The 56,033-nt window shown below is 70.9% G+C and carries 55 protein-coding genes and 1 pseudogene (1 of these 56 only partly in view); 26 read left to right on the top strand and 30 right to left on the bottom strand.

What is annotated here, in order from left to right; translation table 11 throughout:
- From ABZ459_RS36475 to ABZ459_RS36455, 5 genes are all read left to right on the top strand, one after another.
- Positions 1 to 763, top strand: partial view of a crotonase/enoyl-CoA hydratase family protein gene (locus ABZ459_RS36475; RefSeq protein WP_357980257.1) — the 3' portion only. The gene continues 41 nt to the left of window position 1, outside the view; the window shows 763 of its 804 coding nt (coding positions 42–804); its start codon lies beyond the left edge, outside the window; it ends in the stop codon at positions 761 to 763.
- Positions 760 to 2,739: an acetoacetate--CoA ligase gene (locus ABZ459_RS36470; RefSeq protein ID WP_357980254.1), complete on the top strand. Its 1,980-nt coding sequence runs from the start codon at positions 760 to 762 to the stop codon at positions 2,737 to 2,739. Before ABZ459_RS36475 ends, ABZ459_RS36470 begins: the two co-directional genes overlap by 4 nt.
- Positions 2,736 to 3,683, top strand: a complete 948-nt coding sequence (locus tag ABZ459_RS36465) for a 3-hydroxyacyl-CoA dehydrogenase NAD-binding domain-containing protein (protein WP_357980251.1) — start codon at positions 2,736 to 2,738, stop codon at positions 3,681 to 3,683. The genes ABZ459_RS36470 and ABZ459_RS36465 overlap by 4 nt, the downstream gene beginning before the upstream one ends.
- A gap of 17 nt (positions 3,684 to 3,700) precedes the next feature.
- Positions 3,701 to 4,597: an amidohydrolase family protein gene (locus ABZ459_RS36460; protein ID WP_357980247.1), complete on the top strand. Its 897-nt coding sequence runs from the start codon at positions 3,701 to 3,703 to the stop codon at positions 4,595 to 4,597.
- A gap of 187 nt (positions 4,598 to 4,784) precedes the next feature.
- Positions 4,785 to 7,058 carry a hypothetical protein gene (locus tag ABZ459_RS36455; RefSeq protein ID WP_357980244.1) on the top strand — a complete coding sequence of 758 codons (2,274 nt, stop codon included), beginning with the start codon at positions 4,785 to 4,787 and terminating at the stop codon, positions 7,056 to 7,058.
- Between the two features lie 163 nt (positions 7,059 to 7,221).
- On the opposite strand, the gene ABZ459_RS36450 is transcribed toward ABZ459_RS36455, so the two are convergent.
- On the bottom strand, positions 7,222 to 7,548 hold the full coding sequence (locus ABZ459_RS36450) for a putative quinol monooxygenase (protein WP_357980241.1): 327 nt from the start codon (positions 7,546 to 7,548) through the stop codon (positions 7,222 to 7,224).
- 58 nt (positions 7,549 to 7,606) lie between these two features.
- On the opposite strand from ABZ459_RS36450, the gene ABZ459_RS36445 reads away from it, so the two are divergent.
- Complete coding sequence (locus tag ABZ459_RS36445) at positions 7,607 to 7,930, top strand: ArsR family transcriptional regulator (protein WP_357980238.1); 324 nt, start codon at positions 7,607 to 7,609, stop codon at positions 7,928 to 7,930.
- A gap of 220 nt (positions 7,931 to 8,150) precedes the next feature.
- Here the strand turns inward: ABZ459_RS36445 and ABZ459_RS36440 are convergent, their stop codons facing one another.
- From ABZ459_RS36440 to ABZ459_RS36400, 9 genes and pseudogenes are all read right to left on the bottom strand, one after another.
- The gene (locus tag ABZ459_RS36440) at positions 8,151 to 8,531 is read right to left on the bottom strand and encodes a hypothetical protein (protein WP_357980235.1); all 381 of its coding nucleotides are present in this window, start codon (positions 8,529 to 8,531) and stop codon (positions 8,151 to 8,153) included.
- A gap of 174 nt (positions 8,532 to 8,705) precedes the next feature.
- On the bottom strand, positions 8,706 to 9,380 hold the full coding sequence (locus ABZ459_RS36435) for an alpha/beta hydrolase (RefSeq protein ID WP_357980231.1): 675 nt from the start codon (positions 9,378 to 9,380) through the stop codon (positions 8,706 to 8,708).
- Positions 9,377 to 9,556 (bottom strand): annotated as a pseudogene (locus ABZ459_RS36430) (hypothetical protein); the annotation flags it as partial. The gene ABZ459_RS36435 and the pseudogene ABZ459_RS36430, both read right to left, overlap by 4 nt.
- Before the next feature lie 326 nt (positions 9,557 to 9,882).
- A complete protein-coding gene (locus ABZ459_RS36425; protein WP_357980227.1) occupies positions 9,883 to 11,208 on the bottom strand; it encodes a serine/threonine-protein kinase in 1,326 nt (441 codons plus the stop codon).
- Between the two features lie 302 nt (positions 11,209 to 11,510).
- Positions 11,511 to 11,747, bottom strand: a complete 237-nt coding sequence (locus tag ABZ459_RS36420; protein ID WP_357980224.1) for a hypothetical protein — start codon at positions 11,745 to 11,747, stop codon at positions 11,511 to 11,513.
- Positions 11,748 to 11,770: 23 nt separating this feature from the next.
- Positions 11,771 to 12,262, bottom strand: coding sequence for a DUF3500 domain-containing protein (locus ABZ459_RS36415; RefSeq protein ID WP_357980221.1), 492 nt, complete (start codon positions 12,260 to 12,262; stop codon positions 11,771 to 11,773).
- Between the two features lie 72 nt (positions 12,263 to 12,334).
- Positions 12,335 to 13,135 carry a pentapeptide repeat-containing protein gene (locus tag ABZ459_RS36410; RefSeq protein WP_357980218.1) on the bottom strand — a complete coding sequence of 267 codons (801 nt, stop codon included), beginning with the start codon at positions 13,133 to 13,135 and terminating at the stop codon, positions 12,335 to 12,337.
- A gap of 316 nt (positions 13,136 to 13,451) precedes the next feature.
- On the bottom strand, positions 13,452 to 14,384 hold the full coding sequence (locus ABZ459_RS36405) for a fumarylacetoacetate hydrolase family protein (protein WP_357980215.1): 933 nt from the start codon (positions 14,382 to 14,384) through the stop codon (positions 13,452 to 13,454).
- Positions 14,385 to 14,427: 43 nt separating this feature from the next.
- On the bottom strand, positions 14,428 to 15,219 hold the full coding sequence (locus tag ABZ459_RS36400) for a cyclase family protein (RefSeq protein WP_357980211.1): 792 nt from the start codon (positions 15,217 to 15,219) through the stop codon (positions 14,428 to 14,430).
- Between the two features lie 140 nt (positions 15,220 to 15,359).
- On the opposite strand from ABZ459_RS36400, the gene ABZ459_RS36395 reads away from it, so the two are divergent.
- Both ABZ459_RS36395 and ABZ459_RS36390 read left to right on the top strand, forming a co-directional pair.
- On the top strand, positions 15,360 to 15,968 hold the full coding sequence (locus ABZ459_RS36395; protein ID WP_357980208.1) for a TetR/AcrR family transcriptional regulator: 609 nt from the start codon (positions 15,360 to 15,362) through the stop codon (positions 15,966 to 15,968).
- A gap of 622 nt (positions 15,969 to 16,590) precedes the next feature.
- Entirely contained in the window at positions 16,591 to 17,613 is a 1,023-nt protein-coding gene (locus ABZ459_RS36390; protein WP_357980205.1) for a glycerophosphodiester phosphodiesterase family protein, read from the top strand.
- A 254-nt stretch (positions 17,614 to 17,867) separates the two neighbouring features.
- Here the strand turns inward: ABZ459_RS36390 and ABZ459_RS36385 are convergent, their stop codons facing one another.
- Entirely contained in the window at positions 17,868 to 18,740 is an 873-nt protein-coding gene (locus tag ABZ459_RS36385; RefSeq protein WP_357980202.1) for a PASTA domain-containing protein, read from the bottom strand.
- On the bottom strand, positions 18,737 to 19,237 hold the full coding sequence (locus ABZ459_RS36380; RefSeq protein WP_357980200.1) for a SigE family RNA polymerase sigma factor: 501 nt from the start codon (positions 19,235 to 19,237) through the stop codon (positions 18,737 to 18,739). The genes ABZ459_RS36385 and ABZ459_RS36380 overlap by 4 nt, the downstream gene beginning before the upstream one ends.
- Before the next feature lie 597 nt (positions 19,238 to 19,834).
- Between ABZ459_RS36380 and ABZ459_RS36375 the strand changes: the two genes are divergently transcribed.
- The 3 genes from ABZ459_RS36375 (at position 19,835) to ABZ459_RS36365 (ending at position 22,558) form a co-directional block, all read left to right on the top strand.
- Positions 19,835 to 21,460 (top strand): Tox-REase-5 domain-containing protein, encoded by a 1,626-nt coding sequence (locus ABZ459_RS36375; protein WP_357980197.1) that lies wholly within the window; start codon positions 19,835 to 19,837, stop codon positions 21,458 to 21,460.
- A 2-nt stretch (positions 21,461 to 21,462) separates the two neighbouring features.
- Positions 21,463 to 22,203 carry an Imm52 family immunity protein gene (locus tag ABZ459_RS36370; protein ID WP_357980194.1) on the top strand — a complete coding sequence of 247 codons (741 nt, stop codon included), beginning with the start codon at positions 21,463 to 21,465 and terminating at the stop codon, positions 22,201 to 22,203.
- 64 nt (positions 22,204 to 22,267) lie between these two features.
- Entirely contained in the window at positions 22,268 to 22,558 is a 291-nt protein-coding gene (locus tag ABZ459_RS36365) for a hypothetical protein (protein ID WP_357980191.1), read from the top strand.
- Between the two features lie 24 nt (positions 22,559 to 22,582).
- Here ABZ459_RS36365 and ABZ459_RS36360 read toward each other — a convergent pair whose 3' ends face one another.
- Positions 22,583 to 23,107 (bottom strand): DUF4241 domain-containing protein, encoded by a 525-nt coding sequence (locus ABZ459_RS36360; protein ID WP_357980188.1) that lies wholly within the window; start codon positions 23,105 to 23,107, stop codon positions 22,583 to 22,585.
- A gap of 139 nt (positions 23,108 to 23,246) precedes the next feature.
- Here ABZ459_RS36360 and ABZ459_RS36355 point away from each other — a divergent pair, with 139 nt between their 5' ends.
- Positions 23,247 to 23,600 (top strand): VOC family protein, encoded by a 354-nt coding sequence (locus ABZ459_RS36355; RefSeq protein WP_357980185.1) that lies wholly within the window; start codon positions 23,247 to 23,249, stop codon positions 23,598 to 23,600.
- A gap of 51 nt (positions 23,601 to 23,651) precedes the next feature.
- On the opposite strand, the gene ABZ459_RS36350 is transcribed toward ABZ459_RS36355, so the two are convergent.
- From ABZ459_RS36350 to ABZ459_RS36335, 4 genes are read right to left on the bottom strand one after another with little or no spacing between them, the layout of a single operon-like run.
- Complete coding sequence (locus ABZ459_RS36350; RefSeq protein WP_357980182.1) at positions 23,652 to 24,995, bottom strand: alpha-L-fucosidase; 1,344 nt, start codon at positions 24,993 to 24,995, stop codon at positions 23,652 to 23,654.
- 10 nt (positions 24,996 to 25,005) lie between these two features.
- Positions 25,006 to 25,827 carry a carbohydrate ABC transporter permease gene (locus ABZ459_RS36345; protein WP_357980179.1) on the bottom strand — a complete coding sequence of 274 codons (822 nt, stop codon included), beginning with the start codon at positions 25,825 to 25,827 and terminating at the stop codon, positions 25,006 to 25,008.
- A complete protein-coding gene (locus ABZ459_RS36340) occupies positions 25,817 to 26,653 on the bottom strand; it encodes a sugar ABC transporter permease (protein WP_357980176.1) in 837 nt (278 codons plus the stop codon). Before ABZ459_RS36340 ends, ABZ459_RS36345 begins: the two co-directional genes overlap by 11 nt.
- A complete protein-coding gene (locus ABZ459_RS36335) occupies positions 26,650 to 27,903 on the bottom strand; it encodes a sugar ABC transporter substrate-binding protein (RefSeq protein ID WP_357980173.1) in 1,254 nt (417 codons plus the stop codon). The genes ABZ459_RS36340 and ABZ459_RS36335 overlap by 4 nt, the downstream gene beginning before the upstream one ends.
- A gap of 99 nt (positions 27,904 to 28,002) precedes the next feature.
- Here ABZ459_RS36335 and ABZ459_RS36330 point away from each other — a divergent pair, with 99 nt between their 5' ends.
- Complete coding sequence (locus ABZ459_RS36330) at positions 28,003 to 29,118, top strand: ROK family transcriptional regulator (RefSeq protein ID WP_357980170.1); 1,116 nt, start codon at positions 28,003 to 28,005, stop codon at positions 29,116 to 29,118.
- A gap of 206 nt (positions 29,119 to 29,324) precedes the next feature.
- Here ABZ459_RS36330 and ABZ459_RS36325 read toward each other — a convergent pair whose 3' ends face one another.
- Positions 29,325 to 30,152, bottom strand: a complete 828-nt coding sequence (locus ABZ459_RS36325; RefSeq protein ID WP_357980167.1) for an alpha/beta hydrolase — start codon at positions 30,150 to 30,152, stop codon at positions 29,325 to 29,327.
- A 351-nt stretch (positions 30,153 to 30,503) separates the two neighbouring features.
- Between ABZ459_RS36325 and ABZ459_RS36320 the strand changes: the two genes are divergently transcribed.
- From ABZ459_RS36320 to ABZ459_RS36310, 3 genes are all read left to right on the top strand, one after another.
- Positions 30,504 to 31,307: an alpha/beta fold hydrolase gene (locus tag ABZ459_RS36320; protein ID WP_357980164.1), complete on the top strand. Its 804-nt coding sequence runs from the start codon at positions 30,504 to 30,506 to the stop codon at positions 31,305 to 31,307.
- A gap of 283 nt (positions 31,308 to 31,590) precedes the next feature.
- On the top strand, positions 31,591 to 31,818 hold the full coding sequence (locus tag ABZ459_RS36315; RefSeq protein ID WP_357980161.1) for a hypothetical protein: 228 nt from the start codon (positions 31,591 to 31,593) through the stop codon (positions 31,816 to 31,818).
- Between the two features lie 49 nt (positions 31,819 to 31,867).
- Positions 31,868 to 32,011, top strand: a complete 144-nt coding sequence (locus ABZ459_RS36310) for a hypothetical protein (RefSeq protein ID WP_357980159.1) — start codon at positions 31,868 to 31,870, stop codon at positions 32,009 to 32,011.
- A gap of 96 nt (positions 32,012 to 32,107) precedes the next feature.
- Here the strand turns inward: ABZ459_RS36310 and ABZ459_RS36305 are convergent, their stop codons facing one another.
- Positions 32,108 to 33,280, bottom strand: a complete 1,173-nt coding sequence (locus ABZ459_RS36305) for a pyridoxal phosphate-dependent aminotransferase (RefSeq protein WP_357980156.1) — start codon at positions 33,278 to 33,280, stop codon at positions 32,108 to 32,110.
- Between the two features lie 107 nt (positions 33,281 to 33,387).
- Between ABZ459_RS36305 and ABZ459_RS36300 the strand changes: the two genes are divergently transcribed.
- Positions 33,388 to 34,158, top strand: coding sequence for a GntR family transcriptional regulator (locus tag ABZ459_RS36300; protein WP_357980153.1), 771 nt, complete (start codon positions 33,388 to 33,390; stop codon positions 34,156 to 34,158).
- 67 nt (positions 34,159 to 34,225) lie between these two features.
- On the opposite strand, the gene ABZ459_RS36295 is transcribed toward ABZ459_RS36300, so the two are convergent.
- The 9 genes from ABZ459_RS36295 to ABZ459_RS36255 form a co-directional block, all read right to left on the bottom strand.
- A complete protein-coding gene (locus ABZ459_RS36295; protein ID WP_357980436.1) occupies positions 34,226 to 35,719 on the bottom strand; it encodes a CoA-acylating methylmalonate-semialdehyde dehydrogenase in 1,494 nt (497 codons plus the stop codon).
- 75 nt (positions 35,720 to 35,794) lie between these two features.
- Positions 35,795 to 36,589: an SDR family NAD(P)-dependent oxidoreductase gene (locus tag ABZ459_RS36290; RefSeq protein WP_357980150.1), complete on the bottom strand. Its 795-nt coding sequence runs from the start codon at positions 36,587 to 36,589 to the stop codon at positions 35,795 to 35,797.
- Positions 36,586 to 37,770 (bottom strand): glycine C-acetyltransferase, encoded by a 1,185-nt coding sequence (locus tag ABZ459_RS36285; RefSeq protein WP_357980147.1) that lies wholly within the window; start codon positions 37,768 to 37,770, stop codon positions 36,586 to 36,588. Before ABZ459_RS36285 ends, ABZ459_RS36290 begins: the two co-directional genes overlap by 4 nt.
- Positions 37,771 to 37,798: 28 nt before the next feature.
- Complete coding sequence (locus ABZ459_RS36280) at positions 37,799 to 39,127, bottom strand: MFS transporter (RefSeq protein WP_357980144.1); 1,329 nt, start codon at positions 39,125 to 39,127, stop codon at positions 37,799 to 37,801.
- Positions 39,128 to 39,164: 37 nt separating this feature from the next.
- Positions 39,165 to 40,880 (bottom strand): hydantoinase B/oxoprolinase family protein, encoded by a 1,716-nt coding sequence (locus tag ABZ459_RS36275; protein ID WP_357980141.1) that lies wholly within the window; start codon positions 40,878 to 40,880, stop codon positions 39,165 to 39,167.
- A complete protein-coding gene (locus tag ABZ459_RS36270; protein WP_357980138.1) occupies positions 40,877 to 42,955 on the bottom strand; it encodes a hydantoinase/oxoprolinase family protein in 2,079 nt (692 codons plus the stop codon). The genes ABZ459_RS36275 and ABZ459_RS36270 overlap by 4 nt, the downstream gene beginning before the upstream one ends.
- A 261-nt stretch (positions 42,956 to 43,216) precedes the next feature.
- Positions 43,217 to 43,744 (bottom strand): response regulator transcription factor, encoded by a 528-nt coding sequence (locus ABZ459_RS36265; protein WP_357980135.1) that lies wholly within the window; start codon positions 43,742 to 43,744, stop codon positions 43,217 to 43,219.
- A gap of 12 nt (positions 43,745 to 43,756) precedes the next feature.
- Positions 43,757 to 44,737, bottom strand: coding sequence for a histidine kinase (locus tag ABZ459_RS36260; RefSeq protein ID WP_357980132.1), 981 nt, complete (start codon positions 44,735 to 44,737; stop codon positions 43,757 to 43,759).
- On the bottom strand, positions 44,691 to 45,014 hold the full coding sequence (locus ABZ459_RS36255) for a sensor domain-containing protein (RefSeq protein WP_357980129.1): 324 nt from the start codon (positions 45,012 to 45,014) through the stop codon (positions 44,691 to 44,693). The genes ABZ459_RS36260 and ABZ459_RS36255 overlap by 47 nt, the downstream gene beginning before the upstream one ends.
- Before the next feature lie 148 nt (positions 45,015 to 45,162).
- On the opposite strand from ABZ459_RS36255, the gene ABZ459_RS36250 reads away from it, so the two are divergent.
- Positions 45,163 to 46,629, top strand: a complete 1,467-nt coding sequence (locus tag ABZ459_RS36250) for an alpha/beta fold hydrolase (protein WP_357980126.1) — start codon at positions 45,163 to 45,165, stop codon at positions 46,627 to 46,629.
- Positions 46,630 to 47,258: 629 nt separating this feature from the next.
- On the opposite strand, the gene ABZ459_RS36245 is transcribed toward ABZ459_RS36250, so the two are convergent.
- Positions 47,259 to 47,678 carry a hypothetical protein gene (locus ABZ459_RS36245; protein ID WP_357980123.1) on the bottom strand — a complete coding sequence of 140 codons (420 nt, stop codon included), beginning with the start codon at positions 47,676 to 47,678 and terminating at the stop codon, positions 47,259 to 47,261.
- Between the two features lie 219 nt (positions 47,679 to 47,897).
- Between ABZ459_RS36245 and ABZ459_RS36240 the strand changes: the two genes are divergently transcribed.
- The 8 genes from ABZ459_RS36240 (at position 47,898) to ABZ459_RS36205 (ending at position 54,837) form a co-directional block, all read left to right on the top strand.
- Complete coding sequence (locus tag ABZ459_RS36240) at positions 47,898 to 48,197, top strand: hypothetical protein (RefSeq protein WP_357980120.1); 300 nt, start codon at positions 47,898 to 47,900, stop codon at positions 48,195 to 48,197.
- Between the two features lie 24 nt (positions 48,198 to 48,221).
- Positions 48,222 to 49,010 (top strand): hypothetical protein, encoded by a 789-nt coding sequence (locus ABZ459_RS36235; protein ID WP_357980117.1) that lies wholly within the window; start codon positions 48,222 to 48,224, stop codon positions 49,008 to 49,010.
- A 513-nt stretch (positions 49,011 to 49,523) separates the two neighbouring features.
- Positions 49,524 to 50,339, top strand: coding sequence for an SGNH/GDSL hydrolase family protein (locus tag ABZ459_RS36230; RefSeq protein WP_357980114.1), 816 nt, complete (start codon positions 49,524 to 49,526; stop codon positions 50,337 to 50,339).
- A 26-nt stretch (positions 50,340 to 50,365) separates the two neighbouring features.
- Positions 50,366 to 51,583, top strand: coding sequence for an acyltransferase (locus tag ABZ459_RS36225; RefSeq protein ID WP_357980111.1), 1,218 nt, complete (start codon positions 50,366 to 50,368; stop codon positions 51,581 to 51,583).
- Between the two features lie 23 nt (positions 51,584 to 51,606).
- Positions 51,607 to 52,164: a GerMN domain-containing protein gene (locus ABZ459_RS36220; RefSeq protein WP_357980107.1), complete on the top strand. Its 558-nt coding sequence runs from the start codon at positions 51,607 to 51,609 to the stop codon at positions 52,162 to 52,164.
- Between the two features lie 23 nt (positions 52,165 to 52,187).
- Complete coding sequence (locus ABZ459_RS36215) at positions 52,188 to 52,877, top strand: response regulator transcription factor (protein WP_357980104.1); 690 nt, start codon at positions 52,188 to 52,190, stop codon at positions 52,875 to 52,877.
- Positions 52,878 to 52,918: 41 nt separating this feature from the next.
- On the top strand, positions 52,919 to 54,346 hold the full coding sequence (locus tag ABZ459_RS36210) for a HAMP domain-containing sensor histidine kinase (RefSeq protein ID WP_357980101.1): 1,428 nt from the start codon (positions 52,919 to 52,921) through the stop codon (positions 54,344 to 54,346).
- The gene (locus ABZ459_RS36205; RefSeq protein ID WP_357980098.1) at positions 54,343 to 54,837 is read left to right on the top strand and encodes a hypothetical protein; all 495 of its coding nucleotides are present in this window, start codon (positions 54,343 to 54,345) and stop codon (positions 54,835 to 54,837) included. The genes ABZ459_RS36210 and ABZ459_RS36205 overlap by 4 nt, the downstream gene beginning before the upstream one ends.
- A gap of 159 nt (positions 54,838 to 54,996) precedes the next feature.
- Here the strand turns inward: ABZ459_RS36205 and ABZ459_RS36200 are convergent, their stop codons facing one another.
- Positions 54,997 to 55,992 carry a YafY family protein gene (locus tag ABZ459_RS36200; RefSeq protein ID WP_357980095.1) on the bottom strand — a complete coding sequence of 332 codons (996 nt, stop codon included), beginning with the start codon at positions 55,990 to 55,992 and terminating at the stop codon, positions 54,997 to 54,999.
- Between the last annotated feature and the right edge of the window lie 41 nt (positions 55,993 to 56,033).

Genomic DNA, 56,033 nt, shown 5'->3' with positions numbered 1-56,033 from the left:
GGAGCGCCACGGGGACGTCGCGGTGCTGTCGTTGAACCGGCCGGCCCAACGCAACGCCCTGGACCAGGCCACGATCGCCGGACTCGGCGCCTTCTTCGCCGCCCCGCCCGCATGGGCCAAGGCCGCGGTGCTCGCCGCCGAGGGCGCGCACTTCTCCGCCGGGCTCGACCTCGGCGAGCTCACCGTACGAGACGCCGTCGGAGGCCTGCACCACTCGCGCGGATGGCACGAGGCGATGGGCCGGATCGACCACGGCGTCCTGCCGGTGATCGCCGTCCTGAAGGGCGCCGTCATCGGCGGCGGCCTGGAACTGGCGGCGGCCGCGCACCTGCGCGTCGCCGAGGAGTCGGCGTTCTTCGCCTTCCCCGAGGGCAGCCGGGGGCTCTTCGTGGGCGGCGGCGCCTCGGTCCGGGTCTCCCGGCTGATCGGAGCCCAGCCGATGATCGACATGATGCTCACCGGAAGGGTCCTGACGGCCGCGGAAGGCGAGGCCCGCGGCCTGGTCGACTACCGGGTGGCCGAAGGCGACGGGCTCACCAAGGCCCTTGCCCTGTCCCAGCAGGTCATCGGGAACTCGCCGATCGCCAACTACGCCGTCCTGCACGCCCTGCCGCGCATCGCCGACGCCGACGCCGAGACGGGGCTGCTGCTGGAATCCCTCATGTCGGCCGTGGCACAGAGCAGCACGGAGGCCAAGGCCCGGATACAGGACTTCCTCGACGGCCGGGCCGCCAAGGTCGGCCATCCCGGAGCCGCCCGATGAGCGCCACCCTCCCCCCGGCCGAGCCGCTGTACGTCCCCGGCCCCGAGCAGATCGCCAGGGCGCGCGTCACCGGCTTCATCGGCTGGCTCGCCCGCGAGCGCGGCGTGGCCGTACCGACCTGGGAGGAGCTGCGGCAGTGGTCGGTCACCAGCATCGCGGACTTCTGGGCGGCGGTGTGGGACTACTTCGAGGTCAAGGCCCACACGCCTTACGACAGCGTGCTGGCCGAACCGGGCATGCCCGGCGCCCGCTGGTTCCCCGGAGCGACCCTGAACTACGCCGAGCACTGCCTCGGCACGCCCGAGGACGCCGGCCAGGTCGCGGTCGTCGGCCATTCCCAAACCAGGCCGCGCGTCGAACTCACCTTCGCCGAGCTCGCCGAGCAGGTCCGGCGCGTCCGGGCCGGCCTGCGGCGGCTCGGGGTGCGGCGCGGCACCCGCGTGGTCGCCTACCTGCCCAACTGCCCGGAGACACTGATCGCGTTCCTGGCCACGGCGAGCCTCGGCGGCATCTGGGCGAGCTGCGCTCCGGAGTTCGCCGCCCGCGCCGTGGTGGACCGGTTCGGCCAGATCGAGCCGACCGTCCTGCTGGCGGTGGCGGGCTACACCTACGGGGACAAGAAGATCGACCGGAGCGAGCAGGTCCAGGCGATCCGGGACGGCATCCCCTCGCTGGAGCACGTCGTGCACGTCCCCTACGGCGGGCTCGACCTTCGCGACGCCCTGCGCTGGGCGGAGCTCGCCGCGCCCACGGACGAGGCGCTGCGCTTCGAGGCCGTGCCGTTCGACCACCCGCTGTACGTGCTGTTCTCCTCCGGCACCACCGGCAGGCCGAAGGCCATCGTGCACGGCCACGGCGGCATCCTGCTGGAACACCTGAAGAACCACGCCTTCCACTGGGACCTGGGCCCCGGTGACCGGCTGCTGTGGTTCACCACGACGGCGTGGATGATGTGGAACACGCTGGCCTCGGCGCTGCTCGTGCGCTCCTCGATCGTGATGATCGACGGCAACCCGCTCCACCCCGACCTGCGCGCGCAGTGGCGGCTCGCGCAGGAGACCGGCGCCACCCTCATGGGCGCCAGCCCCGGCTATCTGATGGCCTGCCGCAAGGAAGGGGTGCGGCCGCGCGAGGAGTTCGACCTGTCCCGGCTGCGGCAGCTCGGCGTGGCCGGCAGCCCCTTCCCCGCCGAGGGCTTCCGGTGGGCGGCCGAGCAGTTCGGCCCCGCTGTCCTGGTGAACGTCGGCAGCGGCGGCACCGACGTGTGCACCGGTCTCGTCCAGGGATCGCCTCTGCAGCCCGTGTGGGCGGGGGAGATGTCGGGGCCGAGCCTCGGGGTGGACGCCAAGGCGTTCGACGAGCGCGGCAACGTGGTGGTCGGCGACGTCGGCGAGCTCGTCATCACCGCGCCGATGCCCTCGATGCCGGTACGCCTGTGGGGCGACGACGACGGCCGCCGGATGCGCGACACCTACTTCAGCCGCTATCCCGGCGCCTTCCGCTTCGGCGACTGGTGCCGTTTCTCCTCCCACGGCTCGTGCGTCATCACCGGCCGGTCGGATGCCACGCTCAACCGCGGCGGCGTCCGGCTGGGCACCGCCGAGTTCTACCGGGCCCTGCAGGACGTCGCCGAGGTCACCGACAGCCTCGTCGTCCACCTGGAGAGCGACGACGGCGGCATGGGGGAGCTGATCCTGTTCGTCATCCTCGCCGACGGACTCGCCCTGGACGATGCGTTGCGCGCCCGCCTGATCGCGCACATCCGCACCACACTGTCCCCGCGGCACGTGCCCGACGCCGTCATGGCCGTCCCCGCGGTGCCCTACGGACGAACCGGCAAGAAGCTCGAGGTCCCCGTCAAGAAGATCCTGCTGGGCGCCGCCCCTGACGAGGTCGCCTCGGCCGGCTCCCTCACGGACCCGGCGGCGCTCGACGCCTTCACCGCCATCGCCCGCGACCGCGCGAGGCAGGCGTGAGGAGCCCGGCGGACCGGCCGGTCGCCGTCATCGGCACGGGCGTCATCGGCGCCGGATGGGCCGCGCTGTTCCTCGCCCGCGGCCTCGACGTCACCGCCTTCGACCCCGCCCCGGACGCCGAGGAACGGCTGCGGGCCGCGCTCGACCTGGCCTGGCCCGCGCTCACCCGGCTCGGCCTCGCCGACGGCGCCTCCCGCGACCGGCTCACCTTCACCGCGACCGCCGGTGACGCCGTCGCCGGAGCGCGGTTCGTCCAGGAGAGCGGGCCGGAGCGCGCCGACCTCAAGCAGGCGCTGCTGGCCACGCTGGACGAGGCGGCGCCGGCGAGCGCCCCGATCGCCAGCAGCTCTTCTGGCCTGGTGCCCAGCCGCCTGCAGGAGATGTGCCCCGCACATCCCGAAAGGGTGCTCGTCGGACATCCCTTCAACCCCGCCCACCTGATCCCGCTGGTGGAAGTCGTGCCAGGCCGGCACACCGGCCCCGACATCACCCGGCAGACGATGGACTTCTACCGGGCCGTCGGCAAGCGGCCGGTGCTCGTGCGGCGTGAGGTTCCCGGGCACCTCGCCAACCGGCTCCAGGCCGCCCTGTGGCGGGAGGCGTACTCGCTGGTGGAGCGGGGAGTCGCAAGCGTCGCCGACATCGACGCCGCCATCGCGCACGGCCCCGGCCTGCGGTGGGCCCTGCTCGGCCCGCTGGTCAACCAGCACCTTTCGGGCGGACCCGGCGGAATGGCGCACACCCTGCACCACCTCGGCCCGCCCGCCCAGACCTGGATGGACGACCTCGGCACGCCGCGGCTCACCCCCGAACTCGTCGGCCTGCTCGTCGACGGCGTGAGCGCCGAGCTCGACGGCATCGACCAGGAAGCCATGGCGGCCGACCGCGACGCGCTGCTCGTCGGCCTGCTGCAGGCCAAGCGCCGCCACCACGCCCTTCCCTGACCGACCGAGAAGGAAAGATGACCTACATCCCGCGCATCGACCCGGACGCCATCGTGGCCCTGGACGTCCACGTCCACATCGAGGCCGACCACCACGGCCACCTCTCCCTCGACGCCGAGCTGATGGAGGCCTCGGCCAGATACTTCAAAGCCGGCCAGGACCGCACCCCGACGATCGACCGCGTCGCCGCCTACTACCGGCAGCGGAACATGGCCGCGGTGGTCTTCACCGTCGACGCCTCCACCGAACTCGGCCACCCGGCCCTGTCCAGCGAGGAGATCGCCCGGCAGGCGGCCGAGCACGCCGACGTCCTCATCCCCTTCGGGTCCGTGGATCCGCGCCGCGGCCCGGCCGCCATCGCCCAGGCCCGGCGGCTCGTACAGGATTTCGGCGTGCTCGGCTTCAAGTTCCACCCGAGCCTGCAGGGCTTCGCCCCCAACGACCCCGCCCACTATCCGCTCTGGCGGGCGCTGGAGGACCTGGGGAGCGTCGCGCTGTTCCACACCGGCCAGACCGGTATCGGCGCCGGCCTGCCCGGCGGGCGCGGCATCAAGCTCCGCCACTCCGATCCGATGCTGCTCGACGACGTCGCCGCCGATTTCCCCGGGCTCACCATGATCCTCGCCCACCCGTCCGTCCCCTGGGTCGACGCCTCCCTGTCCATCGCCGGCCACAAGTCCAACGTCTACCTCGACCTGTCCGGCTGGTCACCGAAGTACTTCCCGCCGCAGCTCGTCCGCCAGGCCGCCGGGCCCCTGCGGCACAAGGTCCTGTTCGGCTCCGACTATCCCGTCCTCACCCCCGACCGCTGGATGGCCGACTTCGCCGCCCTCGACGTCAAGGACGAGGCCAAGCCCCTCATCTACAAGGAGAACGCCCTCCGCGTTCTCGGCCTGCGAAGAGCGAGCCGATGAACACGCTCGGCACACTTCAGCACCGCGGTGGCCGGTGCGGCGGCAGCCGGTCCGACGGCTCCCGCTCGGCGAAGGGGCGGCGACGTCGTCGTGCCCGACCGGGTGATCAACGAGCTGCTTGATCCACTTGGTCGGGGATCAGTAGGGTTGGGCGCTTTCCTCCTCGCCCCCCGTCCCGGAGTGCCTCATGCGCCGCCATCGTTTCGGCCGGCTCGCCGCCGGTTTCGCGGCCCTCTACCTGGCCGTCGTGATCGTCCTCGCCGTGGTCGGGCTGGTCACCGGCGACCTCGTCCCTTTGTGGAGAGTCGTCGCGGACCCGGACGGATACATGGCCGACGAGATCCGGGCCTGGCCGTGGCTGCCCGCCCTGCTGGTGCCGATCGCGACGGTGCAGGCGTGGGCGTACCGGGAGGTGTTGCGCGGGCGGCTGCGCGGGGAACCGGCGCGGCACGGCCGGGAGGTGCGACTGCTGCGGGTCGCTCTCTACGCCATGGTCGTGTCCGTCCTGACCTGGCGACTGCCGATCCCCTACCTGTGGTGGATGTCGCTGGCCGGCGATGTGATCGAGCTCGTGGCGATATGGCTGTTCTTCCGCGTGCTGTGGGGGAGCGGCCGCCGATGGCCACAGGTGCTCATGCTCGTGACCGGCATGCTCAGCGTGATGCACGACGTCGTCACCACCATCGCGTACCAGGCGGGCGACTACTTCTTCGCCGGGCAGAACTGGACCTGGGCGCTGGACGCGGCGGGGTCGGTGTGGCTGGTGTCGCTGCTGGCGTCGCAGGCGCGGGATCCGCGCTGGAGCGGCGCGACGGTACGGGCCGGCGTGATCGCGGTCTTCTTCTCCCTCCTCTCGTCCGGCTCGGTCTCGATCGTGGCGTTCGGCGGCTCGGACGCGGTGGCGTGGAAGCTGCTGATGCCGCCGCTCCTGGGCGCCGTTTCGGTCTTCTCACTGGTCTGGTGGGCGAGGTCCGCACACGACCTGGGCACGCTCCGGCCTTCCGCGCCCCGGACCAGGCCCGTGCAGGCGCGGGCCAGGTGGTGGCCGCTGCCGACCGTGGCGATCGTGCTCCCGCTGGTCCCCGCGGCCGTCAACCTCGCACAAGGGGTGCCGTTCTGGCTCGGACCGAAGAACGTGCTGGGCGACGCGGTACGCGAGTACACCGGGTCGGCGGCCACCGCGTACTGGTTCGCGCTCGACCTCCTCGTCGGCGTCGGCGCGCCGGCGGTGCTGATCCTGGTCGCCGTCCGGCGGCGGACGCGCACGTTACTGCGCGCCACGACGCTGAGCCTGTTCCTGCTGGGCGCGGCCGGCGCCGTGAGCGCGTTCACCTCGGAGCACTCCACCTTCTTCGGGGAGCTGTGGCTCTACCCGGAAAGCCTCTACGTCGAGCGCGGCGCCGTCGTCCCCTACGAGGGCGCCCAGCTGCTGTCTCCCGGCATCTCCCCGCTCTGGTACGCCCTCGCGCTCACCGCCGCCGGCCTCATCCTGCTCCTTGTGTACGCCGCCCCGCCCGCTCAACGCGTCCGCCACCACGTCCTGCTGGCGGGGCTCGCCTCGGCCGTGGCCCTGTGTCTGCTGCCCGCAGCGGACCTGGCCCGCGGCCCCGTCACGGACTGCGACATGCCCCAGGCGTGGGAGATCGACACGGGCGAGGCGGAGCCGCGCGAGCTGACGGCCGAGCAGCAGTTCGTGTGCTCCCTGCGCGACGACCACCGCGCGCAGAGCCTGCACGTGTTCCCCGACACCACGCCCGACCAGGTCGTGCTCGCCTACGGGCGCCACCTGTGCGGCGTCCACACCCGCAACGACCCACGGGAGCTGGCCCGGCTGAAGATCGACCGCGCGTCCCTGACCTCTCCTCTGGCCGGCATCTGTCCCAGCGCCACCACCATCGTCCAGGCGGCGAAGGCCGAGCAGGACCAGGAGCTCGCGGCGATGCAGGCCGACTCCCAAGCCATGTGCGACGCCACGCCGCGCCACCGCCCGCGCACCAAGCCGGCCCGGGCGATCCGGATGAAGGAGCCGCAGTGGACCGACTACGGGGTGCTGCAGACGTACGAGGGGGAAGGAGAGGAGGAGACCGAGCCGGACATGGACCCCGGCAACGGGCTGGTCTCCTCCGCGCGCGGCATCCTGGCCGTCATGACCCACCCCGACTTCGACCTCTGCGTCACCCTGGAGACCTACACCCGCCGGCCGCCCGTCGAGACCAAGGGCTGGGACAAGGTGGTCGAGGTCGGCTACTACAGCCCGGGCGGCCAGATCGTGCTCTACGACAGCCTCAGCGGCACCGAGCTGCCCAACCTCGCCCTCGACGGGCGCAAGGGGCACTACCGCATCCGCGTGCACCACGCCTGGTTCCCCTGGAAGGGCGAGGCGCAGAGCGGGCAGCGGCTGCTGATCATGGCGTATCCCGGCAAGGGCGACAGGGAGATCGTCCACCGGAACCGGAAGTGACCTGAATCTCCAGCTGCCCAAGTGTCACGCCATCGTCATCTTGGGTTGTTGACCTCTTCCCCAGGTCGGAGCACGTAGATCTCTTCTGTCACGGCGCCCGCTGGCGCGGCGAGCTCATCGGCTGCGCCCTGGGGAGCCATCTGATGCCTGACTGGCCATGGCGTCAGGGAGTCGCGCTGAGGGGTGTCAGCCAGTGGATCTCCAGGTCTTCTCGTAGGTACTCCATGCGGTGCCGCTGGAAGTGTGCGAGTTCGGGACGCGCGAGATGCGCGCGCAGGTCGTCGGCCGACCGCCACAGTTCGTAGAACACGAACGTGCTGGGATCAGCCGCGTCGCGGTGGACCTGGTACTGCATCGAGCCAGGCTCGGCCCTGGTCGGCTCCACGAACGACAGCAGCAGTCGCTCCAGCTCATCGGCGCGCTCGGGCTTCGGCCGGGCGAAGCCGTAGATGCCGACCGCCCCGCCTCCTTCAGGTACGACAATCTTCATACCTGCCGACGTTAGCCATCAGGTTAGGTATGATGCAAATCGTACCTAGGGGTGAGACATGGATCTGGGCAAGGTGTTCCGCGCGCTGGCCGACGACTCCCGCCGCCAGGTCGTGGCCGAACTCGCGGCCGATCCCGAAGACCGGGAGCGCGCCTGCGGCTCGTTCGACCTGCCGGTGAAGAAGGCCGCGCGCACGCACCACTTCCGGGTGCTGCGCGAGGCGGGGTTGATCATCCAGCGTGACCACGGCAACGGCAGCGCCGTCTCACTGCCCAGGCAGGACATCGAGCGTCATCTGCCCGGCCTGCTTCAGCTCCTGTCCGAGGAGCTGAAGGCCGGCAGCGCGTCGGGCGGAACCGGGAGCACCGCGGCCGAGACATGAACTGATCCGCGTCGGCGTCCGGACGTTGCTCCGAGCCCGACACCGACTTGGTGGGTGAGGCCACCGACGGCTCCGCCGGGCTCGCGCTGATCCACCGCCCGGTGATCGCATCCAGGCGTCGAAGACCTGACCGAACGCGACGGCGAGGTGACGGCCTGGGTGACAGGACGGACTGCTGACGGTTGGTGGCTGGTCGCGAATCAGCTGCCCAGTGTGGCGTTCACCAGCAGCGAAGGTCCCCGGTACCCGAGGAAATCGTGTCGACCGCGACCGATACATGGTCGGCGGACTCCTGCAAGGCGCTGACGCTCAGCTCGGTGAAGTTCGCATCGGTCCGCATGAAGGGGGCCGCCTCGTAGTACCGCTTGATCTCCTCGGGTGGGCGTTCGGTGCGGAGGCTGAAGGCGAAGCCGGCCCAGCAGTCGCCGGAGTCTCCGGTCACGGGCCGCTGAGGTGCTGACCCGCCGAACGTCGCGCCCGGTGGCAACGGATGCTTGAGGGCTCGATCCTCGAGGCTCGCCAAACGGTGATCGGTGATCCACTGGGGTGCCATCGTGGCGGCGTACAGCAGGAGGAAAGGCGTGGCGGCGATGGCCGCCACGAGTGACACCCACTTCAGAACAGATGCATGTCCTCGTCGTATCGCTGAGGGCCCTGAGCTGATGGTGGTCGAGGCATGACACGACGCCGGCAAGGCTGCCCGGCGCGCTCGGCCGCGGGCGCGCGTGGCGGATCGTGCAGCACTGCTCGCAGTCGGCGTGCAGGCCGCCCCGGTTCAGCCGGCCGCGGACCGCACGATGTCGTCGACGAGAGCGGCCAGACGGTGCGGCTGGGACAGGAACGGACAGTGGCCGCTGGTCAGCCTGCGGATCTCGGCGGCTCGGGCTGCCATCCGCTCTTGCGAGGCGGGCGGCAGAGCCTGGTCCTGCTCGGTGATGATGTAGGTGGAGGGGAGGTCGTGCCAGGCGGCCGTGTCGGCCTTCTCCGTGAATGACCGCCTCGTCTGGTTGACCAGGCGGCTCATCTCCTGCTCGGCCTCGGCGTCCGGCAGGTCGCCGTAGAGCGAGGTGCGTGGCTGGTCGATGAGGGGGAACAGGCCGCTCGTGTCGTCGGTGTCCGGCAGGCCGTGGAGGGTGTACAACGACTGTCCCCGGTCCGGCATGTACGCGGCCAGGTAGATCAGCCGCTCGACGTTGCCCGCCCCGGTGGCGGCTTCGGTCGCCGGGATGCCCCCATAGGAGTGGGCAAGCAGCACGGTCGGGCCTCCCACCGCGGCCAGTTCCCCGGCCAGCACGGCGGCGTCGTCGTGCATGCCCGCGGTGGGACGTTCGCCGGCGCTCGGAAGCGCGGGCGTGCGCGTGGCGTAGCCGAGCGTGTGCAGTTCGGGCTCGAGCCTCGTCCAGGTGCTCGGCCGGTGCCAGGCGCCGTGGACCAGCATCACGGTGGTCATGAAGGGACTCCTAGGCTCCTATGTGATCGATGGCGACATGGGTGGATGCGTCCTTCGGTCGTGGTCACCGTTCGGCCGGAGCCGCTCCGGCGGAGTGGGATCAGCTCGGCGCGGATGGCCACGGCCGTATCCTCCGACGTGCGTGCGCCGAGGTCGAGACCGATGGGCGAGCGCAGTCCGCCGGGCGGGCCCTCGCGGCGGCGTCCAGGCCCTCGTTGGTGGCCGCCGGGAGATGAGGTCGCGTTCCATCGCGGCGCATCTTGTCCGCGATGGTCTGGCCGTTGGGGCGGTGGATGAGCCTGGTGACGCCCAGCGTGTCCCCGGCCGGGCATGGCCTGGAGCTTGAGTCATCGCCCGTCCACCCGTCCGAGGTCAGCGCACGTGGAGGCATGCAGACGCGGCCTCCAACAGGGCGTCGCGTCGGTGCTGCGCAAGGCAAGGGCGCGGCCACCTGGCTCGGCTCCGGCCGCGACCCTGCCGTGTCTGGATCGGTGGCCCGCCTTCAATCGCCAGAGATGCGCAGCAAGCAGATGTTGAAAGACGGGGTCTCTACCGCACGGTCCCAGTTCTCCAGGCCCTCGCAGGTCTCGCTCGGATCGCTGGGGGGTGTCGAGTCCTGCCCCCAGTCCTGTTGGAGGATGACGCGGTAGTCGGCGTCAGCGGAGTCGCAGGGGACCTCGACCAACGAGCCGTCGACGTCGGCGGCACAGTCCCGCACGTCGAGATCGCGCACGCCGGGGTCCGTCCGTGCGCGATTCACCCAGTTGGAGAAGCGATATGTGCCGCCGTCGTGCAGCACGACGGCAGCGGGGGCGAGGGTCAGAAAGGCGAGCCCGGCCGCCGCCGCACCCTTCCAGCCGATCATCCGCCGCCGTGCCTTCTTCGCGGGTGTGTTCCCGGTGGAGTTCGCATGAGGGGTGGGCGGCGGGGTGTCCGGTGCCTGGACGCGCGTCGCGTGCAGGGTGACGACCTCGGTGACGGCGTCCGGCAGCCAGGCCGCGTCAGCACGTAGTGAGCGGGGCGGGGCGAGGACGGCCAGCTTTTCCAGCAGCGCCCGCAGTGTGGGTCGTGCAGCGGGGTCCTTGGCCAGGCAGGCGGCCACAAGAGCGGTCAGGGGAGCGGGCAGGTCCGACAGGTTCGGCTCCTCGTGCACGACCCGGTAGACGACCGCGTGCACGGGACCCTCACCGAACGGGCTGTGGCCGGTCGCGGCGAAGGCGAGCACGCAGCCGAGGGAGAACACGTCCGAGGCCGAGCCGACGGTCTGGCCCGTGGCCTGCTCAGGGGACATGAACGCGGCGGTGCCCAGCACGGTGGAGGTGCGGGTGTGGGAGGTGGCGTCCAGGGCCCGGGCGATGCCGAAGTCGATGAGGCGGGGGCCGTCCGCTGTGAGGATGACGTTGGCGGGTTTGAGGTCGCGATGCACCACGTTCTGGGCATGTATGGCGTCCAACCCCTCGGCCAGCCCGGCGCCGAGCACGGCCACCGACTCCATCGGCAGGGGGCCGTGGTCGGCAACGGCCTGGCGCAGGGTGGGGCCGGGGATATAGGCGGTGGCCAGCCACGGCGGGTTCCCATCGGGGTCGGCGTCCACGACCGGGGCGGTGTAGAAGCCGCCCACCCTGCGGGCGGCCTTCACCTCATCGGCGAAGCGGCGCCGGAAGCCTGCGTCACCGGCCAGATCGGCGTGCACGATCTTGACCGCGACGGTGTGGCCGCCTGGGGAGCTGCCCAGGAACACCTGTCCCATCCCGCCGCCGCCCAGCCGGGTATGGATGCGGTAGGGGCCGATCTGTGCGGGGTCGCCGTCGTGCAAGGAGGTGGTCATGGCACCGCTTCTGTGGGGGTGGAGGATAGCGCGGGAGTCGATGATTCCAAAGCCTGTTGTATTCCGGAACCGGCCCCAGCACCGGGGAGGCAGATCTGAGACGACGCCTTCGCCCGCACGCCACCGCCCCAGCAGCACGTACACCTGGCGCCGCGAAAGGCGCAGCTCGGCCACCGCCGCGTCCGCGACCGCCAATCCCACCCGCGCGGCACATGACGTCGGTGGGCGTCTTTGAGGAACCGCATCTCACCCAGAGGAAACAGTCTCGGCATGCGGAGCTGGGCGAAAAGCAGGCCGGTGCGCTAAATGCCGGATATCGCCGCGATGGAACCGAGGGCGATCATGATGCCGAACCCGGCGGCGGTGACGATCCCGGTCGGCAGGCCGTGGGTACGGCCGTTCTGGAAACCCAGCACCATGCTCATGGGGATCGCGGTGCTGAACGCCACCAGCAGGGCGCACCGGCGGTCCAGGCGCCAGCGCATGAGGGGAGTGGGCGGGGTGTCGATGTCGGCGATCGGGCGGGCCACGCTGACCATGAGCCCGAACCTGAAGACGGCGATCAGCCCGGGAACGTTGCGTGCAACGGCATCTTGCTCAAGCCGACCGAGTGGGCATGGTGACCATTCCGCTGGGTGTAGTTGTACTCGACCAGGATGCCGTCGCTTTGAATCCGGTAATAGTGTGGTTGACCCTCGTCAGTGTGTCCCGCCCAGGCGAAATGGCTCTCGTCGAGCACGGAATCGAGGGCATGAGGCGCGCGCGCGGTGTAGCGGCTGAGAAGGCGCCGTAATAGGTGATGTGGTTCCGCGTCCAGGCCCCAGGCGCTGACGCCTTGGGTGGAATGGTGATCGCCACACGCGTGGTCGGCTTCGGTGTACATATGGAGAAGCGCCTGTCGAAACTGGCTGTCACTGAATGTCCGTAACAATTCACGTGCTGCTTCCTCGACCCCTTGAAGAGGTCGCAAAGAGCTTCCTGGCAACCCAGCCCTGGCCGGTCGGCACAGATGATCACATTGTTCAGTGAGATGTGGTGGCCTCCGAACCGCCACGCCCAGACGCGGTTGCCAGGCCTGCCGAAGAGCCGAGGAGCCCTCGGCCGCAGAGCTGGAGTGGTCGGCCGCTCAGCGGACGGCGCCGGCGAAGTTCGCCCCGCTGGGGTTTGTGATGGTTGCGTGTCGCAAGTCCGTGCCCTGCAAAGTCGCTCCACCGAGGAATGTACGGTTCAGGGTGGCGAACTGCAGGACCGCGCCGTCCAGCTTCGCGTCGTACAGGAACGTGTTCGTCAGGACCGCTTTGACCATGCCGGCGTTGCTGAAGTTGGCCCACCGGCACGCCGTATAGGACAGTTTCGCGTTGAGTAGGTGGGCTTTGGTCAGGTTCGCCCGGAACATGGTCGCACCAGTGAGATCGACGCCCTCCAGGTCCGCGCCGACAAGATACGCGTCACTCAGGTCGGCACCGAAAAGCTTGGCGTAGCTCAGGTCGATCTTGTGGGAACCGTTGCGCGTGTGGTCGCGGCGCCCGATGACGTTCAGCGCCGCCTGGATGTCGGCGAGCGCCGCAGGCAGCAGCCTTTCCGCGCCCACATCGGTGATCAGGGGCGGGGAGCCCCGCTGCGCGGAGTGTCCGCGAACGAACGCGGTCAGCACGTCGATGATCGCGGGCTGGTCTTGCGGCGAGTCGTGCATGATGCGTTCGAGGGCGTAGATCCCGCCGACGCGGACATCGAGTGCACGGTTGCCGAGTTGCTCGACCGCGCGGCCGAACCGCTCGGTGGTCTGGCCCTGCTCCGCACATGGCGGCTCCAGGAGGGGCTTGGCGCTCGGCCCCGTATCCGCGTGCCGGGAAGGGCGGAGGTTCCCGCGGGATGCCGGGTTGATCGACAGTAGCCGGTCCGGCCGTACGGCCACGCGCGAGCTCACCGAAGCCGGGCACCCTCTCTCGGATGCGCCATGCATGTCAAGGAGCCTCGCTCCCGACGAACTCCCGTGACGGGTCTGGACGGCCGCCGTGGGGCTGGCGTCCGGGCTGGCCGCTGACGAGGCGGCTGTGGCCATCACATGGCCATCAGTGCCATCGACGATGCGCATACCAGTGGGTTCCCCTCATACAGGGGTGTCGGTAAGAGTCGGGCAACCAGCTACACGCGGTTGAGTTCACTCAGGTCAGCGACGCCGCTTTCGGACCGTCCGACGTCGGTCGGGGTGGCGCCGACGCCGAGGATCGGTGCTTCGCGGTTCATGACACCACCCGGTTGCGCAGGATGCCGAGGCCGGAGACTTCGAGTTCCACGGTGTCGCCGGGTTCGAGGAAGCGGCCGTGTTCCAGCCCGCAGCCGGTGGGCACGGTGCCCGAGCCGAGGACCTCGCCGGCGTGCAGCCGGGTCGACCGGGAGGCGAAGGCGATCATGTCGGCGAAGGTGTGGTGCATGTCGGCGGTGGTGCCGCGGCTGACCTCCTCGCCGTTGATGCGGGCGGTCATGGCGAGCCGGTAGGGATCGCCGACCTCGTCGGTGGTGGTGATCCACGGGCCGAGGACGTTCGCGTCGGTGAAGTCCTTGCTCTTGCTCAGGCCCAGGCCGGTGGCGATCTCCTCCAGTTGGGTGTCGCGGGCGCTGAAGTCGTTGAAGATCGTGTAGCCGAAGATGTGCGCCGGGGCGTCCGCCACGGTGATGTCCGTGCCGCCGCGGCCGAGTACGCAGGCGAACTCCAGCTCGTAGTCGCGCACCGAGGAGTAGGCGGGCCAGGTGATGTCGCTGTCGTGGCCGGCCACCGCGAGCCGGTTGGTGAGGTGGTACAGGGGCCGTTCGAGCATGACGGCGGGCAGTTCGACCCGGTCGGCCGGTATGCCCTGGATCCGGGCGCGGGCGTTGCGGAAGTGGTCCATGAAGCCGCCGAAGTCCCGGATCTGCACGGGCCGGGGCAGCGGGGACAGCCAGCGCAGCGCGGACGCGGCGACGACCGCCTCGTCCGGGGCCTGTCCGGCGAGCCGTTCCAGGGTCTGCCACACGGGTTCGCCGCCGTCGATGATCGCCTGCATGGTGGTCAGCGCGGGGGAGTGCTCGCCGGTCAGCAGGTGGTGGGCGCGGTCGAGCAGCAGGAGGCGTTCGCCCTGGTCGAGTACGAGTGCGGTCCGTTCGGCGCCCTCGTGCTCGACGGTCGCGAGTTTCACGGTCGGTTCCTCTTCTCTGGAGGGGGCGGAAAGCGGGGCAGGGTCAGACGAAGGCCACGACGCGGGCCGGGGCGGCGCTCGCGTGGGCGATCTTGATCGGGAAGAAGGCCACCCGGAATCCCGACGGGGGCAGCGCGGCCAGGTTGGTCAGCTGCTGGACGATGAAGACCTCCCGCTCACGGCCGGCCCGGTGGCCGTCCCACAGCACGGAGCTGTCGCCGCTCTCGCGGAACCTGCGTGCCATCACGGCGAAGCTCAGGTCCCAGCCCCCGGCGTCCGTGCCGAGGACCTTGGCCCCAAGACCGGCCAGGAAGAGCGTCGACTCCCGGCTCATCCCCGGGTAGCGGAAGAACTCGGGGTCGGACAGGCCGTACCGCTCCTGGCCGGTGCGCAGCAGGACCGCGCCGCGGGCCGGAACCGGGGCGCCGTTGTCGGCGAGGGCGGACTCCAGCGCCTCGACGGTGATCGGGGCGTCGAGCTCGCAGCGCCCCCGCAGGTCCAGCACGAGCGCCTCGCACCACAGCTCGTCCAGGGCGATGTCGGTGATGGTACGGGCGGGCCTGCCTTCGCAGGTCGAGCCGTAGTGCAGGGGGGCGTCGACGTGGGTGCCGAGGTGGGTGTTGAAGTCGGTCAGCAGTTCCGCGCCCCAGCCTTCGCCGTCGGGCAGGTCCTCGACGCCGCAGTGCATGGCGGCGGCGAACTGCTCACGGCCCTCGCCGGCGGGGTGGGCGTAGGTGATGGACGGCGCGATCACCGGGGCGAGGGGGCGCAGCTGCTCGGGAAGCAGCTCGCGGTCGGCGGGGTCCAGCGTCCTGGTCAGGTCGATCAGTTCCATGACGGCTCCTCCTAAGTTATTGGACGGTCAGCATAGAACTGGACGAATAACATAGGCAAGTGCCCGGCGGCCCGGCACGGGCCGGTCGGCGTGACAGAATCGGCCACGTCAGGCGGCCACGACATCGGGAAGGACACAACGTGGGTGCGACCCGCAAACAGGAGATCTCCGCCGAGACCCGGCGACGGCTGGTGGCCGCCGCATGGGAGCTGGCCGCCGAGGGCGGCGCCGCGGCGGCGTCCGTCCAGGCGGTGGCCGAGCGTTCCGGCATCAGTCGTGGCTCCGTGGCCTGGCACTTCGGCTCCAAGGACGGACTGCTGAAGGCGGTGGTCGAGGAGGCGTTCCGATGGGGCACGGAGTTCATGGGCGAGCTCCTCGCGGCGGCCGGGCCGCAGGGCGGGGTCGAGGCGCTGATCGAGGCGAACTTCGCGCTGATGTCCCGTCCCGAGGCGCGCATCTACTCGACGCTCCTGATCGAGGCGGTGAGCCGTGATTCGGCCCTGCGCGCGACGTACGCCGAGGAGTACGCCAAGATCCGCGGCCTGTACGCCGACCACCTGCGTGCGGCCGGTGCGCGGGTCGCCGATCCGGAGGCCGTCGCGGCGGCGCTGCTCGGCGGAACCCTGGGCATCAACATCCAGCACCGGCTGGACCCGGGCCTGGACCGCCGGCGGGCCGTGACGGCGATGACGGGCATCTACACCGACGCGCTCTCCGACACCGAGCCCCGCGCCCCGTCCGACACCTGACCCCTGCCTGCGTGGGAGAAGCGGCTCGCAGGTGGATCCGTGGTGTCCGCACGTTCTCGCTCAGCTCGCCTGAGGCAACGAAACCGTCCCCGGGATGCCGGCCTGGACTGCGCACAAAGGGAGGGGAAGTCACTACGACGACGACCACGCCTGGCTCCGCCTCGGCGGGACATCCTCACGGCCGCAGCAGAGGAAGCGCCCACATCCTGCGGCACACCTTGGCGACCGACCTGCTGCACGGGGCCGTCGTCACCGTCGCACGCCGCCGGACATGACGACGGCCGCACCGCCTCATGCCGCAGGACGGCGGATCGTCGAGGTCGTGCCGGGGAAGGGTGCTGCAATGGAGTACATTGCCGGAGTCGTCGTGCGCGAAGATCGTCTCCCGCGATCACGCCCGACACAAAGCGTGATCAAGGTGCCGCCCTCGGCACCGTACTCGCGGCCTTTGAGAGGAAACCGGCGTTCCTGGCCGTTCTGCGAACGTTCATGACCTCATCACGCCGTCGCCGCAGCGAAGGACGGACGGGCCTCTAACCTCGCCAAGGTCATTTCACACCTTTACAGAGCGGAACATCCCGTGCATTGTCGCCGTGCCCTGGCAGGTCTGGCCTTCGTTTCCGTGCTCGCCGCTCCGGCGGCCGCCCACGCCTCGACGGCCGACGGCCCCGGCGTGCTGCCCCAGAAGACCCACTTCGACTTGCAAGCCCACCGCGGCGGCCTCGGCATGACGACCGAGGAGTCACTTGAGGGGTTCACCAAGGCCCTGCGCCTCGGGGTCAGCACCCTTGAGCTGGACACCCATGTGACCAAGGACCTGAAGGTGGTGGTCAACCACGACCGGCAGATCAGCGCCCAGAAGTGCCAGGACACCGCGCCCCTCACCCCGGGGGACCCGATGTTCCCCTACGTCGGCAAGTTCATCAAGGACCTGACCCTGGCCCAGATCAAGACCATGAACTGCGGGTACCGGCAGTTGCCCGGCTTCCCCGAACAGGAGGTGGTCGACGGCTTTCGGATGGTCGAACTCAAGGACGTGCTGAACCTCGTCAGGGCTCGCCGGGCCAAGCAGGTCAAGCTGAACATCGAGACCAAGGTCGAAGCCGGCGCACCGCAGCAGACCGCGCCGCGCGAGCTGTTCGTCCGCCGCGTGTTCGAGGAGATCCGCGCCTCGGGCATCGAGGACCAGGTCACCATCCAGTCCTTCGACTGGGGCGCGTTGATGGAGATGCACCGGCTCGCGCCGGAATGGCCGCTGGTGGCCCTGACCAACTACGACTTCCTCCAGGTCGGCAAGCCGGGCGCTTCCCCCTGGCTCGGCGGGATCGACGCCGACGACTTCGGCGGCGACTTCGTCAGCGCCGCCGGCAGCATCCCGGGTGTCACCGCCCTGTCCCCGGTGTACGGCTTTCCCCAGAACGGCACGATCAGCGATCCCGCCTTCCGCTTCTACGTCACCGAGAAGATGGTGTCGGACGCGCACGAGCGCGGTCTGAAGGTCATCCCGTGGACGTGCGACGACCCGGCCACCATCGCGGCCCTCATCGACATGGGCATCGACGGCATCATCACCGACTACCCGGACCGGGTCCGGCAGATCATGGCCGAGCGCGGCATGCGCCTGCCCAAGTCCTACGCCAAGTAACCGTCGGCCGTCCTTCGGCGGTCTCGCGAAGCAGGTGGCTCGCCCGAGGCTTTGTCGGGCCACCGTGCCGGTCCGCGGCCGGTGAGGAAAACCCGCCGGCCCCACCCTCACTCTCCGAACCGAAGCTGTCCCCAGCCCCGAAGTGGCGTTGACTTGCGGCTGTGCCGTTCCCAGGACCGGACAGAAGAACCGCTGTTCTGTCCGTTCAGCGCTACCTGACGGCTGGGACAGCTTCGGGAGCAGGACGCCGCGCGTCACTGCACCGGGCGGACGCCTTTCGCGATCTTCCTCAACTCACTCATGGCGTCGATCTCCTTGGCGTACTCGGGGCCGAGGAGCACCTTGACGGCCAGATCCTTGCGGAGCTTCCAGGTGACCGAGGGCGTGACCGGGCCGCCGGCGGCCCCCGAGTCGCCGTCCCTGGACAGCCGCGCCGGCCTGCCGCCGAGGTCCACCGTCTCGGCCTGCCGTTCCGGCCGGAAGTCGTACAGGGCGTCCGCGGACGCGCCATGGGCCACGATCACCTGGACGGCGTAGCCGGCCTGCTGGAGGCCCGGCTTCCGGAAACTGGTGGTGTAGCTCCTGCCGGGGCCGACCACGTCGTCCTTGGACCATTTGCCCCATTCGAGCCCGTCCGGCAGGTAGGTGAGCTGGATGCCGCCGAACTTCCGCCCGTCGCCGAGGTCGCCCAGGGCCTGCGGCGTCGGCGCGGGCGGCAACTGGACGTGGAGCGTGACCGTACTGCCCCGCGCGACGACCTTGCCGGCAGCCGGTTCCTGCGTGCCCACCAGGCCGTTGTCGCTCCGCATCCCGGCGAGCGCGACCTTCAGCCCGGCGTCGCGGAGCGCCTTGGCCGCCTCGGTGGCGCGCCGGCCCGTCACGTCGGGCACGGTCACGTCGTCGCGCATCACGACGCCGTTCTCGCCGGTGCCGGCGGGTTCGCCGGGATTCAGCATCACCGGCACGGTCACGGCCACGGCCGCCGTGACGATCACCGCCCCCGCCACGCGGAGCCTCGTCACGCGGGCGCGATGCCCCCGGCGTACGGCACTGCCCAGTCCGGGCCCGGCCTGAACCTCGGCGACGTGCGCCGCCATGGCCTCGGCAAGGTCGTCCTCGATCGTCATCTCGTCACTTCCCTTACGACATCCATGTTCTGGCGGATCCTGGCAAGCCCGCGCGCGGCCTGGCTCTTGACCGTCCCGACCGAGCAGCCGAGCAGCGCCGCGGTGGCCTGCTCGGACTGGTCCTCCCAGTAGCGCAGGACGAGCACGGCGCGCATCCTGGGCGGCAGCCTGCGCAGCTCACCGATGAGCGTGTCGCGCAGGTCGAGGTCGGGAGAGTCGGCGGCGGTCTCGGGCGGCCGGGCGAACATGATCTCCTGGACGACCCTGCGCCGCCGCGCCCTGCTGACCGCCGCGTTCACGACGACCTTCCTCGCATACGCCTCGGGGTTGTCGTGCCTGATCCGCGGCCAGTTCCGGTAGACCTTCTCCAGCGCGTGCTGGACCAGGTCCTCGGCGTCGTGCCGCGTCGCCCCGCACACCAGGATCGCGGTACGCAGCAACGAGGTGCTTCTGGTGGCGAGGAAGTCGTCGAAGGCAGCCTCGTCGTCATCTGTCATCAGTGAAGGTCCCCTTTCGCCCTCCCCAACGCGCGAGCCCGCCCGGAGGTTGAGTGCCTTCCGAAGAGTCGAGGTCAGGCGACGACGCCGTCCGCGCGCTGGGACGCCGGCTCCGATGGTCAGCTTGGGCTCGGGAGCGGTCGCTGCTGAAGGAGTGGCGCACGTGCTGCCGCGGCTCAGCGCCAATGCTTGCCAGTAGAGTCCCGGCTCCTCGTACCGGCGCGGCCCGGCCGAGCTCCTCCACCCGCCGAGGCCCCGCTCTTCGAAGGAGTAGCGGACCCGTCCGGCATCTCGGGGCTTGACTGGGGTGGCGATCACGCGGACGATCACGTTGCACCTCCACGGGCTGACGAAGCGAGGTCGCGGGGGATGAGCGACATGCCTGAGAATCGCCCGGGCGAAGAACTGCCACCGCCTACGGGTCCTCCCACGTCCGGGCCGGCACCGCCTACCGGTCCTCCCGTGTCCGGCTTGCCACCTCCCGGCCCTTCCTTTCCCGGCGTTCCTTTCCCGGGACCGCCGGTCCCGGGTGGCCCGCCGGTCGGCCGACGGACGCCGAATCGTCGCCGGACGTGGTTCCTCGTCGCCGGAGGAGCGGTGGCGGCGCTGGCCGCGGTGGCCGCGGTGGCCGTCGCGCTCACCGTTCTGATCAGCGGCCTCGGTCGCCCGCCCGGCTTGACCCGCCCGGCGAACACGGCAGGCCCTGCTGCGACCACGGAGGTCAACAGCGCGATCAGCCATCTGGCCGGGCTGCCGGCGGCCCACTACAAGGGAACGCTGGCCGACCACGGCCAGCAGCTGGGCCTCGACGTCAAGATCACCTCAAGGGGGTCGACGGCGGGCACGGTGACCGTGAGCGGTCAGAAGATCAGGATCTTCACCGCCGGCGGCAGCACCTATGTGAAGGCCGGACCGGGCTACTGGCGCAAGAACGGCGCCACCGCGCGCCTGAGCAAGGAGTACGCCAAGCGCTGGGTCAAGATGAGCACCGGACCCGCCGGTTTCGCGCTGTCGAAGCTGCTCGCCCCGCCCAGTCTTGCCCGGCTGCTGGGCCTGTCCGGACAGGTCGACTTGTCGAGCGGCCCGGTCACCAAGGTCAACGGCGTCCAGGCGCGCAAGGTGACTGCGCCGATCGGCGCCATCTATGTGACGACGACTGCTCCGTACCAGATCGTCCGCATCGATTCCGGGGCATCCGGCGGCGGTCCGGCGCCTCCCACCCCTCGTATCACCGGCACCGGTCTCTCCGGCGGCGCCCTCGTCGTGCGGCCGGCGCGATGGCGTGACGATTTCCGGTTGAACATCACCGTCTCCGCGATGACGGGTGCGCAGGCACGGACGTTCATCGACCAGCTCAAGCAGGAAGCCAAGGCACTCAAGGGCGCCATCGACTCCAGCGTGGCCTTCTCGGCGGCGAGCTCCGGAAGGCTGTCCCCCTGTAACAACAGCGGCTGCACCGCCACCATCACGATCAGCAACCGGGTAAAGCTCGACAGCCCCTATCTCAAGGTCGGCGCGATCACCGCCGACGTCATCATCGACTTCCAGCTGGACGGGAGGCCGGTCGGCTCATGTCGGCGGCAGGTCTCCATCCCTCCGAACGGCGAAGCGGACGTCACCTGCAGCGTCTCCTACTACGCCGCCACCAACCGCAACCACAGCGTCCGCGCGCAGTCCACCGGATTCGCCCGGGCCCTCGTCAAAGCCGAGATCCCGGCCACCATCAAGGCGCTGGAGGCGGAACAGCAGGCAATCCCCCCTGCCGGCTCTGACACGAACGACATCGTGACCGACGCCCGCGTTCTGAAGACGCCGCGGGTGGGCACGACCGGCGGCGGACCGGGCAGATGGGTCAAGATCAACTACGCCGAGCGCAAGCACTGGATGCGTTACCAGGAGCAGGTCACGGGCGTTCGGATCAGCCGCGAGTACAAGGTCAACGGCGTCAAGTTCGACGGGTACGACGGCCCTCGGGGAGTCCTCCTGGATTCCAAGCTTGGCTACAGTAAGGCTCTTGACGAGCATGGAAACCTCATCAAGAAGCGGGCGGACAAGCTCAAGGCTCAGGCCAATCGACAGATCGAGGCCGCCAAGGGGACCGGCAAGTCCATCGAGTGGAGGTTCTCCAACGAACGGGTGGCCAATGCCGTCAGGGAGTTCTTCGAAGAAGAGGGCATCAACATCGAGGTCGTCCATCAGCCGATGAACTGGAAGATCAGATAATCGTGCGCAAGATTCTGGTGCGGGGATTCTGGGGTCCTCGCCGGCAGTCGGCGCAGGACTGCGCCGAACGCTGGGCCGCCTGCTTGGCGAGGCTTCAGCGCGCCGCTCCCGAGCTGTTCACCACATGGCACTCGCCGCTGGACGAGGATGAGAAGGCTCCTCCTGCGCTCAGGCCCGACGCAGAAGGCCTGCTCGCCGAAATGGCGCGCCTCAACGAGTACCTGGAGGTGGAACTCGGTGCCACGAAGGCGGAGCTGGGGTTCACCCTTTCCGCTTGGAGCACCGCGCCGCACGAGGGAAGCATCGTGTTCCGCGGAACCGTGGGCTCGCACGCCGAAGGCTCAGAGGTCCGCAACAGCATCACGGTGACGATGCAGGGCGAAGCAGTGGCGGCGCACGGCTGGGAGGTCGCCGCCAGCCTCCTCGCCATCGTCGCCGAGCACTGGGACATCGACTGGGGGGACGCGGGCAACGCACAACTGTGGGCCCGCCTCAAGGAACATCGGTCGCTGCGGCCGTCCGACCTGCGAGCCGGATACGCGACCTACCTGTCGGCCCGCCGCTGGGCCGAGGCCCCGGCCCTGGACGAGGGGACGATCACTTCCCTGGACGGCGGTGTGCTCATCGATCTGAGGGCGGAGGTGACCCGCGCGAGCAGTGATGACCCAGTTGTCCGGCTTGATCAAACGCTCGCCGCCTCGCCCGCGTTCACGCCCGTGCCCGACGACCGCGGGACCTGGTGAATCGTTCGATGACGCCTCTCGCTTCGCCGCCGACATCGTCCATGCCGCCCGCGACGTCGACTGCGTGGACCTGGACTACTCTCCCGGCAGCGTCGGCGTAGTCGACGAGATCGTCGGCCGCTTCCACGACGAGGGACTGTCCGTGGGGCAGGTCGGCGAGACCGTGTTCGGGTTCGGCGTCCCATCCGGTGACGGCAGGGTGTGGAACCCCGTCGGGAAGGCGTTCAAGCTCCTTGAGCATGGGCCTGAGGATTCGCTCTTCTCCAGGAGTGGAGCGGCCGCGCCTCCCGGGAAACCTCCGTCACGACCTGGCAGGAAGCGGGAGAACAGCTCACTCCTGAACGACTGTCTGTGATCCGTTGAGTTCCAAGACAACCCGTCAAGGCCCGATGGGATCGAGGCGTTCGGCCTCGTTGAGGACGAGGAAGTCGACAACCACCGCGGTGATCCCGCCGCTGCCGTCGCGGCCGAACCACACCGGGTAGGCGCCATCGCCGAAACCGGACTCGAACGCGGTCAGGGACGGCTCGCCGGTCGGGCCGGACAGCGTCACGGTCCGTGTTCCGGAGACGAGGGGGTCGGGGCCGTCGCCGCACAGCAGTTCGACCCAGCCGGCCTTGTTGTAGTCGCTGTCGTCCAGGACGGCGGCGAAGTGGTCCAGTAGCGACGCGTCGAAGAGGCACCCCATCCCGCCGTCGACCCCGAAACCGAAGAACTCGCCCTCGCCGAGGTCGGCGGGATCCTGTCCGGGAATCAGCGCCGGCTCCCAGCGAGTGACGGCCGCCTCCTGCACGACCAGTACGGCTGCGCAGACCCGTACGTGCTCGGGATCATCGGTGAACCGCACGACCGACAGCCGCAACGGATACCGCTGGCTTCTCCTGTCACACTGGTGCGCCGGCACCTATCCGGCCCCCTCGTTCGCCGGATGATCCTTCCATGGTTTGCTGCTCGGATCGTGCCCCGTGGCCGTCCGGTGCGGGCCGAGCCGGGATATCGACCCCTTCGGGGCCGGGCCGCCGGTCCTGTCTATGCTCAAGCCCATGGCACTGGAATGGGAACAGATCATCGTCGACTCCGCCGACCCCGTCGCTCTCGGGCGCTGGTGGGCCGAAGCTCTCGGCTGGGTTGTGGTCGACGAGACTGAGGAGATCATCGAGATCCGGCCTGAGCCGGACCGGATGCCGGGGCTGCTCTTCGTGCCTGTCCCCGAGGGCAAGACGTCGAAGAACCGGCTCCACCCCGACTTCCGCCCCGACGACCAGGAGGCCGAGGTCGCCCGGCTGCTCTCCCTCGGTGCCCGGCACGTCGACACCGTGCAGGACGAGCAGCACTGGGTGACCCTCCTCGACCCGGAGGGCAACGAGTTCTGCGTCCTGGGTGAGCGGAAGAACTGAGCGGAGGCCGGCAGTTATTCGGGCCCCGGCCCGCGAGTTCGCGTCCCCCGTTCAGGCGCCGGGCGCCAGCCTGAGGACGGCGGCCGGCAGCCCGCGCAACGCCTCCGGGACGACGACCCCGCCGGAACGGTCCACCGCGGCCGGGCCATCACCCCAGGTGGCCCCGGCCCGCGCCCGTTCGACCAGGTCGCCGGCGAGCGTCAGCCGTCCCGCGGCCGGGTCCAGGGCGATCACGTGGAGGGCGCCGTCGGGGCCGGCGGTGTAGCGGACCGGGTCGCCGACGGGCTCGGCGTGCCGGACCCACGGCCGGGTGCCGTAGATCGCCTCGCCGTGGGCCGCCAGCCAGGCGCCCAGGTGGCGCAGCCGTTCGACCTGGGACTCCGGCAGCGAGCCGTCGGCCCGCGGCCCGATGTTGAGCAGCAGGTTGCCGTTCTTGGCGACGGTGTCGACCAGCAGGTGGACGAGCTCGTCCGGCCGGACGAGGTGCCGCTCGTCCTCGGCCCGGTTGAAGCCGAACGACTGGCCGAGCCCGCGCGTGGCCTCCCACACCCACGGGGAGGTCTGCTGCTCGGAGACGTACTCGCGGGTGCGCGAGCCCAGGTGCGGCACGCCCCAGCGGTCGTTCACGATCCCCTCGGGCACCCGCTCGTAGTAGTGCTCGAACAGCGCCTGCAGGCTGTGCGGCCCGGCCGCCTTGCCCGAGTCGGGCCAGTCGATGTCGTTCCACAGCACGTCGGGGGAGTGCCGGTCGATCAGCTCCATGGCCTGCTCGAAGCAGTAGCGCGCGAACGCCTCGTCGTTGCGGCGCAGCGTGAACAGGTCCGTCATCGACTGGATCGGCGGGAAGTCGGACACGTGCCAGTCCAGCGCCCCGGAGTAGTACAGGCCGAACCGCAGGCCCGCCGCCCGGGCGGCGCGGTCCAGCTCGGCGATCAGGTCGCGGCGGGGGCCGCGGCGCGCGCTGCTGAAGGCCGTGGTGGCGGTGTCCCACAGGCAGAACCCGTCGTGGTGCTTGGCCGTGGGCACGACGTAGCGCGCGCCGGACCCTGCGATCAGCCGCATCCAGGCCGCCGGGTCGAACGCCTCCGCCCGCCAGGAGTCGGCCAGGTCCTCGTACGGGGTGCCGACCCCGTACTCCCGCTCGTGGAAGGCGCGGGCGGGCGAGCCGGGGATGCGGACGGTGTTGGCGTGCCATTCGGCGTACTGGTGGTAGCTGAATTCCAGCTCCACGGGCACGTGCTCGCCGGGTAGCCGGGCGGTCGCCCACGCGGGCACCGAGTACAGCCCCCAGTGGACGAAGACGCCGAACTTGGCGTCCCTGTACCAGTCGGGCACGTCCCTCGCCGGGTAGTCGGCGCCCAGGTCGGGGCCTACACGGCGGTCGAAAAACAGCACTATGGTCCTTTCAGCGGCCGGCGAGACCGGCGGTGGCGATGCCCTTGACCAGATGCTTCTGAAGGGCGAGGAGGAGCAACAGCGTCGGCAGGATGGACACGATGGAGGCGGCCATCACCAGATGCCACTGATTGCCGTTCTGGCCGAAGAACAACTGCAGGCCGAGCGGCACGGTGCCGCGCTCGGTCACGTCGTTGACCATGATGAGCGGCCACAGGAAGCTGTTCCAGTAGTTGATGAAGGTGAACACGGCCAGCACCCCGAGCGCGGGCCTGGCCAGCGGGAGCATGATGGACAGGAAGATCCGCGCCTCGCTCGCGCTGTCGATGCGCGCCGCCTCCTGCATCTCGCGCGGCACCGAGCGGAAGAACTGCCGCAGCAGGAACGTCCCGAACGCGGTGAAGGCCCACGGGAAGATCAGCGACTGGTAGCTGTCCACCCAGCCGAACTTCTGCATGAGGATGAACATGGGCACGACCAGCACCTCCTGCGGCACCATCAACGTGGCCAGGAACAGCAGGAAGACGCCGTCCCGGCCGCGCCAGCGCAGCGAGGCGAAGGCGTAGGCGGACAGGGCGGAGGCGGCCAGCACGACCAGCGTGCCCACGCCCGCCACCAGCACACCGTTGAGGATGTAGCGCTGGAACGGCACGTACGTGAACACGTCGCCGAAGTTCTGCCACCGGATCCGCGAGCCGACCAGCGACCCGGGATCGCTGAACGTCTCGCCTGCCGGCTTCAGCGCGGTGGCCACCGCGAAGATCAGCGGATAGAGGAAGGCCAGCGTCACCGCCGCCAGCAGCACGTGGGAGACGACGGATCTAACTCTCATAGTGCACCCACCGCCTCTGCCCGAGGAACTGCGCGGCGGTCACGAGCAGGATGATCGCGAACAGCACCCACGCGCCCGCCGCCGCCAGCCCGAGCTCGCGCGACTGGAACCCGGCCTGGTAGACGGTCATGACGAGCGTCTCCGTGGCGTTGCCAGGCCCGCCGGCCGTGAGGATGTACGGCTGCGTGAACACCTGCAACGAGTTGATCACCGTCATCGTCGTGGCGAAGAACAGCGCCGGCGAGATCAGCGGGAGCTGCACGCTGACCAGCTTGCGCAGCCCCGTGGCCCCGTCGAGCGAGGCCGCCTCCAGGACCGACGGCGACATCTCGTTGATCGCCGCGGAGAAGACGATCAGGTTGTACCCGAACCCCTGCCAGACGCTCATGGCCACCACCGACACCAGCGCGGTGCGCCCGTCGGCCAGCAGGTTCGGCTCGGTGCCGACCATCTGGAACAGCAGCTTCCAGATGACCGCGTTGGCCACCATCGGCGTGATCGCCGGGATGAAGAACAGCACCCGCCACAGGTTCTGCCACCGCGACCTGCTGATCCAGAACGCCAGCGCCAGCGCCAGGACGATGTTGAGCGGCACGTACAGGCCGGTGAAGACGAACGTGTTGCGCAGCGCGGACAGGAAGGCGGGGTCCTCGCCGAACAGGTAGCGGAAGTTCTCCAGGCCGATGAAGCTGCTCCCGCCCAGCATCGGCCAGTCGAAGAAGCTCATCACCACGGCCATGCCGACCGGGAACAGGGTGAACAACCCGAGCCCGAGCACGCTGGGCGTGGCGAACCCCAGCGCGCTCCACTGCTCTCGTGACCTCACTGCCCGCGCGCCCCCTGCTGCTGGATGGTGGCGAGCGCCTCCTTGGCGCCGCTCGCGCCGGTGTAGACCTGGAGCAGGTGCTGGGCCATGAGCTTGGTGACGTCGTCCCAGTTCTTGGTGGTGAACAGCGGCACGCCGCCGGACACCGCCTCCTTGACCGCCGACACCGCCGCCCGCACGTCGTCGGCCTTGTCCTGGTTCTTGCCGACCAGGAAGTTCTCGTACGCCGGCTGCTCGGAGGTCATCGCGGGGAAACCGCGCCCCTCGCCCGCCAGGTACGCCTGCGCCTGCTTGCCGCTGAGCACGGAGACCGCCTTGACCGCCTGCTCCTTGTACGGGCAGCCCTTGGCCACCCCGAACCCGGAGTTGGCCACGTACGTCTTCGCGCCCCCTGACCCGGCGGGAAGCTGCGCGATGCCCACCCGGAACTTGGCGTCCTTGATCGTGGATCCGATGTTCCAGGAGCCGTCGACCGCCATCATGGCGTTGCCGTTGACGAACTGCGTCTCGCCCCAGCCCAGCTCCGCCGACCCGGCCGGCACGCTGGCCGCCTTGTTCCCGGCCAGGCCCGCGTACCAGGTGGTGGCCGCGACCATGGGCTCGCTGTCGAGCTGCAGCTTCACGTCGTCGGTGACCGGCTTGGCGCCGTTGTAGGACAGCAGCATCGACAGCAGGTGCAGGTCGGAGAAGGACATGCCGAACCCGTACTTGCCGCCGGCGGTCAGCTTCTTGGCGGCCTGCTCGAAGTCGGCGGTGGTCCAGCCGGGCTTGGGCTCGGCCAGGCCGGCCTTGGCGAAGGCGTCCTTGTTGTAGTAGAGGAGCATCGGGCCCAGGTCGTAGGGGAGGGCCAGTTGCCGGCCGTTCATCTTCAGCGCGTCCAGCGCCGCCGGGGCGAAGCCTTCGGGAGCGGTGAGGGGTTCGAGGAGATCGGCGTAGGCGCCCAGGCGCAGGCTCTGCATGGAGACCAGGCACGGCTGCTCGCCCGCGGCGAACTCGGTCTGCAGCTTGGTGAAGTAGGCGTTGAAGGGCGCGGTCCGCAGGTTGATCCTGATCTTCGGGTCCTGCTGGGTGACCAGCTTGGCCAGGTGGTCGAGCTGGGCTTTCTCCTCCTCGCTGCCCGCCCACATCTCCCAGTCGAGGGTGACCGTACCGTCGTCCTGTTTGGCGCCGCCCGCCGTGCCCGCGCCGCCGCCGCCGCACGCGGTGACGCCGGCGAGGAGTACGAGCCCCGCGGCCAGGAGTGCCTTCATGGGGGGACCTCCGTCAAGGTATATTTTTCGGGGTCGAATTTATTATGATGCGGAACCCTAGGCTTGCTCCGGAACAGACGTCAAGAGGGAGGACCGCGGATGCGCGAGGACCTGGCCAGGACGGAGATCCTGACGACGCTCGGGTCCGGGCCGCTCAACCGCACGCAGCTCGCCCTCAGGCTGGGGCTCGGCGCGGCGACCGTGACCGAGCACACCCGGCGCCTGATCGAGCTCGGCTACGTACGCGAGCTGGCGCCGCAGGCGGCCGGGCGCGGTCGCCCGAAAGTGCCCCTTGAGCTGGTGCCGGACGCCGCGTACACGCTCGGCCTGCGGGTGCACCACACGCACGTGGTCGGCGTGCTCATGCGGCTCAACGGCAGCGAGGCGCGCCGCTTCACGGTGCCCTTCGACCCCCGCGCCGACCCCGTCGGGCAGCTCGCCGCCGTGTGCGCCCGCGAGCTGGCCGACCCCGCCGCCGGTGGCCGGGTGCGCGGCATCGGCCTGGCCGTCCCCGGCGTGATCGACCAGGCCAGGGGGATCGTGCGCATCTCGCCGCACCTGGGCTGGTCGGACCTGCCGCTGCGGCCCCTGCTGGCCGAACGCCTGCCGGTCCCCGTCCTCATCGACAACGACACCCGCGCCAGCACCAGCGCCGAGCTGCTGTTCGGCGCCGGGTGCGACCACGACGACTTCCTGGTGCTGGCCGTCGGCGGCGGCATCGGCATGGGCATCGTGCTCGGGCGGCGCATCCATCGCGGGCCCGACGGCGTCGCGGGCGAGTTCGGACACGTGCCGATCGACCCGCAGGGGCCGCCCTGCGTGTGCGGGCGGCACGGCTGCCTGGAGTCCTACGCGGCCGACTACGCCCTGGCCGCCCGCGCGTACGAGCGCGGGCTGACGCCGGCGCCGGTGCCGGTGGCCGAGCTGCCCCGGCTGGCCGCCGCGGACGTGCCGGGCGTGCGCGACCTGATGGCCGAGGCGGGGGCGGCGCTCGGGAGGGCGGCCGCGGGCGTGGTGAACGTCCTGGCCGTACGGGCGCTGGCGGTGATCGGCGAGAGCCACGTGCTGTGGCCGTATCTGGAGCCCGGGTTCCGGCCGGCGGTGGAGAGCGGCGTGCTGTCGGGAGTGGAGATCATGGTCCGCCCCTGGGACGACAGCGGCCATGCCCGAGGCGCCGCCACCTTGGCCTTGTCGGCCACGGTCGCCGCCCGCTGACCGGCGGCTCCTTCTCCGCGTCCGGCGTGTCCTGGGAGGTCACGGCCCCGGCGATGACGTTCGTCACCGCCGACCGTCCACATCGGCAGCTGCCGGGCGCGCCGCGGGGCCGCGAGACTTTCCGGCAAATGGGCGCGGGATCGCGACGTCTCCCTCAGGCCCGGTCGGGTGACGTCCCGGTCGGCAACACATGGCCAGTCTGGGCATCAGGCGTTACGGGTGGTCGGCGGCCCCGTTGCCGTGAAGCTCAGCAGCAGTTCGCCGATCGTCTCGGGCGCTTCCAGCATGGGCAGGTGCCCGACGCCGGGCAGCAGCTCGACCCGGGCGTCCGGCACCGCGTCGTACCGGTGCGCCGACGACGGCTTCCAGCGGGGGTCGGCAGCGCCGAAGATCACCTGTACGGGCACCCCGAGGGCGGCCAGACGCTCGGGCACGCTCCGTTCGGCGATGTAGGCGGTGTTCTGGCGCAGCACCGTCCGCATCACGCGGTAGGTGATGCCCCGTACGTCGGCGACCACGTCGTCCGGGAGGTCCACCGGGCGGACGGCCATCGAGCTGATCCCCTTGCGGATCATCGCGTCCGAACGCCTCGGCCAAATGAGCGGGCCCAACGGCGGGGCCAGCAGCACCCGGAGAATGAACGGCTGCCGGAGGAGCGCATCCGGACTCGGGCCGCTACTGATCAACGAAAGCGAACCGACGAGGTCGGGACGTTGCTCGGCGAGCGCGGTGGCGACGTAGCCGCCGCTGGAGTGCCCGGCCACGGCGACATGACGAAGCCCATGGTCGTCCAGCAGCGCCGCCACCTGACCCGCCTGCGCGGGCACGTCATACGACGGCGCGGGCGGGGACTGGCCGCAACCCGGCAGGTCGACCCGGATGACGTGATGGCGGCCGGCCAGCGCCGGGACCACCGGACCCCAGAAACCGCCCGAGGCCCCCGACCCGTGGATGAGCAGCAACGGCGGCGCCTGCCGCGGGCCGTCATGGACCACGTGCATGCCATGCGGGTGCTCAATGTCGTATTCACTCATAGGGCGACTGTGCACGGGCGGCCGACCGCCAGTCTTGGACAAATGTTCCCGCGGAGTCGAAACCCGCGCGGCCGTCACCATGACGGCTGCACCACGAGTCCGGCCGGAGTGCGCCAGGGACACACCGTGTAGTGGAGCGGCAGATGGGCTGGTCGGCGGCGTTTCCAGCTGCAACGGCCCCTGATCTTCCTGCAGCTCCTGTAAGAAGCCGCGCATCGCCGCGCCGCCGTCACCACCCCCTTGCTCCCCTTCGGGGACGGGATCGGGAACCGCGATGGAGTCCTCCAGTCTCGGAGGCCGCGCGAGACGCGGCTTGACCTTGACCCTAGGGTCAAGGGTGACGCTGGTGGCATGGCGAACTCGAACGCTGCCCACCTGGGCTGGAAGGGCCTGTTGCCGGTGGAGGACAGCGCACTGGCCGTGACCGACACCGGCGGGTCAGGCATCCCCGTGGTCTACCTGAACGGTTCCTACGCGAGCCAGCGGCACTGGCGGCCCGTCATCAACGCCCTGGGGCCGGGGTGGCGGCACATCACCTACGACGAGCGGGCTCGCGGCAGATCGAAGAAGTCGGCGGACTACTCCTTCGAGGCCTGCGTCCGGGATCTCGACGCCGTCCTGAAAGCCAGGCGGGTGGAACGGCCGCTCCTGGTGGGCTGGTCCTACGGCGCCTTGCTCGGGGTCCACTGGGCCGCCCGGCATCCGGGCCGCGTCGCCGGCGTGGTCGGGGTCGACGGCCCCTTTCCGTCCGGGTGGACCGACGAGGCCGGCCACGAACGCATCCGGAGGCTGTTCCACAGGGCCCGATGGGCGTTGCCGATGGCGCGCCTCATCGGCAACGCCGCGCGGATGAGTGCCGCACAGCATGCCGAGATCAACATCGAGGCCCACATCCTGCACGCCGCCCTCGAACCGGTCCTCGACAGCCTGACGGTCCCGATCCGGTACGTGGTCGGCTCGGGGGAGGCCCTGGGAAGCAAGAATGACGAGCAGGAGCAGATGCGCACTACTCTCAACCCTGTGCTCGCCCGCAACCCGAACCTCACGATAGGCGCGAAGGTCGCCGGCAACCACGGCACGATCGTGCGCAAGGATTTCCGTGCCATCGCCGAGGCCACCCGCGAGCTCGCCGCCCTCACCCGCGAAAGTCGCTGACGACCATGACCAGCGGCGTCACGATCGGCCAGGCGGCGGCCTTCGCCGGCGTCACGATCAAGACCGTCCGCCACTACCACCGGCATCGCTGCCCTGCTCGATGCCGATCCGGAGCGGTTCGCCGTCCGCCTGGCCGAGGTCAAACGGCGGCTGACCGAGCGGATCGAGGAGCTGATCGCGCGCGGCGACTCGCTGGACCGGCTCGCCAACAGTGACCGGGCCCTGTTGCCCGACCGGGCCTGCGCGCTGCTGGAGCGGGCCGCCGACCTCGGCTTCACCCCGGATGAGGTGGCGGCCTACCGCGAGGGCATGGTGCCGGCCAGGGCCCCTGGTCCCCGACGGCTTCGACGACCATCTCACCAAGGCCGAGCACGTCCTCGACGACACTCGGTTCGTCGCCTTGAACAAGGACTGCTGGGCCGCCGAGGACCAGGCGTCGGCCATGGCCCGGCTGACCACGCTGGTCGAGGCGAAACTACGCTCCGCCGGCGTGGACATCCCCCACCAATAGACGCGGCTCACCGTCCACAGTCCCGACGCGGTGAACCGACCACCACACGGTGGCCGGTCGGCTGACGGGTCCGCAGCCGCGCGCCTTCGGCGTGCACCAGCGCCCGGCCGGCCGCGGCAAGGTCTTCCGGCGCGTGGCGGTCACGGCGCCGGCGGCCGCGCTGCTGACCGGGATGGCCATCCCCGCGACTTAGAGGCACCTGGCGCTCGGCCGAGCGGGCAGGAGCGCTCGACTGTGTTCCGACGCCCGATGCTCCCGCTTTATGCCTCATCGTGCTTCCCCACGCACCTCAGGACTCCTGGCGGGCCCGTTCGAGGCCGTGGATCAGCTCGGCGAGCGTTCGCTCGTCCGAGCCGAACGTGATGCGGACATGGGTGTCAGGAGCGTGCATGTCGGCGCCGCGTACGGTCGCGATGCCGTTCCGCAGGAGCGCCCGGTCGATGGCGGCCGGGGTCTCACCGAGGCGTGAGCAGTCGGCGAGCAGGAAGGCGCCGCCCGTGGGCCGCACGGGCGGCGGGAAGCCGCTCGCGGCGATGCCGTCGCAGACGAGGTCGCGTTTGGCCTGGTAGGTGGAGAGCGCCAGGTCGAGCCAGTCGCGCGGGCCGGTGAGGGCGGCGACGGCGGCCTGCTGCGGAACCACTCCGCAGCACACCGCCTCCCACTCGAAGCGGCGGTGGAGCGCGTCGACGATCGGCGGCGGCGCCAGGACGTAGCCGAGCCGCCAGCTCGCCAGCGCGTAGTACTTGCTGAGGCTGGTGACGGTGACCAGGTGCGGCCAGCGATCGGCGAACGCCTCCACCGGGTGGTAGCCGTGGCCGTCGTACGTGAAGTGCTGCCATGAGTCGTCGGAGATGACGAGGAGCCCGTGGCGGGCGGCGAGGTCGACCACGGCCGCGAGGGTGGCGGCGTCGGGGAGATAGCCCGTCGGGTTGGTCGGATTGCACAGCAGCACGGCCCGGCTGCGGCTCGTGACGGCGGCCTCCAGGCCGGCCAGGTCGAGCGCCCAGCCGTCGCTCTCGCGGGACGGGACGCCGACGGGCGTCGCGCCGGACTCGCGGACGGCGCCGTCGAAGAAGTAGGTGGGCGTCGGCACGATCACCTCGTCGCCCGGCGCGAGCACCGTGCGCAGCACGAGGGAAAGCCCCTGCATCGCTCCGTGGGTGATCAGCAGGCGGCGCTCGGGATCGACGCGCAGGCCGTGCTCACGCTCCAGTTCGGCGGCTATCGCGGCGCGCAGTTCCGGCAGGCCGCGGGTGTTGCGCGGGTCTGGCCGGTCCATCGCGCCCGCCACCGCCCGCCGTACGTGCTCGGGCATGGGCAGGATCGGGGCGCCCGCGAGCGGGAGCATCCGCACACCGTCGCGTGCGCTGCGCTCCGCGCGGGCACGTGTGCTCATCGCCCCCAGCGCCGGGAAGTCGCTCGCCGCGGGAAGGGCCCAGGAGTTCGAGGCACGTCGCTGCATGGACGAAGCATGGCACACTGAGATATCAACAACAAGAATAAATATCTCTAATGGAGCAGAACGGCCGGAGCTGCTGTACCAACGCTGGGAATTGGTATCCTGGCGCGATGTCCGACATCCATGGCGTGATCAGCGGAACGCCGCACATCCCCGCGCTGCTGCTGGTCGGCACGGACGAGACCGGCCTCGACCGCACGAGCCAGGCATATCGGGCGATCAGGCGCCAGATCATCGACCTGACGCTCCCTCCCGGCAGCAGTTTCACCGAGACGTCGCTCGCGGAGCAATGGCATATCAGCAAGACGCCGGTGCGCGAGGCGCTGGCCCGGTTGCGGCGCGACGGGCTCGTGACCGCGCTGCCGCGCGCGGGCTACGTCGTCAGCCCGATCACGCTGCATGACACCGACGCTCTGTGCGCCCTGCGCACGCTGCTGTCCGGCGAGGCGGCCGCCGCCGCCGCGCGCCTCGGTGTCACGGCGCCGGCGCTCGAACGGCTCGAAGCGCTGTCCAAGGTGCCCATCGCGCTCGCGGCGGGCGAAGTGGAACAGGAGGAGTCGCTCCGGGCCGGCATCGAGTTCGAGGGCATCATCGCCAACTTCAGCGGCAACCCCCGGCTTGGCAAGTCGATCGTCGACGTGCTCGACGAGCTTGAACGGGTTCTGCGCATGGCCGCGTTGATCGATCCCGGCATCGCGAGCCCGCCCGGAGAGCTGGGAGCCGTCTACGAGGGGCTGCGCGCGCGCGACGCGGACGCCGCCCGGGACGCGATGCGCGCGCGGTGCGAGCGCGTGCGCCGCGACCTGCTGCAGGTCCTGGCGAAGAGCACGTCGGTGAGCAGGGCGCACATCGAGCTGCCCGCGTCGCGCCCGCCGGCCTAGCCGGTGCCGGGCAGGGGCCGGGCCTCCGGGGTGCGGCGCGAGGCCGGTCGGAGGCCGGGCCGTCCGGTCAGACCGCCGTCGGGAAGGAGAGGTCGCCGGGGTGGCGCGGGCCGTCCTCCCGTTCCTGCGGCCACCGGCTGGTGACGGCCTTCGCGCGCGTGTAGAACGCGACGCCCTCCGGACCGTGCATGTGGTGGGCGCCGAACAGCGACTGCTTCCAGCCGCCGAACGAGTGGAACGCCATGGGCACCGGGACCGGCACGTTGACGCCGATCATCCCGACCTGCACGGAGCGCTGGAAGAGGCGCGCCGCGTGGCCGCCCCTGGTGAAGATCGCCGTGCCGTTGGCCAGGTTGTTGCCGTTGATCAGGTCGATCGCCTCCTCCAGCGAGCCGACCCGCACGACGACGAGCACCGGGCCGAAGATCTCGTCGCGGTAGACGTCCATCTCGGGCGTGACGTGGTCGAACAGCGTCGGCCCGACGAAGAAGCCGTCGCCCTCGATGTCGAGCGTGCGCCCGTCGAGGACGAGGTCGGCGCCCGCGGCGACGCCGGAGTCTATGGAGCCCCTGATCCGTTCGAGCGCCTGCGCCGACACGACCGGCCCCATCTCGGACCCGGCCTCCAGCCCCGGTCCGACCTTGATCGCCTGCGCCTTCTCACGCATCAGCTTGACCAGCGGCTCGGCCACGTCACCGACCGCGACGGCGACCGAGATCGCCATGCAGCGCTGGCCCGCCGAGCCGTACCCGGCCGCGACCAGATGATCGGCGGCGTGGTCGAGGTCGGCGTCCGGCAGCACGACGGCGTGGTTCTTGGCGCCGCCGAGCGCCTGAACGCGCTTGCCTCCCGCGCTCGCGCGCTCGTGCACGTACCGCGCGACCGGCGTCGAGCCGACGAACGACACGGCGGCGATGTCCGGGTGGTCGAGGATCGCGTCGACCGCGACCTTGTCGCCGTGGACGACGTTGAAGACGCCGTCGGGCAGACCGGCTTCGGCGTAGAGATCGGCGATGAGGTTGGCCGTCGACGGGTCGCGTTCGGAAGGCTTGAGCACGAACGTGTTGCCGGTCGCGATCGCGATCGGATGCATCCACAGCGGGACCATGGCGGGAAAGTTGAACGGCGTGATCCCGGCGCAGACGCCGAGCGGCTGCCGGAACGAGAAGAGGTCGACGTCGGTCGAGACCTGGTCGGAGTACTCGCCCTTGAGCAGGTGCGGGATCCCGCAGGCGAAGTCGATCACCTCCAGGCCGCGGACGAGCTCGCCTCTGGCGTCGTCGAGGACCTTGCCGTGCTCGGCGGAGACCAGCCGCGCGAGGTCGTCGAGGTGCTTGCCGACCAGCTCGCGGAAGGCGAACATCAAGCGCGACCGCCGCATGACCGAGGTGTCGGCCCAACCCGGCAAGGCGGCCCGCGCCGCCCGCACCGCGGCGTCGACGTCGGCGGGCTCGGCCAGCAGCACGTCGGCCTGATGCGCGCCGGTCGCGGGGTCCCAAACCGGGGCGGTGCGGCTCGACCGGCCGGCGGTCTCGCGGCCGTCGATCCGGTGCCGGATCATCCTGACTGTCCCTGTGCTCACAGAAAAACTCACCTTCTCGTGGGGTGCTGGTTGCGGGTGGTCGGCGGCGCCGCGTCAGACGATCAGGTCGCCGCCGTTGATGTCGATGGCCGCCCCGGTGATGTACGCCGCGCGGTCCGAGGCGAGGAAGGCGACGAGCTCGGCGACCTCCCAGGGCTGCCCGACGCGGGGCACCGGGAACGACCGGGTGGCGCGTTCGAGTGCGTCTCCGGGCAGCAGCGCGCGGGCCATCGGGGTGTCGATGAGTCCCGGGCAGACGGCGTTCACCGTGATCCCGTCGGGTCCGCAGTCCTTCGCCAGGTGCCGGGTGAGCCCGAGGACGCCGTGCTTCGCCGTCGTGTAATGGGCGCCGCCGGCGGTGCTGATGGTCTTGCCGGCGGTGGAGGAGAAGTTGACGATGCGGCCCCAGCTCCGGGCGCGCATCGCGGGAAGCGCCTGCTGGCAGCACAGGACCGTCCCGAGCACGTTGACCGCCAGCACCTGGTTCCACTCGGCCAGGGTGATGTCCTCGAACGGGGTCGGCGGTGCGACGCCCGCGGCGTTGACCAGGATGTCGAGCCGCGACCGTTCCGTCAGCAGCGCGGCGAACGCCCGCTGGACCTGGTCGCCGTCCGTGACGTCCACCGTGAACGACCGGACACGGTCCGCCGGCACGGCCGGCGTCGACGCCAGCTCTCCGGGGCCGGGCGCGGCCAGGTCGAACACCGCGACGGTCGCACCGCGGCGGGCCAGCGCGTGTACCGCGGCCAGGCCCATGCCACGGGCCCCGCCGGTCACGATCGCGACCCGGCCCTCCAGCTCGCGGCCGTCGGCGCTGGTCGGCGCCCGCAGCCCCTCGGCGGTGCTCATGAGCCGGCCAGGACGGCACGCGCGCGGCCGAAGGCGGCCGCCGCCCGTTCGAGCTGGCCGGCGGTGTGCGCGGCCGAGACCTGCACCCTGATCCGCTCCTCGCCGGCCGGGACGACCGGGTGGGAGAGCGCGAAGGCGAGGACGCCCTCGCGGCGCAGCGCCGCCGCCACGTCGAGGGCCTGCGTGCCGCCGCGCAGCATCACGGGGATGATCGGATGCTCCCCGGGCGGCACCTCGTAGCCGAGGTCGTGCAACGCCTGGCGGAACCAGGCGGTGTTGGCGGCCAGGCGTTCCCGCAGATCGGGACGCCGTCGTGCGATGCGGATCGCCGCCAGCGCCGCCTCGGCCAGCGCGGGGGCCATGGCGTTGGTGAAGACGTAGGGCCGCGAGACCTGGCGCAGCGTCTCGACCACCGCGCGGTCGCCCGCGACGAAGCCGCCGGCTGCGCCGCCCAGTGCCTTGCCGAGCGTCCCCGTCAGCACGTCGACGCGTCCCTTCAGTCCGAAGTGCTCGGCGGTGCCTCCGCCGGTCGGGCCCAGCACCCCCGTGGCGTGCGAGTCGTCGACCACGAGCACCGCGTCGTGGCGTTCGGCCAGCTCGCAGAGCCGGGGCAGCGCGGCGACGTCGCCGTCCATGCTGAAGACGCCGTCGGTGACGATGAGGCGGTGGCGCGCGCCGGCGCACTCCGTGAGCCGGCGTTCGAGCTCGTCGAGGTCGGCGTGGGCGAAGACGCGCCGCCGGGCGCGGGTGAGGCGGATGCCGTCGATCAGGCTGGCGTGGTTGAGCGCGTCGCTGAGGACGACGTCCTGCGGGCCGAGCAGTGCGTCGAAGAGGCCGAGGTTCGCGTCGAAGCAGGAGTTGTAGAGCACGGCGTCCTCGGCGCCGACCAGCTCGGCGATCCCTGCCTCCAGCTCGCCGTGGACGGCCCGGGTGCCGCAGAGCACCCGGCCCGCCGCCACCCCGAGCCCCGTCTCGCGCAGCGCCCGCCGGGCCGCGTCGAGGACCTCCGGGTCGCCGGCGAGCCCGAGGTAGTCGTTGGAGGCGAAGTTCACCAGCCACTCGCCGTCCACGCCGAGCGTCGGCCCCTGGGGGCCCGAGACCACGAGGTCGCGGCGCAGCCCGGTGGTCGCCCGGCGTTCGTCGAGCTCGGACCGGAGCCGGTCCAGCAGCGCGGCGTTCACGCCCTGCCTCCCCGCCGGTCGGCCGCGGTCATGACAGGCTCCCGTCCAGCTGCTCCATCCGGCGTCCCGTGGTGAGCAGGACGGCCAGCCCGGCGACCATGATGATCGCGATGGCCAGCAGCGCGTACGTGAAGCTGCCGGTAGCGGACGCGATCGTCCCGGTGAAGTAGGGGCCGACGAATCCGCTGACGTTGCTGACGGAGTTGATCAGAGCGATGCCGGAGGCGGCGGCCGCCTCGGTCAGGCCGATGGCCGGGATCCGCCAGAACTGCGGCATCGCGGTGATGATCCCGGCGACGCTCAGGCAGACGGCCAGCACGAACAGGGTGCCGCTGCTGGTGAAGGTCGCCGCGAGCAGCCCCACAGCGCCGAGGGCCATCGGTACGGCCGTGGCCGTGACCGCCGTCCAGCGTGCGGCGAGGCGAGCCCAGGTCAGAAGGGCGACCGCGGCCACCACGTAGGGAATCGCGGACAGCAGCACGCTGCTGACGTCGGCGGAGTCACCGACGCTCTGCGTGATGGACCTGATCATCGTGGGCAGGAAGAACTGCAGCGGATAGAGCCCGAACGCGATGGCGAACCACGTCACGGCCATCGCCCACACCCGGCCGCTGGTCAGCGTCTGGCGCAGCCCGGTGAGTGCCCCGCGGGCGCGCTGTTCGGCGGCTTCGGCGGCGAGCACGTTCTCGATGGCGGCCTTCTCCTCGTCGTCGAGCCAGCGCGCGTCGGCCGGGCGGTTCGGCAGGAAGACGAAGATCAGGACGCTGACGACGACCGTCAGGATGCCCTCGACGAGAAACAGCGCCCGCCAGCCCGCGATGCCGAACAGGCTCTGGCCCCACTCCAGCAGCGCGGCGGCCAGCGGCGAGCCGATGATCGAGGACAGCGGGATCATCACGATGAAGGTGGACAGCGCCCAGGACCGCTGGCGGCGCGGGAACCAGAACGTCAGGTAGAGCAGGATCCCGGCGGCCAGACCGGCTTCGGCGAACCCGAGCAGGAGCCGCGCGGCGAACAGTGTGGCCGGGGAGTTCACGGCCGCGGTCGCCGCCGTGACCAGCCCCCACGTGATCATGATGCGGGCGATCCACTTCCGCGCGCCGAACCGGCTCAGCATCATGTTGCTCGGCACTTCGAACAGGACGTAGCCGACGAAGAACAGTCCGGCGGCCAGGCCGATCTGGCCGCTGCCGAGGCCCAGGTCCCGGGACATGGGCGCGGCGATGTAACCGACGTTGGCGCGGTCGATGTAACTCGCCACGTAGGCGAGGCCGACCAGCGGCATGATCCGGACGCCCACCTTGCGCCAGGTGCGCGGTGAGACGGTGCTCGGGGGTGTCGCGACGGGTGAACTCATGGGGGGTTCCAATCGGTCTGGGGGGTGGGAAGCGGCTTCAGCGCGCCTGGCCTCGCAGCCTGGCGGTGGCGTCTTGGTCGATCACGCCGTCCGCGGTGATCGCGACGCCGTAGTCCCGTTCGGCTCCCTCGTGGGTGACCTTGCCGTCGAGGACGTCTTCGAGGACGAGTTCGGGGAGGCGTTCGAAGGGGACGCCGTGCCCGCCGCCGCCGGCGGTCACGTGCCGGTGGCGGGTTCCCGCGGTCATCGCGAAGTGCGGTTTGGACTCCAGCACCCGTTCACCGGGACCGCCGGGGTCGAGCATGTTGAGCGAGGGGGTTCCCGGTGCGCCGCCGGCCAGTCCGTACGGCAGGAACCTGCGCCGGTCGGACCTGATCTGCACCGTGGCCTCGGCCGCCAGCAGCGTCATGTCCCGGAAGGTCGCCAGGCCACCACGCCAGCGGCCCGCTCCGCCGCTGTCGGGGAGGTAGCCGTAACCGTCGATGCGGAGGTGACCGGAGCGTTCCAGCTCCTCGACCGGCGTGTTGGTCAGGTTCGCGCCCAGAGAGCTGATGCCGTCCACGCCGTCGCGGTCGGGACGCGCGCCCCACGCTCCCGCCAGAGGGTCCCACAACACCATGGACTCCCCGTCCGGCCCGACGAGGCCGATCGCGATCCCGTCGGGCCCGCCTTCCCCGGCGGCCGGCACCCGGGCGGGGAACACCGGGGCGAGCGCCCCGAGCACGGCGTCGATGATCCGGAAGCCGACGAGCCCGCGGGCGCCGCGCGCGGCCGGCCGCCGGCCGTTGAGGATGGAGGCCTCCGGGATGACGAAACTGAACGGCCGGTAGAAGCCGCTGTTGGCCGGGATGTCGGAGGCGAGGACGCCCTGCAGGGCGGCGTAGGCGGCCGAGCGGGTGAAGGAGGCCGTCGCGTTGAGCGCGGAGTCGACCTGCGGCGAGGAGCCGGTGAAGTCGAGCTCGATCCCCGACCCGTTCAGCGTGACCTTGACGCGGATCGGGATCGGACCGGATCCCAGACCGTCGTCGTCAATGTGGTCGAGGAACTCGTAGGCACCCGGGACGGCCTCGGCGAGCGCGGCGCGCAGCAGGGTCTCGGAGTAGTCGAGCAGCTCGTCGATGAGGGCGGCGAGTCCGTGGACGCCGTGCCGCGCCGCGAGGGCGCGCAGCCCCTCGGCTCCGGTGTGGCAGGCCGCCAGCTGGGACTCGAGGTCGCCGCGCAGCAGCTCAGGCTCGCGGACGTTGCGCAGGATCAGCCGCAGGAACGTCTCGTTCACCGTGCCGGCCTCGACGAGGCACGACGGCGGGATCTGCACTCCTTCGGCGAAGATGCTGGTCGACTGCACGGCCATCGAACCGGCGGCCCACCCGCCGACGTCGGTGTGGTTGACGACCGTGACCGCGAAGCCCAGGAGGTCCTCCCCGGCGAACACCGGGGCGACCGCGAAGATGTCGGGCAGGTGCATGCCGCCCAGGGACGGGTCGTTGAGCAGGTAGACGTCTCCTGGACGGATCCGGTCGCCGAACTCGTCGAGGATCGCCTCCATCGCGTCCGGAATGGACCCCAGGTGCACCGGCAGGGTGTTGGCCTGGGCGATCACCCGTCCGTGCGCGTCGCACAGGGCGGCAGAGAAGTCCATGCTGGACGCCACCAGCTGCGAGTGGGCCGTGCGCAGGATCGTGATCGCCATCTCGTCGGCGATCCCGGTGACGGCGTTGCGGAAGACCTCGAAGGTCACGGCGTCGCGGATCATGAGGCGCTCCAGGTGATGACGATGTTGTTGAGCCGGTCGCGGTGCACCCGGGCGCCGGGCGGGACGAGGGTGGTGGCGTCCATGTCCTCGATGACCATCGGTCCCTCGACCGGTTCCGGGCCGAGATCCGACCGTCCGACGACGGGCGTGGGCACGGTCTCGGCGAACCGGCATTCGCGGACGGCGGGCTCGCCGCCGGGGGCGAGGGGCAGGCTCAGCACGTCCGCGATGGACACCGGGGTGGGGAGCCGGCCGCGTACCCGGAGGTTGACCAGCTCCACCAGCTCGTCCGTACCGGCCCGGCCGTAGGTGCGCCTGTGCTCGGCGTGGAAGCGGGACCGCGTCTCGGCGAGCAGGTCCTCGGTGAGGTCGCCGTCGGGCACCCGGATCCGCAGTTCGAATCGCTGGCCGCGGTAGCGCATGTCCAGGAGCCGGTCCACGACGGCGCCGGCTCCCAGCTGGTCGCGTACGTGGGCGGACAGCCGCGCGAACTCCGCGGCGAGCGCGCCCACGTCGGCGAGGCCGGCCCGGTACGGGGTGAGCTCCTGGCGTTCGGTGTCGGCCACGAGCAGGCCCAGGCTGCTGAACAGTCCCGGGTGCACGGGCACGATCACGGTCGAGATCCCCAGCTCGCGGGCCAGCGCGGCGGCATAGAGAGGGCCCGCGCCGCCGAAGGCGACCATGGTGGCCTCCCGCGGGTCACGCCCTCGTTCGCTGGTCACCGCCTTGACCGCGGTCGTCATGCTCGACACCGCCACCTGGTACGCGCCGCGTGCGGCACCCGCCACGTCGTCTCCGAGCTGCTCGGCCACCGGTGACAGCGCCTTCACGGCCAGCTCCGGGTGAATCGCCACCCGGCCGCCGGCCAGCGCGTCGGGACTGAGGTAGCCGAGCGTCACGTTGGCGTCGGTCAGGGTCGGCAGCTCGCCGCCCTGGCCGTAGCAGGCAGGACCGGGACGCGAGCCGGCGCTGACGGGCCCCACGTGCAGGGCGCCCGCCGCGTCAACGGAGATGATGCTGCCGCCGCCGGAACCGACCTCGGCGATGTCGATCGACGGCGCCCGCACCGGATACCCGGCGCCGGAGCTGAGACCGCGGGCCCCGTTCATGCCGCCGCCGACCTCGTAGTCAGCCGAGACGAACGGTTCACCGTGCTCGATCAGGGACGCCTTCGCCGTGGTCCCGCCCATGTCGAACGCGACCACCGTGGACAGGCCGATCAGCTGGGCGAGCTTCTGCACGGCGGTCACACCGGCCGCCGGACCGGACTCGATGATCTGCACCGGCCGCCGCGCGACGGAGGCCGCGTCGAGCAGCCCGCCGCTGGACTGCATGACCAGCAGGGGCGCGCGCACCTTCTCCGCGCGCAGCCCGGCTTCCAGCCGGGTGAGGTATCCGTGCACGGTGGGGCCGACGTAGGCGTTGACCGTGGCGGTGCTCATGCGCTCGAACTCGTGAGGCTGCGGGGAGACGTCGACCGACGCCGTGACGTACACGCCGGGCAGTTCGGCTCGCAGCAGTGCGGCGACCCGCCGTTCCTCGTCGGGGCGGACGTAGGAGTTGATCAGGCACACGGCCACCGCTTCGATGCCGTCGGCGCGCAGGCGCCCGGCCAGCGCGCGGATCTCGTCCTCGCTCGCCGGTGGGCCGAGCCGGCCGTCGGCCGTGATCCGCTGGTCGAGTTCGTGCCGGTCGCGCCGCCGGGCGAGGGGTTCGGGCTTGGACCATGACAGGTCGTAGAGCACCGGCCGGCGCAGACGCCCGATCTCCAGCACGTCGCGGAAGCCGCGGGTGGTGACCACCGCGGTGCGGACGCCGTTCATCGACAGGATCGCGTTGGTGGCGACGGTCGTGCCGTGCAGCATCGCGACCACGGCCTCGGGCCGGGCCCCGGCCAGGGAGAGCACGCCGGTGGTCGCCGCGACCACGCCGGCGCCGTAGTCGGGCGGGGTGGACAGAACCTTCATGGGGACGACCTGGCCGTCCGGCCCCAGTGCGATGACGTCGGTGAAGGTGCCGCCGATGTCGGCGCCGACTCGCCAGCCGGCCGGTCGAGGGTCGTGACTGGGGGGCACTGGATCTCCTTCGTTCGACGAGCGACTGGGATCACAGTACGAGCGAGTTAAGATATCAGCAATGCCTAGTTGTCATTTTTATGAAGTCAACTGATATGACTGGCGGCGGTAACCGCTGGAAGCCGATCACCTGGTGAAGGGGGGCTTGCCTCCACGACGCGGGCCTGCCCTTTTTGCTCAACCCGTGACCCCGCTGCTCAGCGAACGATCAGGCTGTCACTCCGCCCGAACCGCGTCCTTGCCGGCCGCGACCTCGGATGGTCAGGCCTGCAGGTAGTGCAGGACGGCGAGTACCCGGCGGTGGTCGTTGTCCGAGGGGGACAGGCCGAGCTTGGTGAAGATCTGCGTCACGTGTTTCTCCACCGAGCCGTACGACAGGAACAGCGCGGCGGCGATGGCGTTGTTGGAACGCCCCTCCGCCATCATGGCCAGCACCTCGCGCTCCCTCGGGGTGAGCGTGCCGAGGGTTTCCGTACGGCGGCTGGCGCCCATGATCTGGGTGACGACCTCGGGGTCGAGGACGGTCTTCTCGATGTACTGGGAGAACACCAGCACCCCCACACTCGGATGATCACGGCGGATCCGGATCGCGGATCGCAGGCCCTCGTCGGTGTGGGAGGGTGGCATGCGTACGTCGACCACGGCGATGTCGGGACCGTGTTCCGCCACGGCGGCCAGCAGCGCGTCGCCATCGCCCACGGCGGCCGCCACCTCGTGGTCGCGGGAGGTGAGCAGCATGCACAGGCCCTCCCGGAGCATCACGGCGTCCTCGGCGATCACGATGCGCATGCGCTGCTCCGTTCAAAGGTGCGAGGGGAGTTCGACTGTGATCACCGTAGGTCCTCCGGCCGGGCTGTTAATGCCGATCACGCCGTCGAGCGTCTGGACGCGGGCGGTCAGGCCGCGTAAGCCGGATCCGGTGCCGATCGCCGCGCCGCCGGTGCCGTCGTCGCGCACCCGCAGGGTCAGCAGTCCGTCACGCACCCGTACCTCGATGACGGCGTGCCTGGCGCCGCTGTGCTTGACCACGTTGGCGAGCAGTTCCGTCGTGCAGAAGTAGGCGATGGCCTCGATGGCCGGCGCGGGGCGTTCGGGCAGGTCGGCTTCGAACCGGGTGGGGATCGGGCTGCGTGCGGTGAGCGTGGCCAGGGCGACCTCCAGCCCTTGGTCGAGTGCCGGCGGGTGGATGCCGCGGATCAGGTCACGCAGTTCGGCCACGGTCTCCTTGGCGCTGCGGTGGGCGCTGTCGACGAGGACGCGGGCGCGCTGGAGCCGTCCGGGCTGGTCGGCCTGGTCGAGCTCGCCCTGGGCCATGCCCAGGCTCATGGCCAGCGTCACCAGGCGTGCCGCCGTCCCGTCGTGCAGGTCCCGCTCGATCCGGCGGAGCCTGGCGGTCGCGTCCTCTGCGGCCAGCGCACGTGCCTGCTCCAGCCGGCGGATCCGGGTTTCGCCCGGCGCGGGCCCGAGCAGCGTACGGGCGAGCATGCGCTCGGGCGCCAGGGCGAGGTGGACGCCCCGCGGGGCGAGGAGCAGCAGCGCCAGTCCGGCGGCGCTCACCAGCGCCGCGACCGCCCAGCCCGGGGGACTGAGGTGCGCCAAGGCGGAGAAGTGTCCCCAAAGGGGGCAGACGAGCAGGAGCAGGCCGCCTCCCCACAACCCGGCGGCGGCCGCACAGGCGATCACGGCCGCCGGCAGCCGGAGCAGGCCGTGGATGACGGCGCGCCATCCCGTCACGTCACCGATCGCCGCGCCGAGCCGGTTCAGCAGGCCCCGGCCCGGCACGGAACGGGCCGGGATCGGGCATCCGCACCCCGGCCCACGCTCGTGCCAGTCGTCGATTGGCCGTGCCGAGCCCTCTGGCCGCCATCACGCTCAGGGCCAGCATGGGCACTCCGACGAGATTCGCCGTCAGGATGACGCTCAGCAGCACGAGAACGAGATGCACCAGGCCGGCTGCCGCCATGAACGGCGACACCAGCGCGTAGGCGAGTTCACGCCGCGACCGCTCCCGCGCCGGAGCGGTGATCAGCACCCGCCACCTCTCTGCCCGCCTGTCCATGCTCCTCCTCGCCCGCCGCCGTCCGCCGTCCAGCCTGGCAAACCGGCACGCGCGAGAACAGCCGGACAACCCGTGGGGGACATCCCGAAACCAACACGGAGGACGTCCCGGTGGTGGCCGTCCGGTCGGTCTCACCAGAGTGGTCACCATGACGACAACCAAGCAGCGGCGCAGGCGCGGCAGGACCAGTGGGCTGGTCATCGGAGTGACGGTGGTGGCGCTGGCGGGAACGACCCCGGCAGCCGCCGCCAGAGATGCGCAGCCGACCTGGCGGGACTGCGCCGGCCAGGACATGCCGGCGGGCATGCAGTGCGCCGCGATGGAGGTGCCGGTGGACTGGGGCCGGCCGGACGGGGCGAAGATCGAACTGGACCTGGCCCGGCTGCCCGCCACCGAGCCTGCGCGCCGGATCGGCAGCGTGCTGGGGGTTCCCGGCGGTCCCGGGGCCAACGGGATCGACGACCTGAAGCGCGTCGCGTCCGACCTCACCGAACTGCGGCGCAGGTTCGACCTCGTCGCCTACAAGCCGCGCAACAACGTGTGGCGTGATCGGACTCCGCCGTCCTGCATGGAGCCTGGAACGACACTGTTCGAGCCGCAGGGACGGAAGCAGTACGAGGCATTGGCCGCGGCGATGACCAAGGCCCTCAAGGCCTGCCGGAACGCGGACAAGAGCGACCTGTTCGCTCATATGGAATCTCTGTCGGTGGCCAGAGACATGGACGCGGTTCGCGAGGCTCTGGGCGAGGAACGGCTGAGCTTCATGGCCAACTCCTATGGAGGGGTGCCCGCCGCCGCCTACGCCCGGCTGTTCCCGCAGCGCATTCGAGCCATGTACCTCGACGGGACGATCAACCAGGTCGACGGCTGGCCGGACCAGGCATTGCGGGCGCTGCCCGTCCGGGAACAGCTCTTCACCAGATTCACCACCTGGTGTGCGGACACCCCCGCCTGCGCGTTGCACGGACAGGACGCCGGAGCGGTCTGGCGCAAGCTCGTTCGAGACGCCGATCGCAGGCCGATCCCGGTCACGTCGTCCCAGTTCGGCAAGGGCGAGCTGAGCGGATGGCACCTGAGGAGTTTCGGCTTCATGAGCGATCCAGGACCGGACAACTCGCGGTGGCTGGCCTTCGCCGAGGCGGTGGACAAGGCCCGGGCCGGGGACGGGTCCGGTTTCGCCGATTTCGCTCTCGGCAACGCGCGGATCTGGGCCGCGCCCGGAGCACTGGCGATGACGTGCGCAGATGGCCGTGGTTACCGCAGCTACGCGCAGCTGCGGAAGTTCCTCCGCCAGGCGCGGAAGGTCTCGCCGAACTTCGGGGAAGCCGCCTTCGACGCGCTCGGATGCATCGGTTGGCCGCTGCCGGTCGCCAACCCGTCGCGCCCGCTGCCGACCCGCGGCCTGCCGCCGTTCCTGGGAGTCGGCAGCACGTGGGGCGACTACGCATGGACCGAGAGCTTCACCAGGACGATCCCGGGGTCGGTGACCGTCGGCTACGACGGGCCTGGCCATGTCCTGTACATGTCGGGCAAGAAGTGCCCCATCCGGTACGCCACCACGTACCTGACCGACCTCAGGCTGCCCGCGCCGGGTACCACCTGCCCTGCCGAATGACCGTCATATCGATGGCAATCGGCCATCCGATCAGCACCACCGCCAGATCATGAAGGCGCGCAGGTTGATCGGGTGCCGCAAGCAGCTCTCCCAAACACGATGCGACGTCGAGCCCGGTTCGCCATGCCGGTCACGGTCCGGCGCCGTCGCCGGTACCTACCACGCCGGCCGCCTTACCAAGGTGCCCCGGCCGGCCAAGCGACTGCGCGTCCAGACCTCCGCCGACCGCAGACCCGGCCAGCCGTGGCTGCCCGGAACCCCGCCGCCCGCCCCTGTCGCCCCCGACCGACCGGCGGCTGACATCCGCATCGGTTACGGCCCGGCGCTCGGGTCGGTGTCACCAGACGCAAAGTAGAGCGTCCGCGCTGGTCGGAGGGCCTGGGCTGCGGCTGGCCGCACGAGCGGTCATGGCTGTGGACGACTGGGGCGGGGCAGTTCGGTAGGACGACGCGTGAGTGACGACACCGCGGTATCGACGGGGGATGCCACGACCGACGAGGTGATCCGGCAGATCCCGGTGGTGGTGGAGCGGGCTCCGCTCTCGGCCGCCGCCGCGCCCCGGCGGGCGGGTGTCCGCGGGACAACTACACCTTGGAAGGGGGATCGTCCGTGAGTCGTGCACTGATCTCCTACTCCGGGAACAGGTCCGATGACAGGCGTAGCCAGGGAATGATGGCGGTGGCGAGCATCAAGAGCACGGCGGATGCGCCCGTGGTGTAGAAGGTCCAGGGGTTGAACCAGTGGTAGCCGACCGCGAGTAGGGCGGCTGTCTCGCCGGCAAGGAAGACGAGGCCGAACAGGAAAGCCCACCGGACCCACAGGGCTGATCGACCATATGCGCGACCATCCGCCCCAGCCTGAAGCGTGCGCAGTTGCTCAGGGGTCCAAACGGAGGGGATCCCCTGCTGTCGGACCTGCTCGGCCAAGGCTTGTGCTGCCTTGGCAGCTTCCGCGTAGGGGCGCGAGATCACCCCGATTTCGATGGAGAGGGCGATGAGCAACGTCGGCAGGACTTGGGCGGCCGTCGTATAGAACGCTTCGGATGCCATGCAGGCACTTCGGTCACTGTGAGGCAGGCGTTTCGCCCGTCTGATTTGGGCGCCATTCCGTGGACGCGGCCGCTGCGGTCGGTCTGCTGGCGCCGGCCCAGGCCCTGGGCCGCTGGATCGCCATTGGCCACGACTCTCACACCCCTACCAAGGTCTGGTCGGTCAAGCGGTGACGGAACCAAGATTTCGGTCGGGTTGGACCGGATCACCACCTCGGACGTGGGCTGGCGAGTAAAGGGCGCGGGCCCCTACCCCTGCGGCAACGGCCGGAAGCACTACCTGAAGATCAAAGCCAAGAAGGGCGCGAACTACACGGTCATCCTCGACCGCAAGGGACGTGAGCACACCATCGAGTACCGGATGCAGAACGAGCTCCGAGGCTGCGAGGCTTGTGGTCGGCCAGGGGGCGCTGGCAGGCTCGCCATGATGACGAGACACAGCGACACGGGTGGTTGGGCGGCGAGCGTGGGGGGCGGCGTCCGTTCCACGGGCGGCATGCGGCACATGGGCGGCTGGTAGCCCGTACGGCATAAGGAGCATGGCATGCGTGCCGCGATCTGGTCGGGCGTGGGGCTCGCCCTCGCCGCGACGGTGACGCACTACGTGATCGACGCAGCCAGGGACGATCCGCCCGGTATCGGCGTGACACTCCTGGTCGTGAGCGCGCTGGTGGCGGGCGGCTGGCTGGCCGGTCACCCGGCGACCAGGAAGGTCGGTTCGGTCTTCCTGGTCAGTGGGGCGCTGGGCACGGTCAGGCCGGTCTTGGAGCTGTGGAAAGAGCTCGGGATGCCGATTGTCGAGATCGGCGACGGTGTCGGGTTCGACTACTGGCTGACGTACTGGCTGTGGGTGCCGCAGGTGTGGCTGATACTCCTGATCGCCGTGGCCCTGTACCCGGACGGCGTGGTGCGCCGGCGAAGCGTCGTGTGGGTGTCGGCGCTGGCGACCGGAGTGACCTCCACGGTGATGGCGGGAGACAACTGGCCGCGCAGTGACGGCGGCGCGGGCGGCAACCCGATGAGCCTGCCGTGGGAGGCCGCGGTATGGATGCAGCCCGCGGCCATCATCCTTTCGGCCGCAGCCGTTCTGCTCGTGCTGGCCTCACTCGGCGCCCGCTGGCGCACCGCCGACAGGGCGACTCGCCGGCTACTGCTGATCCCGCCCCTCGTGTACGTCGGGGCACTGGGCCAACTCGTGCTCATGAACGTCATGCCGATGGAGGCTGCCGACCTCGTGTGGATCCCGATCGCCCTGATCTGCGCCTCGGCCGCCGGGCTGACCACGACCCGACGGATCCGTCTCCCGGCAGGCTCGGCAGCTCCGGCCAGGTAAGGGATCTTGAGCAAGGCGAACCATCGGCCTGCAGGACGGCCGGCGGACAGCAACACCCGCGACGCCGGTGAGGGGGAACGCCACCCGTACCGGCGCTGCGACGTTGAAGCCGGCGTGCGGGCCGGGCCGAGGCGGGAACAGGTCGAGCTGGTCGGGCTGGGCGGCGGCCGGCGTACGACCACGCCTTGCTGTCGGCTGTGACGAGGTAGCGACCGCAGCTGCGCAGGCCAGCGCGCTTGACGCCGAACCCCTGCAGCGGGAGATGTCGCCGATCTCGGCACTGGCCTGGCGCGCCGGCCGGAGCCGACGCCGACGATCTCGTAGTCCTCGGGCAGGCGGACGCTGTGCTCCTCGTACAGGGCGACGTGCCCGCTGGCGCTCGATGGCCGTCTGCATCGTCGCTGGAGATCTTCGGGGGTGACGCCGACCGGTTGATGACCGGAGTTCCACCGTTGTGTGATGGTTTGATGACGACCGCACTGACCAGGAGTTTTCCGCTGGTTGGGTGAAGTCATGCACAACAACAACCTTCCTGCGCGACGCCGTCCGATCAAGAGAGCCGCGCTGGCCCTGACCGCGGTAAGCCTGAGCGCTACCCTCGCCGCCTGCGGCGAGGGTTCCGGCGGCGGCAACGATGCCAAGACCACGGCGGCGACCTCCGGCAAGTCCGAATCGACCGGGAAGAAGGTTCTGTGGCTCGGTGACTCCATCGCCGGAGCCGAAGCCCCGGCGCTGGGCGCGGCGTTGGAGGCCGGCGGCGTGGAGTTCAAGAACGCCACCTCCAGCGGTGGCGGCAACGTCGTCGCCGGTGAGCACCCGGTGACGAAGATGGGCGCCAAGGACACCTGGCAGCAACTGGGCAAGAACCTTGCCGAGTTCAAGCCCGACGTCGTCGCCTACCAGATCACCACCTACGACTGGGGAACCCGGCAGCAGCAACTCGCCGCCTACCGGAAACTCGCGGCCACCGTCCAGAAGGCGGGCGGGGAGCTGGTGATCGTCTCGGCGCCGCCGTTCAAGCTGGACGACTTCTACAAGCCGTACGCCTCGGCGATCAGGAGCGCCCCCGAGACCGCACGGCAGGCCGCCCAGGACGGCAAAGCGCAGTTCCTGGACGCCTCCGAGCTGTGGGGCACCGACGCGTCGGCGTCCAAGGCGCAGCGCTCCAAGGACGGCATCCACTCCTGCCAGCAGGGCTCGGCCGCGTTCGCCAAATGGTTCACCGGCAAGCTGGGCGAGCAGCTCGGCTTCACCCCGGCCCCGCCCGAGGCGTGGGCCAACGGCTCGTGGGTCGGCGACGAGCGCTTCTCCAAGCTGGGCTGCGCCTGATCCCCATCCGGACGGGAGTCGTTGACATGCTTTCCTTCGCCGGGGCCCATCGGCGGCAGAGCGCGGCGCGTGCGCACATCGGGCCGCTGGACGGGCTGCGTGGCCTGGCCGTCGCGGCGGTTCTACTGTTCCATGCCGGGTACCTGTTCGGCGGGTTCCTCGGTGTGGACCTGTTCTTCGTGCTGTCCGGCTTCCTGATCACCGGGCTGCTGCTGGCCGAGCTCGACCGGAGCGGCCGCATGGACCTGGCCGGTTTCTGGGCGCGGCGGGCGCGGCGGTTGCTGCCCGCGCTGGCCTTCATGGGCGTGGCGACGCTGCTGCTGGCCTGGGCGTTCGCCACGCCATCGATGCTGCGGGCGGTGTTGCAGGACGCGCCGTGGGCGGCGGCCCAGGCCGCCAACTGGCACTACATCGCCGAGCAGATCGGCTACTGGAACGCCGCCGGCACCCGCCTGTTCGCGCACCTGTGGAGCATCGGCGTCGAGTGGCAGTTCTACCTGCTCTGGCCGCTGGTCGTACTGGCCGTGGGGCGCGGGGGCGCCGGCGGGCATCGGCGGGTCGCCGCCGTCGCAGCGGTCGGGGCGCTGATCTCGCTCGTCCTCATGGTCAGGTACGGCGACGCCGTGGACACCACCCGCGCCTACGAGGGCACCGACACGCGTGCGTTCTCGCTGCTGCTGGGTGCGGTCGCGGCGACCGCACCCGCACGGGACCTGGCCGGACGCGTGCCCAGGGCGGCCGCGGACGCGCTGTGCGCGGTCCTGCTGGGTGTCCTGGTGCTCTCCTGGACGCTGACCGCGGGCGAGAAGGCCCCCGGCCTGTTCCAGGGCGGGATGTTCACGCACTCGCTGGCCTCTGCCGTGCTGATCGCGCTGCTGGCCGCCGTGCCCGGTGGGTTCGCGGGGCGGGCCGTCGGTGGCGTCCTGCCGCGACGGCTGGGCGAGGTCTCCTACAGCCTGTACCTGTGGCATTGGCCGATATTTCTGCTGCTGCCCCCGGAGGTGCTCGGAGTGGGGGGTCGGGGACGCGACGCTCTGGCGATCGGGCTGTCGCTGCTGGCTGCGATACTGTCGAAGCTGCTGGTGGAGGACCCGGTACGGTCGCGGGCCCGATGGGCGACCGGCCGCCCGGGGCTGGCCGCGCTCGCCGTCGCGATCACCATGGCTGTGGGCACATGGGCGGCGATTCCTCAGCCGAATCCGGGAGCGGGCACCGTCGATGTGAGCCGGCTGGGCTCACCATGACGACACGCGCGGGCAGGAGGAGAGTGGGAGGCACGCAGCTGATCCGGCTGGTCGCGCTGCTGGCCGCCGTCCTGGCAGTCGCGGCCTGCGGGACCGAGGTGAGGACGACCGGGCCGATGGCGGCCGGTGCGCCCGCCACCGGCGGCCTGACCACTGACCGGTCACATCAGCTGCGGGTGTACTTCCGCACGCCGTACGGCTCCTGGCCGGCCGCCCGTCCGGCCAGGCCCGGCGCCGGGCCGCAGCAGGCGCTGGACGCGCTGCTGGCCGGGCCCACCGCCGCCGAACGGGCGCGCGGCCTGACCACCGCCCTTCCGGGCGGGTCGCGGCAGGTCCGGGCGCGGGCCGTGCGCGGCGCGGTGGACCTGTACCTGCCGTGGGTGGTGTCCGAGCTCGACCACACGGCGGTGAGCCAGCTGGTGTGCACCGCCGCCGCGGCGCCGGGCGTGCCGGGCGGACGCGCGCAGGCCGACGTGGTCGTGCGGGTCTTCGAGTCGGGGATCGCGGGCCCGGCCTGGCCGGTCACCTGCGACGAGACCGGTTCGGCCGTTCCGCTCGACGTTGCCACCCCGTCCCGGTGACGGGGACGGTCGATGGAGGGATCATGACGCGGGTTCTGTTGATCGAGGACGACGAGGCCGTTCGCCGGGGTGTCTCGCTGGGGCTGCGCAGGCGCGGGCACGAGACCGTGGCGGTCGGCACCGGTGAGCAGGGGCTGGCGGAGGTCTCGGCGTCGCTTCCCGACCTGGTGCTGCTGGACCTGATGTTGCCGGGCATGAGCGGGCTGGAGGTCTGCCGCCGGATCCGCGCGTTCAGCCAGGTCCTCCCGATCGTGATCCTTTCGGCACGCGGCGACGACGTGGACGTCGTGGTGGGCCTGGAGTCGGGCGCCGACGACTACGTCGTCAAACCGGCCAGCGCCGAGGTCATCGAGGCCCGGATGCGTGCGGTGCTGCGCCGCGTCGCGCTCGCGCAGCCGGAGGCCGCCGACGACCGCGCCTTCTTCGGCGACCTGGAGATCGACCGGACGGCGCTACGCGTGCTCAAGCACGGCACGGAGGTCGCCCTCGCACCCTCGGAACGCAAGCTGCTGCTGTTCCTGTCGGCCTCCCCCGAACGCACCTACAGCCGTCAGCAGCTCCTGGAGCAGGTGTGGGAGCACACCTTCCACGGTGACTACCGGCTGGTCGACGCCGGGGTGATGCGGCTGCGGGCCAAGATCGAGGACGATCCGCGCCGTCCCCGCTACGTCCAGACCGTCCGCGGCTTCGGCTACCGGTTCGGACCGCTGTGAGAGTGCCACGGGTGAGAGCGCCACGGGGGAGAGTGCCGCGGGTGAGGGTGCCGCGCGGGCTGCGTACCCGTCTGGTGGTGGGGTTCGTGCTGGTCACCGCGCTCGGCGCGCTCACCACCGCCGCGCTGACCTTCCACCAGGCCCGCTCGGCGATCCTGGAACGCGTCCAGAGCAGCGCGGTGCACGACCTGCGCACCCAGATCGACTCGCTGGCACCGGACCTGCCCTCCGATCCGGCACCTGCCGACCTGCGCGCCCTGACCCTCCAACTGGACCGCGCGGGCGGCTCCCGCGACTGGCGCACCGCCGCGTCGCTCCAGGACGGGCCGCTGGTCGTCGCCGCCTCGACCGCTCCAGCGCTGCCTTCTCAGCTGAAGAGCGCGGCGGCCGCGGCGTCGACGTCCCTGGTCCAGCGCTTCCAACGGGACGGCCGCCCCTGGCTGGCGATCGCCGTCCCGGTACAGGACGCCGCGCGGCCCGCGGCCCGGCCTCCGCTGGTGGTGTTCGCCTCCTTCTCGCTGGCCGCCCAGCAACGTGACGTGGACTCGCTGGTCACCGCCGCGCGCGCCGGAGCGCTGCCGGTCGTCCTGGCCGCGATCCTGCCCGCGCTGCTGGCGGCGGGCAGCGTGCTGCGTCCCGTACGGCGGCTGCGCTCGGCCACCGAGCGTATGGCGGCGGGCGAACTGGACACCCGGATCACCGTCACCGGCGACGACGAACTGGCCGACCTCGGCCGCACCTTCAACACCATGGCCGCGACCCTGCAACGCGACACCGCCGTCCTGCGCGACATGGAGTCCCGTGCCCGCCGGTTCGCCGCCGACGTCTCCCACGAGCTGCGCACGCCGCTGGCCGCGATGACCGCCGTGACCGGCCTGCTGGACGAGGACGTCGCGGCGGGCCGGATGCCGCCCGAGACCGCCGAGGCCGTGGGCCTGGTCGCCGACGAGACGCGCAGGCTCGCCCGGCTCGTGGACGACCTGATGGAGGTGTCGCGGTTCGACGCCGGGGCCGCCGTCCTCACCCTCGACGAGGTCGACCTTGCGCAACTCGTGCGCAAGACGCTTGCGCTCCGGCACTGGCAGGACCGCGTCCCCGTGGACGTCCCGGAGGGGCTGCGCGTCCGGCTCGACCCCCGCCGCATGGACGTGATCCTGGCCAACCTCGTCGGCAACGCGCTGCGCCACGGCGGCCCCGCGGCCACGGTACGGCTGCGGGCCCGGACGGTCCCCGGCGGCGTCGCCCTCACCGTGACCGACGACGGACCGGGCATCGCCGCCGGCCTGCTGCCCTACGTCTTCGACCGGTTCACCAAGGGCGACGCGGCCCGTACCCGCAGCGAGGGCAGCGGTCTCGGCCTGGCCATCGCCTACGAGAACGCCCGCCTGCACGGCGGCACGCTGAGCGCCGCCAACGCCCCGGGCGGCGGTGCGGTGTTCACGCTCACCCTGCCCTGGAACCGGCCGTGAGCTGCCGCCTGGCACCGGTTCTGCTGGCGGTGACGCTGACGGCGGCCTGCGCGATCACCGACACCGGTCCGACACCCGCCGGTCCCGCGGCCACCGCGCTGGAGGGCGCGACCAGCCGGTCTGCCACCGTGCACGTGTACTTCTCCTCCGCGCTCGGGCTGGAACGGGTGTCGCGCCTCCACCGGGGCACCGACACGCTGCACGCGGCGCTCGAAGCGCTGGTGCAGGGCCCGGACGCCGCCGAACGCGCGCGTGGCCTGGTCAGCTTCGTCCCACCGGGCGCCCCGCTCCCGCTCGTCCGCATCGACCCGCGCGGGCCGGTGGACGTCCGGCTGTCCCTCGGCTGGGGCATCGACCGTACCGCCGAACGGCAACTGGTGTGCACGGTGGCCGACACGGTCAGCACGACGACTCGCACCGCCCTGGGCTCCGTCCGGGTCAAGATGCATCGGGTCGACGGCTCAACCGGCACCCGCACCTGCACGCCATGACCTTTCCGATCAACCGAGGACATGGCCCGGCCGCAGGGCGGAGCCGGCCATACGCACCGTTTCGGGCGCTGGCGGCATGGCCCTGTGAGGACCGGCGCGCAGCGCCGGCGCTGCGCGCCGGCGCTGCCCCGTTGAGGCGCCCTTCGTAGGCATGGCAACTCACGATGTCGGTGATGCGATCCCTTGGCCGGTTGCGGTTCTGGTGAATCGGCGGGCGAGGTGTTCGAAGGCGTCGGTGAGTTCGTCGGGGCCGATGACTTCGATGTCGGCGTCGTAGCGGGCGATGGCGGCGGCGAGGCTGGGCCAGGACCAGGATCCGAGGGTGAGCCGGCAGCGGGAGGGGCTGATCTCCTCGACGAGTCCCTCGCGGGTGTAGAGGGCCACGGTCGCGGCGGGCAGGTCGAGGATCACTGTGCCTTGGCAGGGCCAGTTGCCCGAGGCGTCGCCAGAGCCGCGGAACGTGCTGGTGACGAAGGTGGCGACGTCTCCTCCCGGCAGTACGCGTGGAGTGAACCGGGGCCCGTTGGGGGTGCGCGGGGTGATCCGGTCGGCGCGGAAGGTGCGCCAGTCGTCGCGGTCAAGGTCCCAGGCGATGAGGTACCAGCGTCCGTCCCAGGTGATGACGTGGTGGGGTTCGACGCGGCGCGGGGGTTTGTCCGTGACCTCGGCACCGTAGTCGAAGCGCAAGATCTCGCGGGCGTGGACGGCGGCGCTGATGGTCAGGAGCACGTCGCCGTCGACCGGGGTGGCCGGCCGGGTGATGGGTCGTTCAACGGCGGTGACGCGCAGCGCGTCGATGCGGTGCCGGAGTCGGGAGGGCATGATCTGCCGGATGGTGTTCAGTGCCCGCTCGGCGGGTTCGGCGAGGCCGTTGCCGGGGTTGGTGGCGACGATCTGCAAGGCGATGGTGAGGGCGACGGCCTGTTCGTCGTCGAACAGCAGCGGGGGCAGTTCGGTGCCGGCGCTGAGCCGGTAGCCGCCGTCAGGGCCTTTGACGGCGGCGATGGGGTAGCCGAGCTCGCGGAGCCGGTCGACATCGCGGCGTACGGTGCGCAGGCTGATGTCCAGGCGATCGGCCAGCATCGTGCCGGGCCAGTCCCGGCGGGTCTGCAGCAGCGACAGCAGAGCCAGCAGTCGGGCAGAAGTTTTCTGCATGAACCTCATTCTGCCCGAAGTAGGTGCCACATCCTGTCACC

This window comes from Nonomuraea sp. NPDC005692 (genome assembly GCF_040631115.1).
Taxonomy (GTDB): domain Bacteria; phylum Actinomycetota; class Actinomycetes; order Streptosporangiales; family Streptosporangiaceae; genus Nonomuraea.
Note: the sequence above shows the minus strand (reverse complement) of the source record. Positions and strands in the feature narration are given on the sequence as shown.

Bases quoted from the DNA above. Each gene is read 5' to 3' on its own strand.
- ABZ459_RS36470 (WP_357980254.1), top strand. From the start codon at position 760: ATGAGCGCCACCCTCCCCCCGGCCGAGCCGCTGTACGTCCCCGGCCCC.
- ABZ459_RS36460 (WP_357980247.1), top strand. From the start codon at position 3,701: ATGACCTACATCCCGCGCATCGACCCGGACGCCATCGTGGCCCTGGAC.
- ABZ459_RS36455 (WP_357980244.1), top strand. From the start codon at position 4,785: ATGCGCCGCCATCGTTTCGGCCGGCTCGCCGCCGGTTTCGCGGCCCTC.
- ABZ459_RS36450 (WP_357980241.1), bottom strand. From the start codon at position 7,548: ATGAAGATTGTCGTACCTGAAGGAGGCGGGGCGGTCGGCATCTACGGC.
- ABZ459_RS36445 (WP_357980238.1), top strand. From the start codon at position 7,607: ATGGATCTGGGCAAGGTGTTCCGCGCGCTGGCCGACGACTCCCGCCGC.
- ABZ459_RS36435 (WP_357980231.1), bottom strand. From the start codon at position 9,380: ATGACCACCGTGATGCTGGTCCACGGCGCCTGGCACCGGCCGAGCACC.
- ABZ459_RS36425 (WP_357980227.1), bottom strand. From the start codon at position 11,208: ATGACCACCTCCTTGCACGACGGCGACCCCGCACAGATCGGCCCCTAC.
- ABZ459_RS36420 (WP_357980224.1), bottom strand. From the start codon at position 11,747: ATGGTCAGCGTGGCCCGCCCGATCGCCGACATCGACACCCCGCCCACT.
- ABZ459_RS36400 (WP_357980211.1), bottom strand. From the start codon at position 15,219: ATGGAACTGATCGACCTGACCAGGACGCTGGACCCCGCCGACCGCGAG.
- ABZ459_RS36385 (WP_357980202.1), bottom strand. From the start codon at position 18,740: ATGACGATCGAGGACGACCTTGCCGAGGCCATGGCGGCGCACGTCGCC.
- ABZ459_RS36380 (WP_357980200.1), bottom strand. From the start codon at position 19,237: ATGACAGATGACGACGAGGCTGCCTTCGACGACTTCCTCGCCACCAGA.
- ABZ459_RS36355 (WP_357980185.1), top strand. From the start codon at position 23,247: ATGGCACTGGAATGGGAACAGATCATCGTCGACTCCGCCGACCCCGTC.
- ABZ459_RS36345 (WP_357980179.1), bottom strand. From the start codon at position 25,827: ATGAGAGTTAGATCCGTCGTCTCCCACGTGCTGCTGGCGGCGGTGACG.
- ABZ459_RS36335 (WP_357980173.1), bottom strand. From the start codon at position 27,903: ATGAAGGCACTCCTGGCCGCGGGGCTCGTACTCCTCGCCGGCGTCACC.
- ABZ459_RS36330 (WP_357980170.1), top strand. From the start codon at position 28,003: ATGCGCGAGGACCTGGCCAGGACGGAGATCCTGACGACGCTCGGGTCC.
- ABZ459_RS36325 (WP_357980167.1), bottom strand. From the start codon at position 30,152: ATGAGTGAATACGACATTGAGCACCCGCATGGCATGCACGTGGTCCAT.
- ABZ459_RS36320 (WP_357980164.1), top strand. From the start codon at position 30,504: ATGGCGAACTCGAACGCTGCCCACCTGGGCTGGAAGGGCCTGTTGCCG.
- ABZ459_RS36315 (WP_357980161.1), top strand. From the start codon at position 31,591: ATGAGGTGGCGGCCTACCGCGAGGGCATGGTGCCGGCCAGGGCCCCTG.
- ABZ459_RS36305 (WP_357980156.1), bottom strand. From the start codon at position 33,280: ATGCAGCGACGTGCCTCGAACTCCTGGGCCCTTCCCGCGGCGAGCGAC.
- ABZ459_RS36300 (WP_357980153.1), top strand. From the start codon at position 33,388: ATGTCCGACATCCATGGCGTGATCAGCGGAACGCCGCACATCCCCGCG.
- ABZ459_RS36295 (WP_357980436.1), bottom strand. From the start codon at position 35,719: ATGATCCGGCACCGGATCGACGGCCGCGAGACCGCCGGCCGGTCGAGC.
- ABZ459_RS36290 (WP_357980150.1), bottom strand. From the start codon at position 36,589: ATGAGCACCGCCGAGGGGCTGCGGGCGCCGACCAGCGCCGACGGCCGC.
- ABZ459_RS36280 (WP_357980144.1), bottom strand. From the start codon at position 39,127: ATGAGTTCACCCGTCGCGACACCCCCGAGCACCGTCTCACCGCGCACC.
- ABZ459_RS36275 (WP_357980141.1), bottom strand. From the start codon at position 40,880: ATGATCCGCGACGCCGTGACCTTCGAGGTCTTCCGCAACGCCGTCACC.
- ABZ459_RS36265 (WP_357980135.1), bottom strand. From the start codon at position 43,744: ATGCGCATCGTGATCGCCGAGGACGCCGTGATGCTCCGGGAGGGCCTG.
- ABZ459_RS36255 (WP_357980129.1), bottom strand. From the start codon at position 45,014: ATGGACAGGCGGGCAGAGAGGTGGCGGGTGCTGATCACCGCTCCGGCG.
- ABZ459_RS36250 (WP_357980126.1), top strand. From the start codon at position 45,163: ATGACGACAACCAAGCAGCGGCGCAGGCGCGGCAGGACCAGTGGGCTG.
- ABZ459_RS36245 (WP_357980123.1), bottom strand. From the start codon at position 47,678: ATGGCATCCGAAGCGTTCTATACGACGGCCGCCCAAGTCCTGCCGACG.
- ABZ459_RS36235 (WP_357980117.1), top strand. From the start codon at position 48,222: ATGCGTGCCGCGATCTGGTCGGGCGTGGGGCTCGCCCTCGCCGCGACG.
- ABZ459_RS36230 (WP_357980114.1), top strand. From the start codon at position 49,524: ATGCACAACAACAACCTTCCTGCGCGACGCCGTCCGATCAAGAGAGCC.
- ABZ459_RS36225 (WP_357980111.1), top strand. From the start codon at position 50,366: ATGCTTTCCTTCGCCGGGGCCCATCGGCGGCAGAGCGCGGCGCGTGCG.
- ABZ459_RS36215 (WP_357980104.1), top strand. From the start codon at position 52,188: ATGACGCGGGTTCTGTTGATCGAGGACGACGAGGCCGTTCGCCGGGGT.
- ABZ459_RS36200 (WP_357980095.1), bottom strand. From the start codon at position 55,992: ATGCAGAAAACTTCTGCCCGACTGCTGGCTCTGCTGTCGCTGCTGCAG.